The 57,671-nt window shown below is 39.7% G+C and carries 46 protein-coding genes and 3 pseudogenes (1 of these 49 only partly in view); 22 read left to right on the top strand and 27 right to left on the bottom strand.

Annotated elements, in window-relative coordinates; genetic code table 11:
- Positions 1–527: 527 nt before the first annotated feature.
- On the top strand, positions 528–1,181 hold the full coding sequence (locus tag G3O08_RS06945; RefSeq protein ID WP_163284379.1) for a DUF2490 domain-containing protein: 654 nt from the start codon (positions 528–530) through the stop codon (positions 1,179–1,181).
- A 61-nt stretch (positions 1,182–1,242) separates the two neighbouring features.
- Positions 1,243–1,983: a carbonic anhydrase family protein gene (locus G3O08_RS06950; protein WP_163284257.1), complete on the top strand. Its 741-nt coding sequence runs from the start codon at positions 1,243–1,245 to the stop codon at positions 1,981–1,983.
- 590 nt (positions 1,984–2,573) lie between these two features.
- Here G3O08_RS06950 and G3O08_RS06955 read toward each other — a convergent pair.
- Positions 2,574–7,913 carry a CHAT domain-containing protein gene (locus G3O08_RS06955; protein WP_163284259.1) on the bottom strand — a complete coding sequence of 1,780 codons (5,340 nt, stop codon included), beginning with the start codon at positions 7,911–7,913 and terminating at the stop codon, positions 2,574–2,576.
- A gap of 858 nt (positions 7,914–8,771) precedes the next feature.
- On the opposite strand from G3O08_RS06955, the gene G3O08_RS06960 reads away from it, so the two are divergent.
- Positions 8,772–9,059 (top strand): hypothetical protein, encoded by a 288-nt coding sequence (locus G3O08_RS06960; RefSeq protein WP_163284262.1) that lies wholly within the window; start codon positions 8,772–8,774, stop codon positions 9,057–9,059.
- Between the two features lie 402 nt (positions 9,060–9,461).
- Here the strand turns inward: G3O08_RS06960 and G3O08_RS06965 are convergent, their stop codons facing one another.
- From G3O08_RS06965 to G3O08_RS06990, 6 genes are all read right to left on the bottom strand, one after another.
- Complete coding sequence (locus G3O08_RS06965) at positions 9,462–11,309, bottom strand: BspA family leucine-rich repeat surface protein (protein ID WP_163284264.1); 1,848 nt, start codon at positions 11,307–11,309, stop codon at positions 9,462–9,464.
- 466 nt (positions 11,310–11,775) lie between these two features.
- Positions 11,776–12,327, bottom strand: a complete 552-nt coding sequence (locus G3O08_RS06970) for an inorganic diphosphatase (RefSeq protein ID WP_163284266.1) — start codon at positions 12,325–12,327, stop codon at positions 11,776–11,778.
- 91 nt (positions 12,328–12,418) lie between these two features.
- A complete protein-coding gene (locus tag G3O08_RS06975; protein WP_163284269.1) occupies positions 12,419–13,540 on the bottom strand; it encodes a DUF748 domain-containing protein in 1,122 nt (373 codons plus the stop codon).
- A 102-nt stretch (positions 13,541–13,642) separates the two neighbouring features.
- Positions 13,643–13,765, bottom strand: coding sequence for a FeoB-associated Cys-rich membrane protein (locus tag G3O08_RS21830; RefSeq protein WP_163284272.1), 123 nt, complete (start codon positions 13,763–13,765; stop codon positions 13,643–13,645).
- 10 nt (positions 13,766–13,775) lie between these two features.
- On the bottom strand, positions 13,776–15,887 hold the full coding sequence (gene feoB / locus G3O08_RS06985) for a ferrous iron transport protein B (protein WP_163284274.1): 2,112 nt from the start codon (positions 15,885–15,887) through the stop codon (positions 13,776–13,778).
- Positions 15,888–15,889: 2 nt separating this feature from the next.
- Complete coding sequence (locus G3O08_RS06990; RefSeq protein ID WP_204336804.1) at positions 15,890–16,132, bottom strand: FeoA family protein; 243 nt, start codon at positions 16,130–16,132, stop codon at positions 15,890–15,892.
- 564 nt (positions 16,133–16,696) lie between these two features.
- Here G3O08_RS06990 and G3O08_RS06995 point away from each other — a divergent pair.
- Positions 16,697–17,146 carry a hypothetical protein gene (locus tag G3O08_RS06995; protein WP_163284277.1) on the top strand — a complete coding sequence of 150 codons (450 nt, stop codon included), beginning with the start codon at positions 16,697–16,699 and terminating at the stop codon, positions 17,144–17,146.
- A 97-nt stretch (positions 17,147–17,243) separates the two neighbouring features.
- On the opposite strand, the pseudogene G3O08_RS21835 reads toward G3O08_RS06995, so the two are convergent.
- The 3 genes and pseudogenes from G3O08_RS21835 to G3O08_RS07010 form a co-directional block, all read right to left on the bottom strand.
- Positions 17,244–17,414: pseudogene (locus G3O08_RS21835) on the bottom strand (VOC family protein); the annotation flags it as partial.
- Between the two features lie 151 nt (positions 17,415–17,565).
- On the bottom strand, positions 17,566–18,369 hold the full coding sequence (locus G3O08_RS07005; RefSeq protein WP_204336805.1) for a pseudouridylate synthase: 804 nt from the start codon (positions 18,367–18,369) through the stop codon (positions 17,566–17,568).
- 32 nt (positions 18,370–18,401) lie between these two features.
- A complete protein-coding gene (locus G3O08_RS07010) occupies positions 18,402–18,797 on the bottom strand; it encodes an acyl-CoA thioesterase (RefSeq protein ID WP_163284279.1) in 396 nt (131 codons plus the stop codon).
- A gap of 244 nt (positions 18,798–19,041) precedes the next feature.
- Between G3O08_RS07010 and G3O08_RS07015 the strand changes: the two are divergent.
- A pseudogene (locus G3O08_RS07015) lies at positions 19,042–19,494 on the top strand (DUF1572 family protein); the annotation flags it as partial.
- 147 nt (positions 19,495–19,641) lie between these two features.
- On the opposite strand, the gene G3O08_RS07020 reads toward G3O08_RS07015, so the two are convergent.
- On the bottom strand, positions 19,642–20,049 hold the full coding sequence (locus G3O08_RS07020; RefSeq protein ID WP_163284282.1) for an acyl-CoA thioesterase: 408 nt from the start codon (positions 20,047–20,049) through the stop codon (positions 19,642–19,644).
- A gap of 497 nt (positions 20,050–20,546) precedes the next feature.
- On the opposite strand from G3O08_RS07020, the gene dnaA reads away from it, so the two are divergent.
- From dnaA to G3O08_RS07035, 3 genes are all read left to right on the top strand, one after another.
- Positions 20,547–21,977 (top strand): chromosomal replication initiator protein DnaA, encoded by a 1,431-nt coding sequence (dnaA, locus tag G3O08_RS07025; RefSeq protein WP_163284285.1) that lies wholly within the window; start codon positions 20,547–20,549, stop codon positions 21,975–21,977.
- Positions 21,978–22,140: 163 nt separating this feature from the next.
- Positions 22,141–22,575 (top strand): hypothetical protein, encoded by a 435-nt coding sequence (locus G3O08_RS07030; RefSeq protein WP_163284287.1) that lies wholly within the window; start codon positions 22,141–22,143, stop codon positions 22,573–22,575.
- 4 nt (positions 22,576–22,579) lie between these two features.
- Positions 22,580–24,844: a T9SS type A sorting domain-containing protein gene (locus tag G3O08_RS07035; protein WP_163284290.1), complete on the top strand. Its 2,265-nt coding sequence runs from the start codon at positions 22,580–22,582 to the stop codon at positions 24,842–24,844.
- 405 nt (positions 24,845–25,249) lie between these two features.
- On the opposite strand, the gene G3O08_RS07040 is transcribed toward G3O08_RS07035, so the two are convergent.
- Together G3O08_RS07040 and fabG are read right to left on the bottom strand one after the other, a co-directional pair.
- Positions 25,250–27,328: a hypothetical protein gene (locus G3O08_RS07040; protein WP_163284293.1), complete on the bottom strand. Its 2,079-nt coding sequence runs from the start codon at positions 27,326–27,328 to the stop codon at positions 25,250–25,252.
- Between the two features lie 209 nt (positions 27,329–27,537).
- Complete coding sequence (gene fabG / locus G3O08_RS07045; RefSeq protein WP_163284296.1) at positions 27,538–28,284, bottom strand: 3-oxoacyl-[acyl-carrier-protein] reductase; 747 nt, start codon at positions 28,282–28,284, stop codon at positions 27,538–27,540.
- A 177-nt stretch (positions 28,285–28,461) separates the two neighbouring features.
- On the opposite strand from fabG, the gene G3O08_RS07050 reads away from it, so the two are divergent.
- From G3O08_RS07050 to G3O08_RS07065, 4 genes are all read left to right on the top strand, one after another.
- Positions 28,462–29,097, top strand: coding sequence for an outer membrane beta-barrel protein (locus G3O08_RS07050; protein ID WP_163284298.1), 636 nt, complete (start codon positions 28,462–28,464; stop codon positions 29,095–29,097).
- A 453-nt stretch (positions 29,098–29,550) separates the two neighbouring features.
- The gene (locus G3O08_RS07055) at positions 29,551–30,333 is read left to right on the top strand and encodes a T9SS type A sorting domain-containing protein (protein WP_163284299.1); all 783 of its coding nucleotides are present in this window, start codon (positions 29,551–29,553) and stop codon (positions 30,331–30,333) included.
- A 65-nt stretch (positions 30,334–30,398) separates the two neighbouring features.
- Positions 30,399–31,190, top strand: a complete 792-nt coding sequence (locus tag G3O08_RS07060; protein WP_163284301.1) for a T9SS type A sorting domain-containing protein — start codon at positions 30,399–30,401, stop codon at positions 31,188–31,190.
- Positions 31,191–31,304: 114 nt separating this feature from the next.
- Positions 31,305–31,907, top strand: coding sequence for a DUF5034 domain-containing protein (locus G3O08_RS07065; protein WP_163284303.1), 603 nt, complete (start codon positions 31,305–31,307; stop codon positions 31,905–31,907).
- An 82-nt stretch (positions 31,908–31,989) separates the two neighbouring features.
- Here G3O08_RS07065 and G3O08_RS07070 read toward each other — a convergent pair whose 3' ends face one another.
- The 5 genes from G3O08_RS07070 to G3O08_RS07090 all read right to left on the bottom strand — a co-directional run bounded on the left by G3O08_RS07070 (position 31,990) and on the right by G3O08_RS07090 (position 35,726).
- Positions 31,990–32,421, bottom strand: a complete 432-nt coding sequence (locus G3O08_RS07070) for a type II toxin-antitoxin system VapC family toxin (RefSeq protein WP_163284305.1) — start codon at positions 32,419–32,421, stop codon at positions 31,990–31,992.
- Complete coding sequence (locus G3O08_RS07075) at positions 32,414–32,671, bottom strand: DUF6364 family protein (protein ID WP_163284307.1); 258 nt, start codon at positions 32,669–32,671, stop codon at positions 32,414–32,416. The genes G3O08_RS07070 and G3O08_RS07075 overlap by 8 nt, the downstream gene beginning before the upstream one ends.
- Before the next feature lie 156 nt (positions 32,672–32,827).
- The gene (locus G3O08_RS07080) at positions 32,828–33,838 is read right to left on the bottom strand and encodes a S1 family peptidase (protein ID WP_163284309.1); all 1,011 of its coding nucleotides are present in this window, start codon (positions 33,836–33,838) and stop codon (positions 32,828–32,830) included.
- Positions 33,839–34,050: 212 nt separating this feature from the next.
- Positions 34,051–34,932 carry a succinate--CoA ligase subunit alpha gene (gene sucD / locus G3O08_RS07085; protein WP_163284311.1) on the bottom strand — a complete coding sequence of 294 codons (882 nt, stop codon included), beginning with the start codon at positions 34,930–34,932 and terminating at the stop codon, positions 34,051–34,053.
- Positions 34,933–35,156: 224 nt separating this feature from the next.
- Positions 35,157–35,726 (bottom strand): lipocalin family protein, encoded by a 570-nt coding sequence (locus tag G3O08_RS07090; protein ID WP_163284313.1) that lies wholly within the window; start codon positions 35,724–35,726, stop codon positions 35,157–35,159.
- Positions 35,727–36,125: 399 nt separating this feature from the next.
- On the opposite strand from G3O08_RS07090, the gene G3O08_RS07095 reads away from it, so the two are divergent.
- From G3O08_RS07095 to mnmE, 3 genes are all read left to right on the top strand, one after another.
- A complete protein-coding gene (locus tag G3O08_RS07095; RefSeq protein ID WP_163284315.1) occupies positions 36,126–37,472 on the top strand; it encodes a T9SS-dependent choice-of-anchor J family protein in 1,347 nt (448 codons plus the stop codon).
- Between the two features lie 248 nt (positions 37,473–37,720).
- Complete coding sequence (locus tag G3O08_RS07100; protein ID WP_163284317.1) at positions 37,721–38,953, top strand: T9SS-dependent choice-of-anchor J family protein; 1,233 nt, start codon at positions 37,721–37,723, stop codon at positions 38,951–38,953.
- A gap of 120 nt (positions 38,954–39,073) precedes the next feature.
- On the top strand, positions 39,074–40,450 hold the full coding sequence (gene mnmE, locus G3O08_RS07105) for a tRNA uridine-5-carboxymethylaminomethyl(34) synthesis GTPase MnmE (protein ID WP_163284319.1): 1,377 nt from the start codon (positions 39,074–39,076) through the stop codon (positions 40,448–40,450).
- Between the two features lie 153 nt (positions 40,451–40,603).
- Here the strand turns inward: mnmE and G3O08_RS07110 are convergent.
- Positions 40,604–40,837 (bottom strand): annotated as a pseudogene (locus tag G3O08_RS07110) (type I restriction-modification enzyme R subunit C-terminal domain-containing protein); the annotation flags it as partial.
- Between the two features lie 103 nt (positions 40,838–40,940).
- Here G3O08_RS07110 and G3O08_RS07115 point away from each other — a divergent pair.
- The 4 genes from G3O08_RS07115 (at position 40,941) to G3O08_RS07130 (ending at position 45,037) form a co-directional block, all read left to right on the top strand.
- Complete coding sequence (locus tag G3O08_RS07115; protein WP_163284323.1) at positions 40,941–41,147, top strand: nucleotidyl transferase AbiEii/AbiGii toxin family protein; 207 nt, start codon at positions 40,941–40,943, stop codon at positions 41,145–41,147.
- Between the two features lie 257 nt (positions 41,148–41,404).
- Positions 41,405–44,116 carry a DEAD/DEAH box helicase gene (locus tag G3O08_RS07120; protein ID WP_163284325.1) on the top strand — a complete coding sequence of 904 codons (2,712 nt, stop codon included), beginning with the start codon at positions 41,405–41,407 and terminating at the stop codon, positions 44,114–44,116.
- A 262-nt stretch (positions 44,117–44,378) separates the two neighbouring features.
- Positions 44,379–44,675, top strand: coding sequence for a type II toxin-antitoxin system HigB family toxin (locus G3O08_RS07125; RefSeq protein WP_163284327.1), 297 nt, complete (start codon positions 44,379–44,381; stop codon positions 44,673–44,675).
- A 2-nt stretch (positions 44,676–44,677) separates the two neighbouring features.
- Complete coding sequence (locus G3O08_RS07130; protein WP_204336806.1) at positions 44,678–45,037, top strand: helix-turn-helix domain-containing protein; 360 nt, start codon at positions 44,678–44,680, stop codon at positions 45,035–45,037.
- 104 nt (positions 45,038–45,141) lie between these two features.
- Here G3O08_RS07130 and G3O08_RS07135 read toward each other — a convergent pair whose 3' ends face one another.
- Positions 45,142–46,776, bottom strand: coding sequence for a family 16 glycosylhydrolase (locus tag G3O08_RS07135; RefSeq protein ID WP_239541039.1), 1,635 nt, complete (start codon positions 46,774–46,776; stop codon positions 45,142–45,144).
- 585 nt (positions 46,777–47,361) lie between these two features.
- Here G3O08_RS07135 and G3O08_RS07145 point away from each other — a divergent pair.
- Positions 47,362–47,598 (top strand): type II toxin-antitoxin system ParD family antitoxin, encoded by a 237-nt coding sequence (locus tag G3O08_RS07145; protein ID WP_163284331.1) that lies wholly within the window; start codon positions 47,362–47,364, stop codon positions 47,596–47,598.
- Entirely contained in the window at positions 47,598–47,903 is a 306-nt protein-coding gene (locus G3O08_RS07150) for a type II toxin-antitoxin system RelE/ParE family toxin (protein ID WP_163284333.1), read from the top strand. Before G3O08_RS07145 ends, G3O08_RS07150 begins: the two co-directional genes overlap by 1 nt.
- A 104-nt stretch (positions 47,904–48,007) precedes the next feature.
- Here G3O08_RS07150 and G3O08_RS07155 read toward each other — a convergent pair whose 3' ends face one another.
- From G3O08_RS07155 to G3O08_RS07175, 5 genes are all read right to left on the bottom strand, one after another.
- A complete protein-coding gene (locus G3O08_RS07155; RefSeq protein ID WP_163284335.1) occupies positions 48,008–48,217 on the bottom strand; it encodes a YgaP family membrane protein in 210 nt (69 codons plus the stop codon).
- Complete coding sequence (locus tag G3O08_RS07160) at positions 48,210–48,533, bottom strand: hypothetical protein (RefSeq protein WP_163284337.1); 324 nt, start codon at positions 48,531–48,533, stop codon at positions 48,210–48,212. The genes G3O08_RS07155 and G3O08_RS07160 overlap by 8 nt, the downstream gene beginning before the upstream one ends.
- Before the next feature lie 12 nt (positions 48,534–48,545).
- A complete protein-coding gene (locus G3O08_RS07165) occupies positions 48,546–51,770 on the bottom strand; it encodes an efflux RND transporter permease subunit (RefSeq protein WP_163284339.1) in 3,225 nt (1,074 codons plus the stop codon).
- A 152-nt stretch (positions 51,771–51,922) separates the two neighbouring features.
- Positions 51,923–53,002 carry an efflux RND transporter periplasmic adaptor subunit gene (locus tag G3O08_RS07170; protein ID WP_163284341.1) on the bottom strand — a complete coding sequence of 360 codons (1,080 nt, stop codon included), beginning with the start codon at positions 53,000–53,002 and terminating at the stop codon, positions 51,923–51,925.
- A gap of 12 nt (positions 53,003–53,014) precedes the next feature.
- Positions 53,015–54,325: a TolC family protein gene (locus G3O08_RS07175; protein WP_163284343.1), complete on the bottom strand. Its 1,311-nt coding sequence runs from the start codon at positions 54,323–54,325 to the stop codon at positions 53,015–53,017.
- A 498-nt stretch (positions 54,326–54,823) separates the two neighbouring features.
- Between G3O08_RS07175 and G3O08_RS07180 the strand changes: the two genes are divergently transcribed.
- Positions 54,824–55,879 carry a DsbA family protein gene (locus G3O08_RS07180; RefSeq protein ID WP_163284345.1) on the top strand — a complete coding sequence of 352 codons (1,056 nt, stop codon included), beginning with the start codon at positions 54,824–54,826 and terminating at the stop codon, positions 55,877–55,879.
- Between the two features lie 264 nt (positions 55,880–56,143).
- Here G3O08_RS07180 and G3O08_RS07185 read toward each other — a convergent pair whose 3' ends face one another.
- On the bottom strand, positions 56,144–57,133 hold the full coding sequence (locus G3O08_RS07185; protein WP_163284347.1) for a T9SS type A sorting domain-containing protein: 990 nt from the start codon (positions 57,131–57,133) through the stop codon (positions 56,144–56,146).
- Positions 57,134–57,255: 122 nt separating this feature from the next.
- Positions 57,256–57,671, bottom strand: the final stretch of a protein-coding gene (locus G3O08_RS07190; protein ID WP_163284349.1) for a PorP/SprF family type IX secretion system membrane protein. It continues 583 nt past the right edge of the window; the window shows 416 of its 999 coding nt (coding positions 584–999); its start codon lies off the right edge, out of view; it ends in the stop codon at positions 57,256–57,258.

The raw sequence follows: 57,671 nt of genomic DNA on the forward strand, positions 1-57,671 counted from the left end.
CACTTGAAGTGACGAGATTTTTGCTATGAATGGTTTACAATATTCATGTTTTATCAGCCTCGGCTTATCAAATTTGAGAGTTTGCCGGACTTCCTATGCGCATTAATCGCACAATGACATTTATTGCTTTAAAAGCCATTGCTTCATATTCTTTCAAAATTAGTCTGGCAAAGTTTCTACCATATTAACAATTGGCTTCGTTCAGCTTTTATTGGAACGAGACCTTTCTACAATCTTAAGAAATTCATGGCTCCTTTCGCTCCAATTAACCTAAAAATTAGATGAAAACTTTTCTGGTTAAACTGTTTGACTCTACGCAGAATAATCTTTCCTTATTTAAGCGACATTATATTTGGTGAATAAAAATATCACATCTAAGAACAGAATACAAATGATTATGAATATCATAAATATTATTAATGAATTATATGATGAGCATATATTATTGTTTATGTAATTTTATCAAAAAATATGGAGTGCGACGCAGACTACCGCTTTACATAATGAAAATAAAGGATATTCGTAGAATGAAAATAAGCTTAATCATAGTACTATTATTTCCACTAGCAATCTTTGGACAAAAGAGCGATTTCGGCAATTGGTTGATTTACTTCGGAGATAAAAAGATAAATCAAAGGCTTAACTGGCATCACGAAGTTCAATACAGAAATTTCAACTTTATTGGTGATACTGACCAATTGCTATTGAGAACCGGGGTAGGATATAACTTAACGGAAAACAACAATAATATACACTTAGGATATGCATTCATTTATAGTGAACCTTACATCACAAATACTGAAGATAAAACCAATTTCAATGAAAATAGAATTTATCAGCAATTTATTACAAGACAATCATTTGGAAGATTAAATATGCTGCATAGATATAGATTTGAACAAAGATTTTTCAATGAAGATTTCAGGTTGAGATTGCGGTATTTCTTGAGTTTTAATATAGCGCTAAATAAAAAATTTGTGGAAGACAAAACTGTTTATCTCTCCGCTTATAATGAGATTTTTGTGAATACTGAGCAGAATTATTTCGACAGAAACAGACTTTATGGTGGAATTGGGTATAGATTTTCTTCCAGATTTAGGTCTGAAATTGGAGTTATGAATCAAACCACAAACAATGTTTCCAGAAATCAATTGAATATTATAACCTTTTTTAATTTTTAAGAAAATCGGAATAGCTGAACACCGAACTACAAGGTAGGCATCACAACAAAAACGAGTAAACATGAAAAGAAATAAAGTGTTAACGATAATACTGGCCGCAATAGTCTTGGTGGCCTGCAACAATCAACCAGAACAGATAACACCTGACACCCCGGTGGATGAGCAAAAAGTAAAGCCTCTTGTACAAGAAGTTCTCACTCAAGAACAAAGGGATGCCTTATCGCCTGATGATGTTTTGAACTCGTTTAAAGAAGGTAACGAGCGTTTTATTAGCAACGACCTTACCGCAAGAGACCACTCTGAACAAGTTAGAAAAAGTGCTTCGGGTCAATTCCCTAAGGCAGTTGTTTTATCTTGCCTTGACAGCAGAGTGCCTGTAGAGGATGTTTTTGATAGAGGTATTGGAGATATTTTCGTAGGCAGAGTTGCGGGTAATTTTGTGAATGAAGATTTGCTTGGAAGTATGGAATTTGGCTGTAAAGTAGCAGGCGCTAAGTTAATCTTGGTATTAGGACATGAGCATTGCGGAGCAGTAAAAGCAGCAATAGATGATGTGAAATTGGGTAACATTACTGCAATGCTGAGTAAAATCCGTCCAGCAGTAGAAAAAGTTCAGTATGAAGGAGAACGCAACTCTAAAAACGAAGAATTTGTTCATAAGGTTTGCGAAAGCAACGTTGTTCACACTATAGAACAAATTAGAAGCAACAGCCTTATTTTAAAGGAACTTGAAGACAATGGACAAATTAAAATAGTAGGCGGAATTTATGACATGGATACAGGTGTTGTAACTTTCATGTAATAAAAACTTGGTATAACCTCATATGGAGATATAGCGGTTTGGGTGTATACTCAAACCTTTTTCGCGGTATAATAAGCAACGTCGTCCAGATCTTTCTCAGTTTTCAGCGCTAAAGGTTCAGGGCTAAGAGCGGATTTCCACAGAAATTTATGAGCTATTTAAACTAAATCAGTGAACCCGTAAGGTTTCAGTTACAGTGGATAATTATATAACCTAAAGTAATATCGAAGTTGGATTAATTGAAGAGCCATTCTTAAATTGACAATACAACTTCATCAATATTTAGAAATGTCACTTCAAACAGATTTGATTAAATTGTAAGCCACAAAGCAGGACAAATCGTTATTAACACTTTTAAAAATGTAGATTCGCGTTCAGACAAAACATCATGATTATAAATGGCTCTACCCTAAATAATAAAGTTCAAAGAGTCAAAACAGATTGTTGATACGATCAGAACGGTCAATCGAAAACTCCAGATTTCTGCATCAGTATTTGTTGGTAGCTTTGAAATTGTGAAAAACAACGAAAAGCTTAACTTTCGCTATTCACGAAATTATTTCTGTATCAATCGCTGACCTCCCCCACCATCACTCCTTAAAAATCTCATTAATACTCACCAGCACCGTTTGAAACGAAGTAAGATTATTCTCTAATTTTTGCTTGAGCGCCTGATTCTTTATTTCCTTATCGATATGTAGAATATCGCATACGAATTCAAAGTGACCGATTATATTTTCGGCCTTTCTTCGCGATCCGCGTAGCTTCCATGCTTTTTGATAAGAGGTTGCCATATAGTCTATCATCTTCTCTGTTTTGCCCTGATGGCTGGCAAAATCAAACAATCTATATCCTTCAAAACCTGCTTCGGTAACTAAGTTATAGAAATTTGGCTGTCTAAGAGTGAGGCCTTTTAGTTCGACTTTAGCATCTTTGATGAGCTTATTTACAGCTTTCGGTTTTATAATATCTTTCGATTTAGCAACTCCGTAAAACTCTAATATCTCTTCCATTGACAACCAGTTTATTAAAGAAAAATAGTCGTTCAGACCCGCATTTCTATCCTGCTGATATGATTTCTTGTAGCAGTCTCTGGCCTTTTTCAGAGCTTCGATCTTTTCTTCAGCAGTATTGACAATTAAAGCTTTCCTTTTGTAATTACCACCTTTCAAAGCTAGTATATTCTTGCTTTCATGGATATTCGCAAGTGTTTCAGCAATTCGTTCAGCTTCTTTTATTGCCGCGTTAATTTCTTTCTGAGATGCATTGCTTTGCTTTTTAATAATGGCCGTTTTCATCAAAAGATTTGACAAATTCCGCAATCCATTTATTGAAAAATCTGCTTTCTCGCCTTTTTCATAAAGCTCTAAATACTCTATTGCCTTATCGTATTGACCCAATTCATAAAATGTATTTCCCAAAGATTGAGATATTTCAGAATGGCTAAGCCATTCTACCGGAAGGTGATTAACAATTTCGTTTAGTTTCGATGCCAGATAGTCTATTTCGCGACTTGACTTAATGTCTGAGCTACTCCTTATATTTAGAATGTCAACCAGCGCTTCTTTGTAAAAAACGTATTCATTAAATGTACTCTTCGTCTTGGTATTGGTAGAACGCAATTCGTAATACGGGCTTCCATAGCACTGGTAGGCACCCCAGGTATTGGTATCGCCAAATTTATTGAATGTGCCATCTCTGGCTATTTTAGTTGCTTCACCAAATTTAATACCTGCCAACATATTCGTATAGAGTTCATCGGCAAAATTTTCAGCCGCTTTATCATCCACGGCCCATCCTGCAACTACTATGGCTTTTACTCCTTTTTCTATAAAGGCCACTCCGATATTAGAAGCCAATTTATTGAGATTTTCATTGTAAATGATTTCACCTCCAATGGCTCCCGAAAAACAACAGTTTATGAATACAAACTCGGGCATTTTTTCCATTAAGCCTATTTCCAAGGAAGAAAGAACAATTCCATTACTTAAAACTACTCCTGAATTTTCAGGATGCTTTTCGTTAATAATTCCATGCCCCGCAATATGCATTACGCGATAGTCATTGTTGAAGAGTTTTATCATTACTTCCTCTCCTTCCTGCTCGTATGAAGTTACCACATTAAATCCCTTGTCTTTCAATTTACTTTCGGCCAGTTTAGCTTCGGCAAGTGCTCCGGGCAAATTTGCAAATCCGGCAGGAACTTTTGGATTACCCACTACAAAAGCTGAATCTCCCAACGTGTATTTCACGTTATCAGAATTATAAACAGCCAGCTGTCTTATCATCCCACTTTGAGTGGAGATGGGCTTCTTATTGATCAAAGAAGGGTTGTAAATCAACTCCCAAGGATAGGAAGCGGTAGACTTATCCAACATTAAAATCATATCTCTTTTATCGGTAGCAAAATCCCTTAATTCAGGTGGAATGATCAGAAAAAACAGGGTTTTGGAAATGCTGCGCCCATCGCTTGAATTGGTAACAATTGATGCCAATAGTTTTTCAATAAGCCTGCGTTGGGTAGGCAGTATTCTCACTTCAGATTTCGCCTTATCTGTAATAGAAACAAATTTCAATGGATTGATTTCATCATTGTCAATTACCTCTTCCGTAATCTGAAGTCTGAACCACCATTCGTCTGTATCTAATTCGGCAATTTTCAGCCTTTTTCCGGAGACCTCGTTTATAATAGGGTACGATAATAAAAAGTCATTGTAATGCTCTGTTTTAATGAGTCTATTTAAAAGTTGAGCTGCAGAAATCACTCTGTCTTCATAAATCTCTACAAATTCAATTTCGGAAATCTGCTTTACACTACTATTTTTTAAAAGCTGTATCTCTTTATTTGCAAGTGTTACCCCATTGAGCAATGATTTAATAGAATCGCCTAAAGTGAGCCCGGCATATCCGCTTCCTATTAATAGAGTTGAAACTCCCACAGACTTTAATTCATCAATTAAAAAAGAATTTTTGTATTGCTCTATTTGTTTCATTACCAGGGTGATCAAACTATCGGCAAACGATTTCTCTAAGTTTCCTTTTGACAAGGATCCTGCCTGACCGAGCCCTACAACGACTGCTCCTTTAAAGTATCCATCGTCGTTGTTTAAAATGACCAGCGAAGTTTGAATATTTCCCGGGTAGGTTCCGGCATTGTAATAATCCGACAACATGCCATCCATGTACTTATCAACCACATTTTCTGCACTTACCAAACCATCATCTTTTAAATGGCCTACCGCCACCGGATATTTAGCGTAGCCCAAATCTCCATGGGTTAATGTGATTTTAACAGGTGGAAGTTTTTTCTCATCCTCGACTTCCGGAACTATGCCAAATAGTTTTTCTTCAAGCTCAAGCGTATTAGAGACCAAAGTTGGTTCTGTTTCAACAATTTCAAAAAACTCTTCTACTCCTCTTGATACCGGAGCAAACTTGCTCAATCTTTCCGTTTTACCGGATATTAAAATTTCGCTTATTGCATCAAAATATTCCGGTTTGTTGCACATCTGACCGTGAGAAGCGTCCATATACCAGGTTTTTGACTTTAGTTCTTTGGTTATTCCAGTGTCCCAGGTTACGCGGCCATCTCCGTTTGTGGTTCCAATAAGGGTGTATCGTTTATCTTTTGAATCAGCGTTTTCAATAAGCTTTGCAGGTGTAGAATCGCTTTTTCCGGCTATATAAAATACATTTTTCCCTTGGATAGGGTCTTCTTTAAACCTTTGTCTGGTTTTTAATGCTTTTTTCAATTTTGCCAGTGCAGGCCTCGAAAATTTATCATCATATTTGGTTAATCGTTCATAGAATTCGTCTCCAAAATAATCGATTGTATTTCCTGCTGAATCTATGTCAGAATTCTCTGGCAACAAGTCAAGAATTCCCGGATAATTCATTATAATTTCAAGAAATTCTTTTTGAGAATTGGTAATATCCAGATTATGCAGTATTCTAAAAAAGTGCTCTTCCCTCAGCATGATCTGCGGTATTATATGCGAACCCCTCAAAGGCGAACCGAGTAGTAAAACTCTTGAATTCTCCCTTTTCATTAAAGTATCCCAAACCTCGGTTTCAGCAGCGTTTTTATAATTATTGTACAACGCATGCACTACCAAACCGCCCAAGGAATGGGCAACGATATGAACCGGTTTATTGGTTTCATCCAAAACAGATTTCACCTTAAGCGCAAGTAAATCAGCTGCATTTTCAATAGATTTTCTCCAATCGTAAGGAAATGGAACAATGTTATAAGAATGTGACATGGAGCGAACGAACTTCTTATAAGCACTCCCCATCAGATCATACGGTTCTACATTTGGATTATCGATATCCAAGTCGCTCATTGCACCCCTGGCAAGACTTGGTAGATGGGCCCAGGCTCTTTTCCCATTGGCCATTAATTTTGATCCCATAATGCCGGGAACGAGAATAATTGTTGGCAGATTTCTGGTTTTGGCGCGATTTACAATAAAGTCCATAACACCATCAGTATCCTGGCCTTCATCTATTTTTGTAAAGCCAAGCAATTCATTTGCCTTCCCTTGAAGTCCGATGAGAATGGCCTTCTGCGTAAGCGGATTTGAGAAATATTTGAAATGACTTACAGTTTCATTCTGATGAAAGAAAACGTGGGTAGAGCTTCTTTTAATTCCCTGATGCATCGCTCTGGAGTGCACCACAAAATCATTGTTTTCAAGGAAGTACAAGTCAATCAAGCGTATTTTAATGATTTTCATCAAACCCCCTTTCGCTACAGCATCTCCTTCTATTACAATCAGTTCTGAATGGATAGTTTTGGTTCTATTGTTGAGGACTTTAATTAATGGCGAAGCTGGATCCATGGCCTCCAGTCCGGGCACGATATCTTGATCTGATCTTAGCTTCACAAAGGCTATCAAAAATTCTTTGAGGTACATGTAAATTGGATTGCCCGCCAGAAAGGGGACTAAACCAATTAAATTGAGCATAATATTAAAGTATATGTTTATTCTTTTTGACGCCAACAGCGTTCCTGCGGCAGGGCAGGCAACTCTCACAAACCTTTCAACCGTTATGCTCTTCTCAATAAAAAGACGATTTAAGGTCTTCATATTTTCTGTGTCAGCATCTCTGTCAAGATCCTCAAATATCTTTAACTCCTGATCTGTAAAACCCGTATTTGCCGCCGTATTGCTTTGAGACAATATTTCTCCAACCAAACCACCTCTTGAGCAGGAGAGCATATGAACTACTGCATTTTTTGGAAGCGCTTCAAGCACCATTATGGCATTTTCGAATGGACTTTTGGTCAATGTTCTATGCTGAACACCGTAAACATTATCTCCGTATTTTTCTTTTATCTCATTCCATATGGTTCTATCGCCTTCTGTGGTAAACCCGCCAAAAGTACCAAGCACATTAGAGCCCGTACCATGCAACAATAAAAGTATAGGCGAACTTGTTTTCTCTATAGCTGAAACCCAAGAACTTGCAGCAATTTCCTCATTGGGAGTAGTACATTTAAATAGACCTTCTTTGGGTACTAGTTTGGTATCGAGGCGCAAAGCTAGTTGGCTCAATGTTAATTTTGCAAGCTCCTTATTAAGGCCAAAAATTTTAATTCTTTTAAAGAGCCTTCGCAGGCCAAGGCCTCTTTCGGTTGAATCAAACTCAATTAAATCGTTTAGAATAACTAATTCGGGTTCGTCACCGGCTCCTCTTTTCTGGCTGATTGGTTCTTTTTTTTCGAGCAGAATTCCGAGGGTGGTAATTTCTATGTAGTCATTTTCGCCATGAAGCTCAATGGGGTCATCTTGGGCTACTCCATCCAATTCTATTATCTCGTCTCCTGCTCTAAACGAATGGAGTTCTACATCGTGAACAAGTTCAATACCATCGCTTATTTTCTCTGTGGGAATGGTGTTAAGCGATCCGTAAACTATAATTTTCATACTAAGGGGGTTGTTGGTTAGCTATATACAATGTAAGAAATAGTATTCTTAATTTATCCAAGAATTTAGAATTAAATTTTATTATTCAATTCATTTTGAAGTTTTTTTGAACCAGAGTTTGAATCTTTGATAAGGAATAAAATTTAGATTGAAAGCAGATTTAAATCTCTATGCTACTCCTTTAGTTTGCATAAATTAAACCGTTAAGAGAGGAAGGGGCACTGCGGTTTTTTGAATCCGAAGCAGCGCAACTTATCGGAGAGATCTCAAGATTACTCCCTATGGTTGAGGAGGCCGCTTTTTAGTAGAAATGACTCCGTATGTTCGAAGCGAAGCAAGTAGATGTGATGAGGAGGGAACTAATGGAATGGAGAACGAATGGAACCCCAATTTAATGGTCAAGCCCAACGGGACAACATATAATAGCACACGTTAAGTAGCTTGCTGCGAAGTCCTGTGTCGTAGTCACAACAATTATCAAAGCCATGAAGGAGTAACCTATCTATGCGTATATCTTATCTGCGACTCATCATGGCGCAAGATTTAAGTTTTGATAGGGTTATCCATTAAGATGTCGAAATCCGTTAAAATCTAAATTGGTTACGTTGTGAGCTTCTATAATTGTCAAAAACAAGCAATGATGATGCTCTTAAAAGACCTAAGTAAAAAGAAATTCAGCGCTCAGTTTGGAACAAAAGAAAGATGTATGTTGGATTTAGCAATTTGAAATGGCAAGATGGTTATAGCTGTCGCAAATGTGGCTCCTTCCTCTTCATCAGGGGTAAACAGCTATATTCCCAACGATGCAAAGCGTGTGGCTATGATGAATCTCCAACTGCACACACGCTATTTCACAAAGTGAAGTTCGGAATCGAAAATGCCTTTGAAATGTTGTATAACATAGCAACCAGCACTAAAGGAGCGAATAGTATTTGGCTCGGCGAACGTTTTGAAGTCAAGCAAACTACAGCTTGGTTTATTCGTCGCAAAGTTCGAACAGCCATGGTCAGTAGTGGTCAAAACCCTTTAGATGGTGATGTGCACGTAGATGAGTTTGAAATTGACACTCCGAAAAAAGGGGAACAAGGGCGAAGCAAGTCGGAACCAAAAAATTCGTATTGTGATCTCTTTAGAGAGCAGAGGTGATAAATGTAGATGCGGTTACGCTCCCATTTCTAAATAAGAAACTTCAAAAACTGGCTACGCGGAACGCATTCATACTACAACTCCAAAAATATAACAGATTACATTAATGAGTATTTCTTTCGTTTAATCGCAGAAATCACCGAAAATCCACACTTTCTAAGCTTATTGAAAGAATGACACACCAAAGACCAATAACATACAGCCAGTTAAAAATTGTCACGACTTAAATGGATAATCCTGTTTCTTAAAATTGCTCATTCTCAGTTGCCTAATTTTAAATTCACGTTAATCGGTCTTATTATCTTCTTTCGTTCTTATTTCCTCTAGAATTATTCTCAGCGGAGCCTGGGTTATCGTAGATTTCGCGGACTATCTGGAATGTGGGATTTTGAATGTAATGTCCTATATTTTAATCACCTTTTTTGTTATTTCTTGTCCGTTTTTGACCTTAATTTTCAGAAAATAGAGGCCCTTGGATAATCCTTGGAGTTTTAAGGGAAGCGCGGCGGGATTAGCCGTTAGGTTTTTTACCAATTGACCACTGACATCAACTAATTGGAGATTTTCAGTCCCGTGCAATCCGGAGATATAGAGTGTGCCTGTTGTGGGATTGGGATATAGACTTATCTTATCAATTTCAACTCCTTCTATGGAAAGAGCGCAATTTCCCTGAGAATCTCCATAAATACTCCAGCCCATTTCAAGGAGGTCATCATGGGCACTGACTATACTTTCATCCATACTGTAGTGCAAGCCGGTGGCATACATTTTAATATCGGAGGCCGTATTGGGATTCTGGCTCCAGGCATAAAGGGTCTGACTATAATTTTCACAATCTATGCCGCTGTGTGCCAAAGAAATATGATTGTTGTTGACTGGTTGGTGATAGATGGGTTGAAGGCTGCTGAGATTCCAGTTTGCCAAGGATTGGTTAAAGCTGCTGGCTTCGGTGAAGATTTCGAACATATCTTCTACATTACTGACATCCCAGTTCCCGAGAGGTTGATTAAAAGAAGTAGCATTATTGAACATTCCTATCATGGTCGTCACATTATGAACATCCCAGTTCTCAAGAGGTTGATTAAAAGAAATAGCATTATTAAACATTCCTCCCATGTTTGTTACATTATGAACATCCCAGTTTTGCAAGGGCTGATTGAATATATGGTTGTAAGCGAACATTCCTGACATATCCTCTACATTACTGACATCCCAGTTTCCTATCGGATAGTTAAAAACCGCATCTGCGTTAAGCAAATAAGGGGAGTTGGCAAACATTCCTGACATATCCACTACATTACTGACATCCCAATCACCGAGAGGCTGGTTGAAATCATGGGTCATAGCGAACATTTGTGACATATTCTCTACATTGCTGACATCCCAATCATTGAGAGGCTGGTTAAAAGAAATCGCTACGGTGAACATGCTGTGCATATTCGTGACGCTACTGACGTCCCAATTGGCAAGGGCCTGATTAAAGTCAGTTGCATAGGTAAACATATACTGCATGGCGGTAACATTACTGGTGTTCCAATTCGCCAAGGGTTGGTTAAAGCTTTGTGCGGCGTAAAACATTTTTGTCATATCCTCTACATTGCTTACATCCCAATTTCCAAGCGGCGAATTGAAATTGATTGCACCCTCAAACATTCTGGACATATCTGTCACATTACTGACATCCCAATTGTTGATATTGGGGATGTAACTTAAATGAGTAACGGCAAAAGCGTTTTGCATAGAGGTCACCTGACTCAGGTCAGGTATGTCGGTAGCGGTGATTTCCATATTTGAGGCAAAGTAGAAGGCTTCTTTCATGGAACTCCATTCCACATCGCCCCATTGTTCCAATCGGATCAGCTTGTAGCTGTCGCCGTAATCATATTCAAAGTTTATCTGGTGAAAAGGATTATTGTTAAGCTCAGAGGGCATTACTTCCAAACGGTAGATGCCGGTATAGGGAAAGGTGAGGGTCAAAGTGCCACTTGCATTTCCCGAATCGGTGTTGCTTGTGGGAGCGCCCTCTTCGTCGAGCTCAATCCAGGTGTAATTATAATCGCCTGAAGCCACCAATTGAATTTGATTATCCTCGGTGGCGTTGGGAATGGGATTTCCATTTATGTCTAAGGTATTATCCGTTTTCCAAACCGTGATAAAAGGTGCTTGCGCCAGGGCACCGACCAGGCCAAAAAAGAGAAGGAATACGGTGGTTAAGCTTATAATTTTGTGTGCAAAAAATTTTGAAGTCATAATAAAAGAAACTTAATTACTCACGATTTAGGACATTAAAGATATAAAAAAATTAATGTTTACTTAATATTTTACTTGAAATAATAGGGTTATCCATTTAGGTTGCGAAATTTTCAAATTTGTTTTAATTATATAAGGTGCCATCGCTCCGAATCTCGCGAGCGACCCTGATTTAAATGTAAATTAGATGCGCAAACTCATTGAGAGACAATAGGATAATTTTGCAGATTCATTAAAGCATTCTGAAATACAAAACCGTCCCTCGCGAGGCGTGAGGCGACTGCGTTGAGTGCTTTTGAGGTAAAATCGTCTCCCGATACCTAAATGGATAACCCAAATTTTTGATATCAGCTTTTCATCGAATAGATAGGAAACAATGAAGGCATCAAGAATAATTAAGCGACAGCCTTAAGAACGACCCCTTCATTTTCTTAATTTCTAATTGCTAAAAAAAAGTATTTAGAATTTACCGTTTATTTCCGACAAAAGTATCATCGTAAAGCACAAAACTCTCTTCGATAATGCGCACAGCAGCTTCTCTCCCGCCAAACTCTTCTACCACAACAGATTTATCTTCAAGCTTTTTGTAATCTTCAAAAAATGCCCTTAATTCAGAAATAAAGTGAGGTGGCAATTCTGAAATATCATTGATATGATTCACACTTGGGTCGCCCGCCGAAACGGCAATTATCTTATCGTCGGCCTCGCCCTGATCGAGCATCTGCATTACGCCTATCACCTTTGCCTTTACCAAACAAAGAGGTACCACATCGACCTGAGAAAGAATAAGAATATCTAGCGGGTCATTGTCTTCACAAAAGGTACGTGGTATAAATCCATAATTTGCAGGATAGTACATCGAAGCAAAAAGTACCCGGTCAAGTTTCAGCATTCCCGACCTTTTATCGAGTTCATATTTCGCACGGGTACCTTTTGGAATTTCAATAATTCCGGTTATGTCGGTTCCGTTAAAATCATGGCTTACATCATGCCAAGGATTGAAGAGTTTCTCGTTCATGGTTTTAAATTTTTTTGATCAAAGATCGGGTTTTTAATTCCACGACGCATTGTCCGCGCTGCCATTGCCATGCCAGGCACCTTCAATTTTATCAATCTTTATCTTTCTTTTTTTTCTTCTTAGGCGCTTTCTTAGAACCTCCGTCATCAACAACAATTTTTTTACCGCGCACTACAATTCTCCCTTCCAAATCTTTCTGCAAGGGTTTGATAAAGGCATTTTTAAGTAGCTCAATAATTGCGGGAAAAACATTTATGCTATTGTTTGAAATGGTTCCTGAAATTTCCACACGGGTGGCAGTTTGATCTTCGCGTTGATTTTCTAGCAATTCAGTAGCTCCTCCAACTAATCCTTGATAGACTTTATTAAGAAAACCTTCATCCTCGTTTTTCCAGTCGAGTACTTTTACATCGTTGAGCAAAGGTTTAAAATAGCCGGTAAGGTTGCTGTCAACCAAAGCCATTTCAGAATAGAGATTAAAATCTCCGCGCTCAAAATCAAACCAGGCGTAAGCCTTAAACAAATCATTAAATGCCGTTAAATTGGCTTTTTCAAATTTAAAATCAAGGTCAAAGTTTGGAATCTCCCGCAGCAGATTTGCCTTCCCTGTAGCACTCATATTCCCTTCGCCCAAGCTTATGGCAGTAAGTGAGTATGGAGAAGGAAGCGGATCGGAATCATCATCCGTATTCCTCATATTTTCAAGCCTAAAATTCATACTTCGTAAATACACATCAACCTTGGGTTGGCTAAAATCATCGATATAATTTATTTGCCCATTTTTAATTTGGAATAAATTTATGGAAATAGGAAGCAGGGCTTTAATTTGCTTTGTCCAATCTACAGTTTCGCCGGTTTCCATAGAGTCTGTTTCGCTCTTGGCTGCCACAAAATTCAGCTCGGGTCGCTCAAGAATGACTTCACCCACAATAGCTCCTTTAAATATATCGCGCCAGCTGATTGAGAGGTCAATAGCATTGGTGGCAAAAAACGGACGGCCTCCCAAATCCTGGGTAGTGCTGTATATTGCAAGGCTGTCAATTCGGTAGGCGCCGCGGTAAAGTGCTAAATCAACATCTTCTACATGGCCGGTGTAACCTTCAAGATTTTCAAGAAGGTTATTTAAATACTTTTCAACTATGAATGGGAGCGCAACTCTTACAATCACAAGGAGTGCTACAATGGCAATAATAATCTTATACCGCTTCTTCATTTATTATTAATCAAATTATTTTGCATTTGCGCAAATCCAATAACAGCGATTTGATGAAATGGTTTTATAAGATGCTTTTAAGAAAAAAACGAAGCTTGTCCCCTACTCTTTCTCATGATTAAACTCACACTTAGAGCATCCATTGCCGGAAGGCTTACGCAAAAACTTATAAACCGCATAAGCGATAATTGAAAAGAATAATATAAAAACAATCACTTCTTGCATAGCTTTAAAGTTACGAAAGAATTTGGTAAACTAAAAGTGCCGATAGATATGCAAATACGGTCATATAAACGGTTTGCAATAGCGGCCATTTGATAGATTTCGTTTCGCGATACACCACGGCAATTGTGCTCATACACTGCATTGCAAAAGCATAAAAAATTAAAAGCGACCATACCACCGCAGGGGTAAACATTTTTTCTCCCTGGTCATTTTTTTCATTTGCCATGAGCTGTTTAAGCGTTGTAATATCTTCGCTATCGTTTCCGATGCTGTAAAGAGTCGCGACTGTAGAGACGAACACCTCGCGAGCGGCAAAACTACACACCAGGGCGATTCCTATTTTCCAGTCGTAGCCGAGTGGTCTTATTACGGGTTCTATCCAGTGACCCACCACAGCGGCATAGGATGCTTCAAGCTTTTTATTGGACAATTCGCCACGATAATGCTGAAGTTCTGCTTCGGTAGGATTTGCAGGCAACACCACTGAAGCTTCGGCTGCTGCCATCTTTTCGGGAGGGCCGTATGAGGCCATGACCCAGAGAATGATAGATATGGCAAGAATTATTCTACCTGCCTCAACCACAAAGGTCTTAGACTTTTCGTACATGGTTAACCCAACCGTTTTAAGGCTTGGCCATTGATATCGTGGAAGCTCCAAAACCAGATTTCCGCTTTTTTCGCTCCGCATAATCTGCTTCATAGCCCATGCGGAAATAAGGGCAGCAAAAATACCTAGAAAGTAGAGTAGAAAAAGAGAAGCGCCTTTATAGTTGAAAAAACCATTATCGCCTTCCGGAAAAAGCAAACCGACCAAAACGATATACACCGGAAGCCGTGCAGAGCAGCTCATAAATGGGGTAACAAAAATGGTAATTAGCCTGTCTTTGCGATTGGAAATAGTACGCGTGGCCATAATAGCCGGAATGGCGCAGGCAAAACCCGAAATTAGCGGCACCACACTCCGCCCGTTCAGACCAAAAGGACGCATTAGCCTGTCGGTGATAAAAACCGCCCTGGCCATATAGCCTGATCCTTCCAGAACAGCCAAAAAAGCGAAAAGCAAGGCTATTTGGGGAACGAAAATCACGATTCCTCCCAGTCCCGGAATGATTCCCTGACTAATCAAATCGTTTAAAGCTCCAGCTGGCAGTGAGGTACTTACAAATTGACTCAACTCGGCAAATGCGGTATCAATCAAATCCATAGGCCCCTCGGCCCAGCTGAAAATCGTTTGAAAAATAAGGAAAAGAATAGCGAGAAAAATGAGGAAGCCCCAACTTTTGTGCAGGAAAACAGCATCGAGCTTACGGGTGTAGTTCAGCTTTTCCTTTTCTGCTTTTTTAACGCATTTCGATAGAATGTCGCGAATGCGGTCGTAGCGTAATTCTGTTTCTTTGCTCTGCGTCTCTGCACTCTTAAAGGAATACTTATCGGCAATTCTATTTAGATCAATTTTTACATCAGCTGAAAGTTGACTTTCCTCATTTCGAAATTTAAGAACCTGAAGTGCACGATAGTCATTCTTTTGACCTGTTGCTTCCATCATCTCATCAATCATTTCTGATGGAATCAATTCAGAAGCGGTAAGAAGTTTGCGGCCCGACTTAAAATTGCTATCGAGAATAGATTGTTTTATAGTGTCTAACCCTCTACCCCGATCGGCAGTTGCGAAAAAAACAGGAATGCCGAGCAAGCGCTCCAGCATAATGCGATTTATGGTAGTACCTTCTTTGGCTGCCTGATCTTCCATATTGAGAATCAATGCCGCAGGGTATCCCAAATCTATAAGCTGGGTTACCAAAAACAAACCGCGCTCCAGATTGCTCATATCAGCTACAGCCAATACTGCATCTACATCGAGCCCTTTTTGCAAACCGCATAAAACGCGAAAAACCACCTGCTCATCTTCAGATCGCGGATAGAGGTTGTAAGTGCCCGGAAGGTCTACAATTCTTACAGAGTGATCTTTTCCCTTGAGTTTACCGATCTTTTTATCGACAGTAACGCCTGGATAATTGCCAACCTTTTGATTGAGCCCTGTAAGATTATTAAAAATGGTAGTTTTACCAACGTTTGGAACCCCCGTAAGGGCAATAAGCTGATGATCAGTATTTTTACTCATTATCAGGCTGCCGTAATTGCAACCTTAACGCGGATAAGTTTCGCTTCTGCCTTGCGCAGTGCAATAATGGTATTATCAACTTTAAAAGCGAGCGGATCTCCAAAAGGTGCAGAAATAAGTAACTGAATGGACTTGCCGGGCCAGAAACCCATTTCGCCAAGTCTTTGCCCAAGATCATTGGTGTCGAGATCCAATATTTCTACGGTCTCGTTAATCTGAATAATATCTGCTGTAAGTGAAGCCAACTTATTTCTTATTTAAAACCAATCTAAACAAGTGCAATAATACAACCCAAAAAGGATTGTGCAAAGTTTTTGACTCAAAATACCTTGTTTGTGGTATAGCGAATCGATGGCACTCATAATATTTTCATAAAAAATGCATTTGAAATCAATTTGAGCCCTAAAAGTAATCGGTACGCCGCTGCGCAAATTAGGAAGATCTCATTATGACGAAAACTACATCACAATATGATAATTATGGGTAGGTTGCACCCCGCTATTCAATGAGTAGCAACTTGGCAAAATATTCAAAACCCATCTACATGAATTTAAAAAGAGAACTGTTTACAGAAGAAATAGAGGGCGCGAAAACCGACATATGCAGCTGTAATTCAAGCAATTGCCAAGAATTAAAGATTGACAATTAATCGGCAATCATTCACGATTAAATCTCGATCATATTTTTATCAGCCAGGTTTGGTGATTAATTTGCCTGATGATAGGTAAGAAATGGACAACTCCATTTTCGACAACTCCATTTTCATTGAATAAAAACACTATTTAAGAAAAACACTACAAACAAATATTATGAAAACCCTAGTAACTATTATTGCATTAAGTGCAGCCACAGTTTTTTCGGCACAAGCACAAGACACTCAAAGAGCGAATAAAAAAGCCGTTCACAATGTTCAGGAACAGCCTCAGCAGACTCCTGCAGATCAGGCGAAAGCTCAAACAGATCGCATGACACGTGACCTAAATTTAACAGCAGAGCAAAGCAAACAGCTCATGGAACGCAACACAACTTATTATTCTGATGTAGCGAACATGAGTAAAAAAGATGTTGCGGAGAGAGATGCAATGATGTCAAAATCAATGGATAAATATGATAGTGATCTCCAAAATATATTTGACGACACTCAGTACGAACGTTATTCTACTATGAAGGATGATTATATGATGGATATGAAATCGAACCAAATGGATCAAGCGCCGATGAATAAAGATATGAAGCGCGACGATAATATGCGTAAATAAGAACCATCTTACACAATATGAAAAGCTGCAAGCGTTATGTTTGCGGCTTTTTTATTTCAATATTTCACGAGTTCTATCTCAAATAACTTGAATGAAATTATGCGTTAATCAGCGCTTCAATATCAAATTTCTTCATTTCCATAAATGCAGCCATTACTCGTCGCGATCTGGAAGGGTCGCTCATAAGCTCACTCAAAATAGCAGGCACCACCTGCCACGATAAGCCGAACTTATCTTTTAGCCAACCACATCGTCCTTCTTCTCCGCCACCATTTAGCTTAGTTCAATATTGCCATTGAAGCTTATAAATACTCAGTCTGAAAAATAATTTACATAATCATTGCATAAGGGTCAATACATCTGGTAGTGAAAATTTATTGCAGCCGTTTAAGGCGGAATAATCCTTTTTCAAAAATCCATCAGAACTCTACTAAAGGTTCATCCAACTCAATACCTTCTAGCATGTGATTTAATATGGGCTTGCACTTATCTATACAGGAAGGATAAAATTTACCGTGTTGCACATTGACTTTTTTGGGATTCTTACCCCACCAAAATTCGGCCAGGGCAATGGGTTTCATATTTTGCGTAAATGCATATTGTAACAGCTTTGGAGCTGCACACTCTCCTGCCCCACCAGGTGGACTTTTGGGAAGCAGGTGTTGGAAAATCTCGCGCAAAGTTTTTGATTCGCCGGCTTGATTTAAAAAATGATACTGATCGAAAATTTTGTTTAAAAGTGAGACTGAATGGGTTTTTCGCAAGTGCTTTAAAAGATTTATTTTCTCTAATTCTTCAGCCAAATCTGCATTTTCTTTTTCTAAAATAGCATTGTTTATGAGCGTAATCTCGCGCATACCATCATCTACAAAGGCATTGTAAACTTCGCTATTATACACTGGTGGTGCGAAGCCGGGATAATTTGTTCCGTCTGCCAGGCCACCGGAAAAAGCAGCTAGGAAGCCAATTTGCCCATCAGTGTTTTTTACAATCAATACACCGAACATTTTGCCAATTCCATGGCTCTCGCTATCAGATTGCAATCCAAAATTATGCTCCCATTCACCCTGTGTTTCAAGGTGTTTCTTTAATAAATCAGATGCTTCAACACAAAGCGGATGCGGCTTATAACTAAATGGATAGGTGAATTTTTCAGGAAGCTCTTCAATCTCAATAGCCCGATTGAAAAGGTGAAATAGCTCGATTTTATTTGAGTTGGTCACAATAGTTTTTGAGTGCTTAAAGCCGATAGCTATCAGGCATCTTTTGCAAGCCGGTTTCTTACGTATTCTTTCTCGGTTTTTCCGTGTGGTGCCGGTTTTCCGTCATCACCAAGGTTAACCATAGTTACATTTTCAATGGTCAAGATGGTTTTTCGGGTCATCATATTCCGCACTTCGCAGCGCAGCACAAGAGAGGAACGACCAAATTTCACTACATCAATGCCAATCTCAACAATATCGCCCTGATGCGAAGCTTCCGAAAAATTAATATCAGAAATATACTTGGTAACAACCTTTTTGTTCTCGAGCTGCACAATGGCGTACAAAGCCGCTTCTTCGTCAACCCATTGCAGTAAGCGACCGCCAAACAAGGTGCCATTCGGGTTTAAATCTTCGGGTTTAACCCATTTTCTGGTGTGAAATCTCATAGAATCTCTTTCTGTGCGCAAAGATATGAGAAAGAAAATAGTGATTCGTTCAGAATGAATTGCTAATGGCATAAGGATTATAAATCGCTTAAAATTTCGATATTTATCAATTCAAATCCTCCCGAAAATGCAAGATGATTATCTGGAAAGTGTAAAAAAGCAATTTGCATATTACAAGCTCCTTGGCGAACGCACCTTTCATCAGCTCAGTGATGACGATTTACTTTGACAATACAATGCTAATAGCAATTCTATTGCCATTATGGCTAATCACTTATGGGGCAATATGCTTTCTCGATGGACCGACTTTTTAACCACAGATGGCGAGAAAAATTGGCGCAAGCGCGATGCAGAATTTGAAGAAAGCATTAAAACCCGCAGAGAACTTGAAGAAAAGTGGGAAGCCGGATGGATGTGCTTATTTGAAGCTCTGGAAAGTATAAATAGCAAAAATTTCAACGCCACGATTTACATTAGAAACCAAGGACATACCATTACAGAAGCTATAAACAGGCAGTTGGCACATTACGCCTACCATGTAGGTCAAATAGTGTATGTGGGTAGAATGGTAAAAGGAAAAGACTGGAAAAGTTTGAGTATTCCAAAAGGCGAATCAACTACTTTTAATGCCGATAAATTTAAACAGGAAAAACACAAAGCCCATTTTACAGATGAGTTTTTAAAACCAAAAGAATAAACAATTCAAAAATTGCGCTCAATTATATGGAAACAACGCTTTCGCTTCATAACTATCTCGCTTTACTCCTTTTTGCCATAGCATGGCCTATTTATTTTTCAATATTTAGTTTCGCACTGATTTTAGATTTGGCAATAAATTTAATCCTTATTCAAAAAAGCCATTTAGAGCATCCAAAAGTGATTTTGGTGCAGGCACCGGCCGGTTCGTTTCTTTGCTTACAAACACGAGTGTAGTTTCAGCGCTTGTTAATAAGTCTGCATTTTCATTAAATATATCATAGTTAAATTTTATTCGGGCTGTCGGCATTTCTTCAATTCTGGTTTCTACCGTAATTAAGTCGTCATAGAGTGCCGGTTTAAAATAGCGGACTGAAAAATCGCGTACAGGAAGCATGAGCCCAGATTCTTCTATTTGGCGGTAGCTGGTACCTAGTTGGCGCATAAGTTCAACCCTTCCTACCTCATAATAGGCAGCATAATTGCCGTAATAAACATAACCCATTTGGTCTGTTTCAGCGTAGCGCACCCGTAATTCTGTTCTATTTTTTACCATAGAGCAAATATAATGCGGATGGTTGCAAATAAATAAGAATCTTTAACATCAATCTTATAATCTGATTTTGATTGAGTCAAAAAATGGCTAACTTACGGCCGTAAAAATCACTATTTGATTTTTTAAAACAACATTAAAGTATTAACCGAGTTAAATAACCAATATCAACTGTTCAATCCGGTGAAAAGAAGCATCTAAGAGCTTTATTTCATGAATGGGTTTAACGTAAAGCATCTAACCAATTAGGTATCATTCAAGTACTGCAAATTGGTGGTATTCTATACGAAATTATTTAAATAAAACCGTGCCAAATGTCAGGAATAACAGGCTTTTCAAATATTTTCATCCCCTGTAAAACATTTAGTTATTGCAATAGCGTCACGGCTTTTTTTTTAACTTTTTTCTACGAATATTTGCCTCGCGTTTCGGCAATGTTAAAAAGGCATTAAGCCTTTGAATGAAATCAGGTTATTAACTTTAACTACACGTATCAAGAAATGAGTAATAAACATGAGAAAGTGTGGGACGATTGTCTTTCAGTAATTAAAGACAATGTAACCCTGCAAGGCTTCAAAACTTGGTTTGAACCGATCAAACCGGTGAAGCTTGACAACAATGTGTTGACTATACAAGTACCTTCTCAGTTTTTTTACGAGTGGTTGGAAGAACACTACATACATTTACTTAAAAAAATTATCAGGAAAGAATTAGGCGATGAAGGCAGGCTTGAGTACAGCATTATAATGGAGGGTAACTACTCCGACTCGAGTCCCTACACTGTTAAGATTCCAACCTCAAACCGTCGTGCGATTAAGAATCCGGCCGTTCAGGTACCTGTTAATGTCGGCAGCAAACAGATCAAAAATCCGTTTGTTATTCCGGGATTGAAGAAAATCAATGTAGATTCCAATTTAAAACCAAACTACTCGTTTGAAAACTTAGTGGAAGGTGATTGTAACCGACTGGCGCGCTCTGCGGGATTTGCTGTTGCAAAAAACCCCGGCGGAACCGCTTTTAACCCTTTATTGATTTATGGTAGCGTTGGTTTGGGTAAAACCCACCTGGCTCAAGCCATTGGTATTGAAATTAAAAACAGATTTGAGAATAAAACGGTACTCTATGTAGAGTCAGAAAAGTTTATTCATCAATTTATCGATGCCGTTAAAAACAACAATGTAAACGACTTTAGTCATTTTTATCAAATGATTGACGTGCTGATTATTGACGATGTACAATTTCTTGCAGGAAAAGAAAAAACGCAAGACATGTTTTTCCACATCTTCAATCATTTGCACCAAACCGGCAAACAAATCGTACTTACAAGCGATAAAGCACCAGTAGAAATGCTGGGCATGGAGCAACGTCTCCTTTCGCGATTTAAGTGGGGCCTGTCTGCCGATTTGCAAACACCGAGTCTAGAAACGCGTATAGCCATTCTGGAGAAGAAAATGTATGCCGATGGAATTGAACTTCCTAAAGATGTAGTAGAATATCTCGCTTATAGCATTACCACCAATATTCGTGAACTTGAAGGTGCGTTGATTTCACTTATCGCTCACTCGTCGCTTAATCGCAAGGCCGTAACCCTCGATCTCGCTAAGCAGATGATTGATAAATTTGTGAAAAACACTGCGCGTGAAGTATCTATCGATTATATTCAAAAAGTGGTGTGCGATTATTTTGATTTGCCTATTGAATTATTGAAATCTAAAACGCGTAAACGCGAAGTGGTTCAGGCGAGACAAATCGCTATGTTCTTTGCGAAGAAAATGACCAAAAGTAGCTTGGCAAACATTGGAATGCACTGCGGTGGAAAAGACCACGCAACAGTACTTCACGCCTGCCGAACGGTGAATAACCTTCAGGAAACTGACAAGCAATTTAGAAAGTATTTAGACGATTTAGAGAAGAAACTAAGCATACAATAATATTTGCCAACCTTTTGAAATCCAAAAAAGTCCTGCCCAAAGCAGGACTTTTTTTTTATTAACAGGCAACCCTTAGCTAACCCTTATTGAACAGTTTGAGAATCCACGGTTCAGAATTATCTTTGGTGCTTTTATCAAATAGCTTGTTTAACTTTAGCATCGAATGAAAATTTTTCCAAAATTCCTGATCTTTGGTTTGTTTATATTGAGTTGCACGGCCATAAATAAATCAGGGGCTTTGCGAATACCTGAAGACGCAAAAGATGTACGCATTTTAAATAGAGCAGAATTTAGTCAAAAGTCAGATCCGATAAATATAAAATTCGCCCAACAAAGTGGGGATTATATCGTATTTGATGTATCTTATTCAGGAGGTTGCGCAGAGCACACTTTTGATTTAGTGACAATGGGTGCCTTTTCGGCAACTTATCCACCCGAAGTAGAAATAAGTTTAAAGCACAATAATAATGGTGACGGATGCAGAAGTGTTATTGACCAAAAACTCTATTTCAATATTAGCCAGTTAAAATATGATGGCACTGCAAGAGTATTGCTAATCATTAAGAATACTGATAAAACCCTTGAATACAACTATTGATTAAATGAATAAAATCTACCTTCTGGCAATCGTTATGCTTTTCTCGCTTTCCGGCAAATCGCAAATAAGCCATGGAGGCGAGCCGTTTGATTGGAATGAAAGAGGGTCAGCTAACCTCAATTTTGAGGCCATGCCGGCAATTGACCTGGAAACGCTAAAACGCGAGGATGCGATTTTTGACCAGCAAAAAGATATTCCCTGGCGGTTTGGAGCCAATATTCCGGTAGATCTGGACATTAACAATAGTGGAAACTGGACTATTCTCCAAAATGGCGACCGGATATGGAAACTATCCATAAAAGCAAAAGGTGCTTTGACAATTAATTTTGTTTTTGACCAATACCATTTGCCGGAAGGCGGAAAAGTATTTGTTTACGATATTGATAAAAAACAACTCCTGGGCAGTTTTACCAGTGAAAATGCCAGTCCGGAGAGTTCCCTCGGTGTTGGTTTTATATTTTCAGATCAACTCGTTATTTCTTATTACGAACCTGCAGGGGTGGCCGGACAAGGCTATTTGCACATCAATAATGTAACACACGGATATCGCAATGTACTTCTGGAAAAAGAAATAGAAGCTAAAGGGCCATTTGGAACTTCCGAAGCGTGTAATGTAAATGTAAATTGCCCGGAAGGGTTGCCTTACGGGATTCAAAAAAGAAGTGTGGCTCTGATTGTGGTCGGTAATAACGGTCACTGCACTGGCGCCTTGATCAACAATACTTCACAAGATCTTACACAATATTTTCTTACTGCCAATCATTGTTTGGGAGCTCAAGGTAATTGGATTCTATACTTTAATTACGAAACGCCCGACTGCGATGGAAATGGGGATGCACCTATTAACCAGAGTGTTTCCGGCGCTACGCTTAAAGCAAAAAACGCAGAAAGCGATTTTGCCCTTTTGGAAATTAATAACCCCATTCCCGATTCTTACAATGTATGCTATTCGGGTTGGGACGCCACGGATGACCCGAACACGTTGGCATCGGCTTATGGAATACACCACCCGGCAGGCGATATTAAGAAAATTAGTATTGAAAATGATGTTCCTACTCAAACTGCGCTTGGCGGTTTTGTGCACGAGGTGTGGTTTGTTAACAACTGGGAGCTTGGTGTTACCCAGGGTGGGTCATCAGGGTCTCCCCTTTTTAATCAGTCAGGCCGAATTATTGGACAGCTCGCCGGCGGACAGGCAGATTGTATAGGAAATGTAAACAATGGCCAATATGATTATTACGGACGATTTGGGGTTTCGTGGGATTTCGGGGATACACCCGTTACCCGCCTCAAAGACTGGCTAGACCCTGGAAATACCGGGATGCTTATTGTTCCAAATTCTTGCGCCGGAAGTGAGCCCACAATTGATGCCTCTCTGGTAGAAATAAATGGAATTGAAACGCCGACCTGTAGTCTGGAACCTCTACAGCCAACCATTAACGTGCTAAATACCGGAAGCGAAACGATTACAGAAATCACCTTAAGCCTGACTATCAATGAATTGAGTCAGAATAATATAAACTGGAGCGGAAGCATCGAGCCTTTCTCTTTTACTGATATTTCGCTTGGTGTGATAAATCCAGTTTTGGGCGCCAATAATATAGAAGTTGAAATAATAGATGTAAACGGTGAGACCGATGCTGTAATAGCCGGAAATTACCGAGCCACGGATTATTATGGAAATGAGTCGAGTCAGACTATTTCACTCGGAATTATTTTTGACAATTATCCTTTAGAGACCACCTGGAGACTGGAAACTGAAAGTGGTTTTGTTCTCGCCTCAGGCAGCGGTAATTCGGCAGTGGCTCAGATTGAAGAAAATATCTGTGTCGGTTTGGGTTGCTACACTTTTATAATAGAAGATAGCGAAAATGATGGAATTTGCTGTGCTTACGGAACAGGCTCATATACACTCACAGATATGGAAGGAGCTGTTTTAGCATCAGGAGGTCAATTTGGCTCCCAGCAATCAACAGATTTCTGTATTTCTACTGTAGTGGATATTCCAAACGCTGCACAAGAGTTTATTAGCATTTACCCTAATCCTACCAATAATCTGTGCCATATCTATCTCGGCGATACAGCCAATAGCGTTTTGTCGATTCAGGTTACTGATGCTATTGGTAAAGTTGTAATCAGACAAACAAACTTTGGCAGCAATGCACGAACCTTGACAATGGCAACCGCCAGGTTTGGTGAGGGAATCTACTTTGTGACTATTCAAACCACTATGGGGACGGCTACTCGGAGGATTGTTGTTATTAGATAGCTTTAAGCTATAAGCCGCAAGCTTCAAGCGAAAATTTTTTGCGTGTTTTGATCCAATTTGTTTATTGAACCTCTATCTCAAATTATAGGTTGAGAGTTATAGTCAGTGATATTGGAAGCATCAAAAATGTGTGCTCACTTTCTTCCACACGCAAACGCTCGCGTCTAGCGAGGGTTCAATCCTCTGGCGTCCCGCCAGGTTTTATTGTGCAAATTCTCTTAACGTCATCAAGTCGTGTTGGTTTGAAATAAAAACAAACGATAAGACTCTGAAACCCGGCGGGACGCCTGAAAAAACGTCCCCAAGCTAAAAGCTTGGCGACTGTGCGACAAGAAGTAAAATAATTTGGTCAGTGTAATTTAGGCAACATCAACTTGAAGCTTAAAGCTTATGGCTTGTAGCTCATCAGTAATGTCCCGACCGTTTTCGAATGAACCACTCAATACTCAAGAGAATTAAGATAAGGAAAAACGGCCACTTAAAATTGAGAAATGAGCTCAATATTTCTGTGGTATAGCTTACGGGCTGCATTGATTTTGCCGCTTTTATATCTTTTACCAATTGGTCTACCTCACTGGGATAAAACAGTTTCCCGCCGGTACCTTGCGAAATGGCATTCAACAAATTGTGATTTGCAGTAAGCTCGGCAGCTTCGAGTGCAAATGGACGAATTACTATGCTTCCGCTATCGGTAAGCCGCTCTCCATTTTGATCAACGCTGGCAGTAAATGCGTAATTGCCCACAGGCAATACGCCGGCATCAAGGCGGTAACTCACATCAGTACGCGAAAAAACAAAAGGATAACTCTTTCCAGTTTCGTCGGTAAAGACGATGTTTACCTCAGGTTCGTTTACAGGTTCGTAAGCTGCATTGTAGAGTTCGGCAGTAAGGACAACCGACTCATTTTCCATAACATTGGCAGGAGATTGTACTCTAAAAAGGCGCTTGTCATCTTTTACCGAAAGAAATTGTACAATGCTTCCAAAAAAGCCATCAAACAGTTCATGGTTTTCGTTTAATGCGAAATTGTAAAGTCTCCAGCGCCATATTCCGTCTCCGAGAAGCATGGCAGACTTTTGATCGCCGACTTTGGTAACCAAAAGCAAAGGATCTTTAGTAGGAATATTCCCAATCTTCTGATAAAGTACTGTTTCAGAAGCATTGCTGGTTCTCCATTCGCCGAAAGGCATACGCAGCGGAGGTGCATCTGAAAGAAAGGAATTAAAATTCTCGTTAATTCTAAATTGTCCAAAACCGGAATTTACAGAAGCTCCTACATCATTAAGTGTGTTTTTTGAAGACCCTATGCGAACCCCGAAATCTGTGAGATTACCCAGATTTGTCTGACTGCTTACCACAACCATAACAGGTATTTTGGTATCGCGCATTTGATTAAGCAAGTTTGCATTTCCATCACCGGAAGGAAGACCATGAAGAATAAGCACGTTATAATCGAGTAGTTTATTTTGAAAATCAGTGATATAGGCCACTTCTACTTCATAATTTTCATTAGAAGAGATAGCATTTCTAAGGGCAGCAATATCGGGATGCGGAGCATTACCCAAAATCAAAACTTTCTCGCGGCCATCGATCACATCAATAAATACAGATCGTTGATTATTAGCGAGTGTAAGCTCATCGGGCACTGCATTTATTCGAATGGTGTAGCGCTGCAACCCGGGTTTCTCAGCACTGAGTAAGAACCGAACCATTTTTTCATCCTGTTCACTTTCGGGAGTAAAAGAGCCAGATTCCACTACATCGTTTCCTCTTAAAAGTGCGTAATCAATCTTTACTCCTTCGAGCTTATCGGCTCTAAAGCGCGCCTCTACGGGAAATTTATTTCCAAGAAAGGCAATTCTATTTGCGGCTACTTCCGCAATAAGGGCATCTTTTCGGCGAATGGTATCGCCCATGGCCACGGTATAAACAGGTGCATTAATTCCCGTTACGGAGTAGCGAGGATTTGACCCACGGTTATAAATCCCATCTGTGGCAACGATTACCGCTCCAAGATTTCTATTGGCAAAGCGGCTCTTAACAGATTCAAAAAGGTCGGAGATATTTGTAACCGGATCGGTGAAATTTGTGTCTAAACCCTCATTAACTTTCTGGCCAAAAGTATAGATTGATACCGTATAATTGTTACCAAGTTGATTCTGAACACTTGCGGTAAGCTGCTCTATTTGAGCACGTACTTCGAGAGAGTCTTTGCTTAAAACCATCGAACCTGAATTATCGAGTGCGAGTACTATCGAAGGCGGCTCAATATCAGTCTGGAAATAGCGCACCAAAGGCCCTAACAAAAGGAAAGCAATAATAGTAATGAGCGCAAAACGCAGGAAGCCGAGGAAAACCAGCACTGCCTTAGACAAATCTTGAAGCCGCTTATCTTTATAATAGAGCAGTAAGGCAAAGCCAAGCCCTAGTAATGGGCAAAGGGCAATGGCCCAGGTAGGATATTCTGTGATTAGATTCTTCAATTAGCTAGTATCTGTCTGTGGATTTGTAGGTCTGGATCAAAAAGTTCAAGATCAAGCGCCGTGCTGAGCTTGTCGAAGTGGCTTGCACAGATTTGAATACTTAGCGCAGCGATCTCACCACCGCAGGGCGTAATCAAGGAGTCCCGCTGGGGCGGGATGACTGTTATCAAATCAAGCATAACGAAGATATTGGGCATTATGGACGGACACTAGGTTAGCATTCCCCCATCTACATTAATAGTTTGGCCGGTAATATAAGCGCTCATATCAGAACCCAGGAATACACAAAGGTTGGCTACATCTTCGGGTGTGCCGCCACGCTTTAGCGGAATGGCATCGCGCCATCCTTGCACTGTTTTTTCATCAAGTGCTCCGGTCATTTCGGTTTCTATAAAACCCGGGGCAATGGCGTTGCAGCGTATGTTTCTGGAACCGAGTTCGAGAGCAATAGACTTTGTAAATCCGAGTACTCCCGCTTTTGCAGCAGCATAATTTGCCTGACCTGCATTCCCCTTCACTCCCACTACCGAACTCATATTAATAATCGATCCGGCACGTGCTTTAAGCATAGGTTTTAGCACAGCTTTAGTTAGGTTGAAAACAGATTTTAAGTTTACCGCCATTATTTCATCCCACTGCTCTTCGCTCATGCGCATAAGCAGGTTATCGCGGGTTATGCCGGCGTTGTTTATCAAAATATCAATACGACCGTATTCAGCAATTACATCATCGGCCAGCTTTTGAGCGGCGTTAAAATCGCCGGCGTCGCTTTTAAATCCTTTTACAGTTCCGCCTTTTGCCGAAAGCTCGCTTTCGAGCGCTTTGGCTTTATCGTCAGAACTCATGTAGGTAAAGCACACTGTGGCGCCCTGATCTACAAACATTTGAGCTATGGCCTTCCCTATTCCGCGGGAGGCACCTGTTACGATTGCGATTTTTCCTTCAAGTAATTTCATGAATTGAATTTCAATATTTGCCGTAAAGTTAAAAACTATGCGCAATGGTGAAACTTAAAGTTCTTTAATAACCACTGATTGCCTCCAAACTTTGGTGAAGAAATTTCATTATACAAAAAATTCAACATGAAACTTTTATTTCTACATTTGATCGCATAAACAAGAAAACTAAAAACGATGAAAAACATCTTTACATTACTAATCGCTTGCATGTTGGCGGTTACAGTTTCAGCTCAAACAGAGGGTTCAGAAAAAATTAATTACGGCAATCGAATTACAAAGGGAACCGTTTTGTTAACCGGTGATGTAAATTTTGCAAACGCCAGTAATGATTTCAGTGAGAGTAACGAGTTTAGCCTGAACTTTGGCGCCGACTTTGCACTGAGTAAAAGGTTTGCTATAGGCTTGGGGGTAGGGTACGAAAAAAGTAAGTTTACTTTTAATAAAGATACCCCTAGTGAGGGCGAATCAGAGATGGACGCCTTTACAATTGCTCCGGCCTTTACTCTTTTTGGAGATGTGAATTTTGGTTGGCTGCAGCCTACTGCAACACTTGCAATACCCATTAGTTTTGGCGAAAGAAACAATAATTCTGGTGAAAGCGATTTACGCTACACGGCTTTTGGAGGCTTAGTGAGTGGAGGATTCAATATTTATTTAAGCAGAAAACTGGCTCTCACTGCCTCTCTGGGTTTAGTTAGTTATTCTCAAACTTCTTATGAAGATTCGGATGATACCGACAATCGTTTTAGTATCGGCTTTGGTACTAACAATTTGAATTTTGGGCTACTATTTCTTTTGGGATCTGAATAAATTCTTGTGAAAGTATTGTTTTACTTACTACATAAACCCGGCAGGAATGTCCGGGTTTATCATTTATATACAATGCTATATTTGTTTCTTTTGAAGGTCATAATCATTTCTAATTCCTAATCAAAAATTATTAGAACTTCCTAAACAGTTGCTCAAACGAAAGCCTTTACGGTAGTGATTCTTCTATTTCACTTTATCATTTCGGATATGCGGGTTTGAGGAATATTCAAATCTTTGGAATGTTGATATGCGCTAATTTCGCAAGGCAGCCGGAATTTCTGGTTTAGGATCTTTAACTGATGTCTCCTTTCTCGGATTTTTTTCATAATTCTTAATTAATGAAACGAAATTATTTCTACTTGACTTGCTTTATTCTTTTCCCAGCTAGAATAAGTCAACATTGGCAATGCAACCATTTCTTCCTTTCTATCATCATTTAGGAAAGAAAACATCATGAAAAAATTTACACTACTCTTCCTATTTCTACCCTTATTCGCCTCAGCGCAAACAATCCCAAATGGTAACTTTGAATCGTGGATTTGGGTGGGATGGACTGAGCATTTTGAATCTTGGACTTCAGAAAATACTGAGGACTACAATATTGTAAGTGTGGACTTTGACTCTTACGAAGGTGAAACTGCCATGCGGGTTACAGCTCAACCTAACGGATTGGGTGATTATGGAGAAGCATACAACCTGTTTGAAATAGACGCCATTCCGGCTGCTTTGAATTTCTATGCCAAAACCGAAGTAGCGTTTGGCGGAACGTCAGTTGAAATCACTTTCCTGAATCTGGATGTCGAAGTCTATTCAGAAATATGGTTTGGCACTGAAAATTGGGAAGAATATACCTTGGTAAGCATTCCATTAGTCCAAATAGAGCCTGTAATAACTCATGCCAAAATAAAAGTAATAGCGGAGGTGGGCGACCTCGTAGCCGGCACAGCCTGGATATCTGTAGATGCGATGGAGTTTGGAGAGCCACTAAGTGTAAAGAAAACGGAAATGAACACATTTAGAATTTACCCTAACCCCGTAAGCGAAAATCTCACCATACAATCTATAAGTGGTTCATTGGGAAATTTGAAAATTACTGACGCCCTGGGTAAAATTGTGATAGAGAAACAGGTTCAGGAAAACCAAACGACAATTGGTATTCAAAATCTGGCTGCCGGAGTTTATATGATAAGCAGTGATAAAGGTAATCTGAAGGCTTCCAGGTTTATGGTAAAATAAGAATCACTTCTATTATTAGCAACCGCCTCTTCCCTTTCGCCATCATATAATTAAAGAAAAACATCATGAAAAAATTTACACTAATCTTCCTATTTCTCCCATTATTCGCCACAGCGCAAACAGTCCCAAATGGCAACTTTGAAAGCTGGTTTTGGGTAGGATGGTCTGAAAATCCCGAATTTTGGGTAACCGATAATACGGAATTAGGGCCGACAGTAACTAAGGATTTCGATTCTTACGAAGGTGAAATTGCCATGCGGGTTACGGCACAGCCTACGAGTTTGGGTAGTTATGGCGAAGCAAATACGCTTATCTCACTCACCGAAGTTGCTACAGCCTTAAACTTTTACGCTAAAAGTGAAGTTGAAAATGGCAGTGTTGCCGTGAATGTAACCTTTCTAAACGGCGAGACTGAAGTTTATACCGTACACTGGTTCGGAAATGAGAACATGGAAGAATATACGCTTGTTTCAGTTCCTTTAAGTCAGGTGCTGCCCCCTCCAGGAATAGTTACTCATGCACGCATCAGCGTAAGCGCAGAATTTGCCGATTTGATAGGTGGTACAGCGTGGATATCTGTCGATGCGATGGAATTTGGGGAACCGCTACTGGTAAAGGAGAACGAATTAAATTCTTTTAAAATCTATCCAAATCCCACAAGTGATGTGCTAAACCTTCAAACAGAAGCTAGTGTAGAATCTGTGGACATCTTCAATATCACAGGCGAAAAGATTCGATCTCTAAATGCACCTGAAATTGAAAAGCCTATTGATGTTTCTGCGCTAAGCAAAGGAGTCTATTTGATTAGATTTAATACTGCAACGTCGAGTTTTGTAAAGCGGATGGTAATTGAATAGATTGGTAACATTTCAATTTCATCAAAACTTTCGACGAACAAATGGTAAGAATCTTCTGAATTCTGACCTTCGATTAATTAGCTTAGCAGCTGATTCTACGATGAAATTATGATTTTGAAAAGACTTATACTCATTGGCCTTTTGCTCTTTATTGCCGATTTTTTTATAGCCTGCTGCCGTTGTGATAGTCCGCCAATAATTGAGTACAAGCGATGTGAGCTCGAAGTTTTCAACTTGAAATACACCGATACTGAGTACGATAAATTAATCACAGATAGCATTGAAACAGAGAAATATGGAATTCAACTCCAGTTCACTCAAAAAGAAAATACTTGCCAAGTAAAATCATCGGGACTCTTTGTAAATACTGCACTGGCATGCAGCTGTGATGAGACAAACGGTAAGGCATTAGACCGTTTCCAATCGATAAAAATCTTTACGGTTCATCCATTCGATTCCATCCATCCGGCAGAATCAGATATTACAAAATACTTTATTGCAGGGATGAGTTATTGGGATCAAACATCTATTCCTGAATATGTTGCGTATCAAAATAATTATGATGATGGCATGACCTATTTCGGCCACAGAGATATTCTATCAATAAGACTCAATGCTATTCCAGACAGCACGATGACCCGCCAATTTAAGATTGAGGCTACAATGACAGATGGAAGGGTTTTAACACAAAACAGTCCGCTGGTAGTTCTTTATTAATCTTTCCAGAAATCTGTACCTATGAGAGGCATTTGATTTTTACAACCTACTTCGAAATTGATTAAACTACACAGAAGAAAACTCAATTATTCTTTCTCAAATAAACAGATTTGATGTATGCACCCGGAGCAAGAACCGGCAGGTCACTAAGTTTATAATCCTTAATATTTCGAGTGCAAATAATACTAATTTCACTGGAATCAAGAGCAGAGTAATACTGCATTGCATCTTCAAAGTCCTTGAATTTAGAATTGAGAGCCGTTAAAATCGATTCTTTTTTCATATCAATTACATCGACTATTGTCAATAATTCTCGAAGTTTATCAGTTACCTTTTTGTGGCTTCCAACCTTTCTCAAAACATAGTAAACATTGCTAATAATTACTGGGGATACAAATCCCTTTAGTTTACCTGAACTACATAAAGAAAGAATTTTATCAGCAGAATCTGAGAAAGGGACTCTTCCTGCAAACGAATCCAAAAGAACATCTGAATCAATTAGGACTTTATCCATTTTTTAGATATTTCTCGGTCAACGCCTCGGTTAAAGCCGCTTTATAATCGAAATTATCCGGAAGTTTAAATGATCCACTTATTGATTTAACTACGGGCGTAATTTCAATTTCGTCATGAACCTCATCAATTGTTATTGTCTTCAGGTAGTTTTCTATTAAACTTGAAAGGCTTCTACCTTGGCTTTTAGCGTAGCGTTTTGCCTTTTCAATAACAGACTTCTCTAAGGTCAGTGTTAGTTTTGTACTCATCTCTTTGTGATCTAAATCATTAGACTTATTGCAGTGTGAAAGTACAACAATCTTATCAAACGTGCAAAATTATTAGTTTTTACACGTGTGCGAGTCACAGTAAACTTATTACGACCTCATTGAGTTGATATTATTTATAAACCTATAATCGATTGCCTATTTGGAAACATGAACCGTAAAAACAAAATCTTTTAGTATTTCAACCCTATCTGGAAGAGAGAGATCGGGTGTGCTTTGCTCCTGGCCCAGCGGTACATTCAGCATTTCAAGAAATGGAATTAAATACTGCGATTTTATGGCGTACCCTGCTCCTTCTGCGCCTTTGAGCTTGGCGTTTATCACACCGATTATTTGTCCGCGCTCATTGTAAAGCGGGCTGCCGCTATTGCCCGGCTGCACCGGTGCCGAAAATTGATATTGCGAATAGGAACCTTTATAGCCTGTAAGCGAACCTATTATTCCATCAGTTACTTTTATTTCTTCGCCCATTGCGCTCACCATTGGGTATCCCAATACAAAAGCCGGTGCACCCTGACGCTCCGCTTTTGCAGAAATACTGTAAGGCAAAATTCCTAAGCCGAGCGATGCGCTATCGGCTTTTATCAGAGCCAAATCAAGATCAGCATCAAAGCCAATTACTTCGGCTACGGTTGTATCCGAACCATGAATAATATCTACTTTTTTGCGGTCTTTTACTACGTGATAGTTTGTTATTAAATATCCTGATGAATTAACTGCAAAGCAAGTTGCCTGGCCTCCGCCAAAGGAAGATGTTTCGGGCAAGTCGCCAATGGGGTTGTATATGTCTTCTTCGCCGGTGTAGGTTTTTGAGTTTCTTTCGAATATTTTAATACCTGTTTCGGTAGTGACCTCCTTGGTTCCGCTAAAACCACCACTTATTTGGATATAGTAATCATAGCCATTTTTCATATCTATCCCTAATGTGAGTGTAGCAATATCAACAGCAAATCTTCCTTCTGAATAAACTTTATAAGAATAATTCTCACCATACCGAATTGCAAAAATATAGTGATTATTCAGGTATATTTTATAGGCTGTGTCATACACACCATCTTTCATCACAAAATGAATTGTGCTGTAATCATCTTGAGCTTTTGATTGAAATGGTAGCGAAATAAAAATGAACACACATAGAAATAGCCTCATAGCGCAGGTTTAAATTAAATAAGGGCAAGGTAAGGTTTTTCATGTTTTGATAAAATAAGTAGGCAACTAGCTGATTTCTTTCTTTGCGACCTTTGCGTGAGATCTTGGCGTGCTTTGCGGTTAAAACAAGCACCTCGATGCTCTTCCATCAAAACAAAAAATCCCCACGAATACTCGCAGGGATTTCAAATATGGTTTATTTGTCTTTCGGCTTACGCAGTAACACCCATCACTTCGGCCATTTTTTTACCGATCTCTGCCGGTGAATCAACAACGTGGATTCCGCATTCGCGAAGTATTTTCTTTTTGGCTTCGGCCGTATCGTCATCGCCACCAACTATAGCGCCGGCATGACCCATTGTACGCCCTTTTGGTGCAGTAACTCCGGCTATAAAACCAACCACGGGCTTGGTACCGTGCTCTTTTATCCAGCGTGCAGCTTCTGCCTCAAGGTTTCCACCTATCTCGCCTATCATTACTATTCCTTCGGTATCCGGATCGGCCATAAGCAGTTGCACCGCTTCTTTGGTCGTTGTTCCTATTATAGGGTCACCACCAATTCCTATCGCCGTTGATTGACCCAATCCAGCTTTGGTAATCTGGTCAACTGCTTCGTAAGTCAATGTACCCGATTTAGATACGATACCAATAGTTCCTTTTTTGAAAATAAAGCCCGGCATAATGCCCACTTTCGCTTCACCGGCTGTCATAACTCCAGGGCAATTAGGGCCAATAAGTGTACAGTCGTTTAGTGTGTCAATAAAGTTTTTCACTTTTACCATATCGTTTACCGGAATACCTTCGGTAATGGTAACTATAACTTTAATCCCTGCATCAGCAGCTTCCAGAATAGCATCTGCCGCGAACGCCGGCGGAACAAAAATAATGGTCACATCGGCACCTGTTTCTTTCACTGCATCGGCTACGGTATTAAAAACCGGTTTATCGAGATGCGTTTGTCCACCTTTGCCCGGTGTAACTCCACCTACTACATTGGTGCCATATTCAATCATTTGCCCGGCATGAAATGTTCCTTCACTTCCGGTAAATCCCTGTACGATTACTTTTGAATTTTTATTGACTAAAACGCTCATCTGATATATTTAATTTTTAGGCCACAAACTTACTACATTCGCATGGGCTGTACAAGGACGGAATTTAAAAAGCCGAGAGAACATTGTTTAAGCAAATTTCGCGGAAGCACCAACACAAAAAATGAAAGAACTATTAATACGTTATATGCTTATCCGCATCTTTAATTCATAAAAAAACAGGACATAATAGCCCTGTTCTTCTGGTCAATCGATGTATAATCTTATTAATTCCATGTAACTGTTAAAGTGTGATTTGCGCTATTAAACGTTACCGGCTGATTTGTAATTAACTGCGTAGTAGTAAGTGTAGCCACTTCAAGAGAGTAGGTACCTTCGGGCACAGTTAAAGTTATTTGAGTTTCGCCTGTATTCCACGCCCATGTTCCTGATTCGGGGGTTTGGGGAGCATTTGGGTCGCATTTTGTCGGCCCTTCATCGTAGGTGTAGGCCAAGTTGGAGTTAAATTGATAGAAATTGTCTAACATACAGACATCATAAAACTGAGTAATGTCTGTTTCTGTTGTTCCATTTCCATCGGCATCAATGGCAGGATTGATTTGCAGGCTTAGCGTTTTCCACGTTTTAACGGTAAGCATCTGGGTTTTTGAAGATCCGCCGGTATCTCCGCCACCACCAGTTCCATCTCCACCAGTTCCGCCGCCACCAATTCCGCCGAGGCCGCCTGATCCACCGGACGGAGTGCTTGTGTCTGACGATTCTTTTGCACAGGATGCGAGCGCAAACATGGATACGAACATCCAGATTGAGAGTTTTGATGTAAGTCTTATTTTCATGATTATTGGTTTTTTGCAGACTTATCGAAAGGAATTGAATAAGGTGAACAGTGGTTTCGAGAGAATGCTGAGAAAAATGCAATATCCTTGAAAAAATGGCCGAATTATGTTGCTACCTCTTAGTTGGAAATATTCAAAAATGTTAAATCAGTTTTAATCAATATTGGATTCTAAAACATAGTTGTGGTCATAACACGTCCGCTTACATCTGTAATACACCTACGTGCACTGCTGACTACCAGAAATATCCTTTTAATCCTACGAGTAGATGAGCTTTTGTAAAAAGGTTTATGTTAGTAATTGAAGGTAGTAAACTATTGAACGAGGAATTATTTTGTAGTTTTGCCAACAATCTTCTCTGCCAAATAGAGAAGACGCTATAAACTAAAGATTAGAATTATGATTAAAAATTTACTTTTTTCAACAGGAATCGTAGCAGCATTGACATGCTTTTCTGCTGTAGATTCTAACGCACAAATGACTGAAGGATTTGAAGATGGCTTTTTGCCACCTTGCTGGACTCAAATAGATGCGGATGGTGATGGTCAAGGTTGGTTTCAATACAACGCAGCTGGTTCAGCTTACGAAGGAGCAATGTCAGCGGCATCGGCTTCTTGGAATCAAGCAATTCTTACACCAGACAACTATTTGGTTACACCACAGTTAACAATTGGTGCTGGTGAATTACTTTCATATTATGTTTCTGCTCAAGATCCAGCTTACCCAGATGAAAACTATAGTGTTTTGGTTTCTACATCGGGAAATGAAGAAGCCGATTTTACGGACGAATTATTGGTAGAACTAACAGACTCAGTTTGGACATTGAGAACGATTGACATGTCAGCTTATGAAGGTCAGGATATTTATATCGCGTTCCGTCATTATGATGTAACAGATAATTTTTACATGAAACTAGACAATGTTACCCTTCCTGGTGTTTTCACAAATGTGTGTGTAGTAGATCCAGTTCTTCCAGTAGTTTTACTTGAAGGTGCTGAAAGCTTTGAAGCTGATACGGTAAACTTTCCTGATTGCTGGCAAACTATCGATGCAGATGGAGATGGTAATTCTTGGAATTTACTTCCTGCTGCGAACCTGGCATTTGATGGTGTGGTAGCAGCGAGATCGGAGTCTTACATTAACCCTCCAGGAGCTGGAGCTATAACTCCTGACAATTATTTGATAACTCCTTTATTGGACATTGTAGATGGAGACTCACTATATTACGTTGTAAGAGCAATAAGCGCAAATTTTCCTGCTGAAAACTACTCAGTACTCGTTTCTACAACTGGAACTGAAATTAGCGACTTTTCTGACGAAGTGTTAACTGAAGTTCTTGAATCTGCAGCTTATGAAGGTCGATCTGTTGACTTGAGTGGTTATGCCGGAGAATCAATTTATATTGCATTCCGTCATCATGATGTAACAGATCAGTTCGCTTTCCTAATAGACGCTATCTATCTACCAGGAGTTAATTGTATCCCAGATGCAGTTACAGAATTAGAAAAAGTTGAGTCAAACCTTTTCCCTAACCCTGCAACTAACAACTTGAACATAACTTCATCTCTTGAAGGTGCTGCTACAGTTCGAGTGTTTGATGCAATAGGACGCATAGTTTTAGAGAATAATGTAAACCTTTCGCAGGCTACGTTTACTCAAAACATTTCATCGTTAGAAAATGGTATTTATACAATTCAAATCAGCACAACTGATAAAGTTGCGACGCAGCGATTTGTAAAACAATAATTGATTGATTAATTCTCAATTAGAGAAAAGCGGAACTTCGGTTCCGCTTTTTTTTTGGCTTTATAAATCCGTAAAGTCGCATTTTATTTTTTCTATTTAACATATCTCGAAGCCACAATACTTCCCGCATATCATGTGATTTGCTCACTCTCTGGTTCAAAGATTTTATAAGGAAACGAACGATTCTTGTGAGAATTGCTAAATTTGTTTAAATAACTTTTATTCAAACATTTTTAAACAACAAGCAGATGATTAAAAATTTACTTTTTGCCGGATTAACATCGTTAATTACGGTTACAGCAAGTGCTCAGTGTATGGACTGGGTTGATCCAGCCCCTCCGGAAGCGTATTTGAGCTTTGGTGATGTGCCATGTACAGGCCAATCACGAGAAATAACTGGTTTCGAAGTGTATAAGTCTGAGGCTTACATATTAGCAAATGTTCAGATAGGCGATAATTTTACTTTCAGCATGTGTAACGGCCCTGGCGCTGGAACATGGGTTCCTGAATTTACAGTTATAGCTCCGTCAGATGCAGTTGATAACTTTGGAGCCGGTGATGGCGATGGTTGCTCAATTACCTGGACAGCGTCAGAAGCCGGGATTTACAAAATCGTAATAAACGAAGCTGGAAATTGCGGAGTAGCTGGTGCTGTTGATGGCGGATTTCCTAAAATTACTACCAATAGTAGTGGCGTAGCTTGTCCGGAATTTCTTGATGGTGCCGAAAGTTTTGAAACAGCGGGTGGAGCGCTACCGGCTTGCTGGCAAGCAATTGATGCAGATGGTGATGAACAGAACTGGACAATAGTGACCAATGATGATGGAAATTTCGGTCTGGATGGTGCCAGTGCTATTGGTTCATTTTCTTATACAGGCCCTGCGGGACCTCTAACGCCAGACAACTATCTTATTACTCCTCAAGTTACTTTGAGCGAAAATGAATCACTCTATTATGCCGTTAGATCACTAAACAGCAATTATTCTGAAGAAGAATATTCTGTATTGGTATCAACAACCGGTACCGATATCGCTGATTTTACTGATGAAGTGTTTGCAGACAATCTGGAGTACGTAAACCAATGGCAGGCAAGAACTGTAGATCTTAGCGCTTATGACAATCAAACCATCTATTTGGCCTTCAGACATTTTGGTGTAACTGACCTTGTTGGATTTGTAATTGATGCAGTGAAACTGCCTGGCACTGTGAACTGTAATCCAGATGCAGTTACAGAACTTGATAAAGTTGAGTCAAATCTTTTCCCTAACCCTGCCACTGACAATGTGAACATTACTTCATCTCTACAAGGTGCAGCGACAGTTCGTGTGTTTGATGCTATAGGTCGAGTTGTTTTAGAGAATACTGTTAACCTTTCGCAAGCTACATTTACTCAAAACATCTCTACTTTAGATAATGGAATTTATACAATTCAAATTAGCACAACTGATAAAGTTGCTACCCAGCGATTTGTTAAACAATAACTAATTGAATAATTCTCAATTAAAGAAAAGCGGAACTTCGGTTCCGCTTTTTTTTTTGACTCGTTTTTTCTGTAAACCCAGCATTCTATTATCTCTTCAACTTGCCTTACCTTTGCCGCCATGCTGCACTACAATACAGACGATACCATTTGCGCTCTCTCCACTCCGCCCGGAATGGGAGCACTCGCCATAATCAGAGTGTCGGGAGGTGAATCTTTTAAGATCATGAATAAAGTCTTTAGCAAAGATTTAAGTTCTGCGCAAGGCAATACCATTCATTTTGGCCGCATTACCGATGGAGATGAGCTTATAGACGAAGTGCTGGTGTCAGTTTTCAGAGCGCCACGCTCCTTTACCGGCGAGGAAAGTGTTGAGTTGAGTTGCCACGGATCTGAATACATTCAATCGCGTATTTTGCAGCTTCTGCTCTCAAATGGTTGCCGCATGGCTCAGCCCGGCGAGTTTAGTCTGCGCGCTTTCGCGAATGGAAAAGTTGACCTCAGCCAGGCCGAAGCTATTGCAGATCTTATCGCCTCATCTACCTCTGCCGCCCACAAACTCGCAATGAACCAAATGCGTGGTGGATTTTCAAAAAAGATAAATGCTCTCCGCGAAAAGCTAATAAATTTCGCCTCTCTCATTGAGCTTGAGCTAGACTTTAGCGAAGAAGATGTGGAATTTGCAAACCGCGACGAACTTACGGCCCTAGTTTCCGGAATTGATACCATGGTAACGGGATTGATGGATAGCTTTGCCACCGGAAATGCGATCAAAAACGGAGTGCCAGTCGCCATTCTCGGCGCTCCCAATATGGGTAAAAGCACCTTGCTCAATGCTTTACTTGAAGATGAGCGTGCCATTGTATCGCATATTCCCGGTACCACCCGCGATACCATTGAAGACGAGATGATTATTGACGGAGTCCGGTTTCGGTTCACCGATACTGCGGGCATTCGCGAAACCACCGATGAAATTGAGACCATTGGCATTTCACGAGCATTTGAAAAAGCGGGTAAATCTGCGGTTGTGATTTATCTTTTTGATGCGGCAACCAGCACTACTTCAGAAATTGCAGATGAACTGGAAAACCTGCGCCAGAAAGTAGGATTGGAAGTGAACATAATCCTTGTTGGGAATAAAATTGATAAGGTAGAAGGCAAGACAGTTGCATCTGGAAAGTTTGAGAATGTGCTTTACATTTCTGCAAAACAAGGAACCGGATTGACTGAATTGAAAACCAGGCTTCTAGCTATAACTAAAACCTTGAGCACTGAGGGGAATGATATTGTAGTCAGCAATATCCGTCATTTCGAAGCATTATCTAAAGCCCACGAAGCGCTTACTTCGGTATTGGCTGGCATTGATTCGGACATTACCAGCGATTTTCTGGCAATGGATATTCGTAGAGGGTTGTTTCACTTGGGTGAGATTACTGGGGAGATTACTACGGAAGATTTACTTGGGAATATATTTTCTAAGTTTTGCATTGGGAAGTAAGTGAGACAGAAAAAATCTGCGATTTTTTCGTAGTCGAACTCATCCCGAAGCGCGCCAGCGATATCGGGATTCTTGCAAGCCAAGAATAATGGATATTACGTTTTATTCACCAATACTCAATGAATCGAATATTCTTCAAATATTAACCAGTAATTACGAAGCATAAATCCTCTCCTGGAACCCAATGAACGCTTCCCTAATATGCTTAATGCTTCCGAGTTCATTCTTTGCATCAGAAACTGATTTATACCTTAATTCCAATATTTTGGGCAGTTTGTCATCATCAAGCTCAGAAAAACCCACGGCAACATATTGATCCAATACGAAATTTAGAAAGCCCTGCTGTTTTGGATTATAGTCTCCCAACTGAAGGTGAGTTTGTAAGCGCATGGAAATTGCGTTTAAACATGAGCCAAGAAAATTTAATACAGATTGCGCAAAGTAAATACTAAATGATCTTACATCGAGAAATCGAAGAAAAAGCTCAAGAATGGAAAGTACCGCCACGGTGGAAAAAGATTACGTATTGGGACATTTTTTATCTGTATTTCTTGAACAGTACAAGGATAAGTTGGTATTCGAAGGGGGAACTTGTTTAGGAAAGTGCTACATCGAAAATTATCGTTTTTCTGAAGATTTGGATTTTGCCGCTTTGGAAAACACATTTGTGCTGAGCAAAAAAATATTAAGAAAATAGTTAAGACTATTGAGAAAAAAACTGGAATTCAATTTTTCGTAGCAGCCATCAACAATGGAGGCAAGGTTGCATTTATGGCTTGAATCTACCTTATCATAACTTTTCTATTTTTGTGATTGAAGTGATTTAACTACTTACCTATGTCCACACAACTCATATTCGACCCCGTAGCGGCAGGATCCCTTAAATGTCCTTTTACCTTTTTTATAAAACTACTATCGGGAAAAAACACAACATTCCAACACGAGCCGTATTCCGTGAAAAACCTGCAAGCTATTTATTCGAAGGATTACGACCAGAATACCCTAAAAACTTTGGCTTTATTAACGGTGGACGAACTCAATAAAGAAGAAAAAAAGTATGCCTCCCATTATCGGCAATTAAAACCAAGAAGAGATTTGGAGGATTATATCGACCAATATTTATCGGAATATTACTTCAATTCCTTCCGTCAAGTTTTTCATATCCTCTCGGCAAACCAACAGCTCTATCACAGAATAAAAATTAGCGAAAAACGGTATAGAAACCTACCGTGCAATTTTGATACTTCTGAGGTTCCCGAACTATCCTTTAAGATTGTGCGAAACGGAAAAAGACTTTCCATTGCCACTTTTTTTCAACTGAACAATGAGAGTTACGAGGCCGCAGAGGTCAACCGGTTCCAGTTTTTAATTTGTTGGAACAATACTTATTACATGCTAAAAAAATCCGATTGGAAAGTATTGGAAGACATTGCCGAAGCCGGGACGTTCGACCATGATACCTACCTTGAAAAATACAACAAGAAACTGAAAAAATATCCGTTGGATCTCGGGGGGGCTTTTAGGGAGGAAACTCGGGAAGCAAGCCCCCAAGCGTTGATTCAGATTTCTGAATTGGGCGGCGACATGTTGATGTTTTTACCCCGTTGGGATTATGACGGCACTATTGTGGAAGACGATAAAGATATATTTACGATTTATGAGGGAGAAAAGCGGATTACTTATAAACGTGATAAAAGAGCAGAACGGGAAACTCTGGAATTCCTGCAAAATGCCCATCCTAATTTTAAAGGCCAAACCATCTTTTTCCTGAAGTTCAACGAAGCTTCCAAAAAGAACTGGTTTTATAATTTTTACCACGAGCAGCTCAAGGATAATTTCTCCGTAACCGGTATGGATATGCTGGGCTATTTTCGGTATTCGAACCACAAAGCACAATCAAACCTTAGCATTACGAAAACATTGGATAACACGGTAGCCGCCCAATTTACAACCTATTTCGGTGCCGAAAAAATAGACACAAAAACCCTTCAAAAAGCTCTAAGCCAAGGAGATCATTTTGTTTTATTGAAGGACAATTCCCTTGGCATACTTTCGGAAGAGTGGTTAAAAAAGTATGCTTTATTTGTAAAAAACGCCAAAATCGATAAAGATGAGATCCAATTTGCCAAATGGCTTCCACTTATTTCGGGTCCAGAACATCATCAGGCTGCCCTTAGTATCGTTTTTCCCAAAAACTGGTTGGAAGAATGGAACCGTTGGAATCAGTCGGAAGACCAACTTTATGTAAAACCGGATTCCATCAAGGCCAAGTTAAGAAATTACCAACAAAAGGGCTACGAATGGTTAAACTTGATGGCCGAAATCAATGCGGGAACCCTACTGGCAGATGACATGGGTTTGGGGAAAACCTTGCAGTCTATCTCTGCGATGGCTTACTGGCTAAAAAGCAATCCAGAATCCAAGTTCTTAATCGTCTCTCCGGCTTCGCTTATCTACAATTGGAAAAATGAATTTGAAAAGTTTGCGCCAGATTTCAACCTCTTCATCTATCACGGCGCCCAAAGGGATATTCACGATTTTTTAAAAGGCGACAACCAGGTGTTGATCACCTCGTATGCTTTGATCAGGAACGATAACGAACTTTTCTCAAACATGCTATGGGAAGCGATCGTGTTGGATGAAGGCCATCACATTAAAAATTACACTTCCCAACAAACCCAGGCCGTACTGAAGCTCAACGGAAAACGAAGGATTATCCTCAACGGGACGCCCATTATGAATAATATCACCGATTTATTCCCGCAATTACATTTTCTATTGCCCCAGCTCTTTCCTTCCCAAAAGCATTTTAAGGAACAATTCGAGAAACCCCTCCAACATAAAAAAATAGAAGGACAAATGGATGCCCTCAAAAAAATGACCAGTCCATTTATGTTAAGACGGACCAAGGAAACCGCTGCCCCCGACCTGCCCCAAAAAACAGAATCCGTGCTTTGGTGCGAGATGGAAGATGAACAGCGTTCGGCTTATGAAGACATAAAAAGCCATGTAAGGAACAATATTATGATCCAAATTAAAGACAAGGGATTAAACAAGGCCAAATTGGGTGTTTTGCAAGGGATCACCAAACTCCGGCAGGTTTGCAGTTCGCCCCGACTTTTAAAGAAAGAATCGGATTTTAGTTCCAAACCTTCCATAAAAATAGATAATTTAATCGAAACCCTGACTTCGGATCTAGCCAATCACAAGGTTCTTGTTTTCTCTCAATTTTTAGGCACAATGGATCTATTGTCCGAAGCCTTTGAAAAAAACGAGATCACTTTTCGCCGGTTTAGCGGAAAAACCACTGCAAAAGAGCGCATCCGCTTGGTTTCTGAATTTCAAGAAAAGGATTCGGACATACAGGTGTTCTTATTGAGCTTGATGGCCGGTAATTCCGGGATAAACCTGACCAATGCCAATTATGTTTTTCTGATGGAGCCTTGGTGGAATAAAGCCGTTCAGCAACAAGCTATCGACCGGACCCACCGGATTGGCCAGGACCAAAAAGTCTTTGCCTACAACATGATCTGTAAGGACACCATTGAAGAAAAAATCATGGCTTTACAGGAGAGAAAGCAGATACTCTCGGATGAGGTCATTGCGGACGATGGCAATTTCGTAAAAAACTTGACCGCCGACGATATTGCGTTTTTGTTTGAATAATACCGATTCGACAAATAATATAGTCCAATTTTGACTTCGCCTCATTGTACTATTTATTTGTTACTCTCGGCATTATTCAAACTCCATTTTAAATCCATTTTTGTCAGGTTTTAACCTTACTATTAATTATTAATTGTCAGGCTTTAACCTGACTTTGCATTTGTCATATAACCTTATATTTCGTCATGATAATTAGTTCTATTTTTCAACATATAATCCCATATTACAAAACTATTTGCTATTTTTGCAGTAAACTGGATAAATGCGGATAGTTACCTTTAAACGGATCAAGGAGTTTTCTGAAAAGCATGCCAATTCGAAAACTGCACTTCACGTATGGTATCATTTCGTATCAGAAAAAGAATGGGAAAATCTCAACGAACTAAAACGGGATTTCAATAATGTTGATTACGTTGGCAACCACCGTTTCGTCTTCAATATTAATGGAAATGCTTACATGCTAGTTGCAATTATCTCCTTCAATGCAAAGAAAGTGTACATCCGATTTATTGGAACACATTCAGAATACGATAAGATTCAAGACATTAAAAACATTTGACGATGATCAAAACCGAAAAAGAATATCAAACAATAGTAGAAAGGGTTGAAACCCTTCTTCAAAATGCGGACAACATCGAAAACCGTGATACCAAAGGCTATATCGAGTTGAATCTCTTGTCAGATCTCGTAGCAGATTATGAGGAGCGCACCTATCAAGTGCTAAAACCCGCACTTGTAGATGTGATAAAATTGCGCATGGCCGAGATGGGTTTAAATCAAAAACGGCTGTCAGAACTTCTTGGAGTAAGCACATCACGCGTAAGCGAATACCTTAACGGAAAGAGCGAGCCTACCTTAAAAGTAGCGCGCGAAATGAGTATTAAACTCGGGATCGATGCTTCAATTGTTTTGGGGGTATGAGGCTTTAAACTTCTCTTGCTGATACGCTAACCCAGTCCACTGAAAAGATTATCCATAAGAATGCTTTCTGTGTTTTGTTTGGGGAAGTAAGCTTTTCGGCAATTTTAAAGCTTAATAACCTTCTTTTCTAAAGTCCCCTTTTCAGTCAAAACCTGAATAATATAAGTCCCACTGGGCAGATCACTCAATGCCAACCTGAAAATATTTTGATTTTGAAAATAAGAAGCCAATTCTTCCCCAAGAATTGAATAAACCCGAACCTGAGATCCAAGCAATGAATTTTTCAGGTGAATGCTGATATCTTGATTAAAAGGGTTTGGATAAACTTGAATATCGTTTTCACTTAAAGCATTTTCTGCATTCAATGCACCCTCCTGATAGACTCTTACATAATCTACAACCATAGCGCTCTCTGTAAAGTTTTGATTTACTGGATTTTGCATAGCCACATTGAGGAGAATATACTGATCAGCTATATAAGGCCAATTGTCCATGTTTTGATTTTCGGGCTGGTAGGTATAGTAGATATTGCCATCAACGCTAAAGCTGATTAATTCTGGTGTCCACACCATGCCATACGTATGAAAAGTATTTGAAACATCGTTTATATAGAGGCCACCATGATTTTCGGTTGCACCAAATGAAGATGGCGTGTGAAGTGCCGCCTGAACATAATTTTGGTTGGTTCCCCAATGTTCCATAACATCAATCTCACCACATGCAGGCCAAAATGTTTGGCCGTATTGATCAGACCAAAATGCCCCTGGTTCTATTATGTTTTTACCCAATGTCCAAATAGCCGGCCATGTGCCGTAACCGAAAGGTAACTTAGCTCTTACTTCCATTTTACCATAAGTAAAGGCAAATTTCGAGTTGAGTCGTGCCGATGTAAAATTTCTACCAAGACCCTGGTCTGTATAATCTTCTCTTATGGCCACAATGTTTAGAAATCCATCTTCTACAAACGCGTTTTCTTCCCTATCGGTATAATGCTGAAGCTCATTATTGTACCAGCCACCTGCTGTGGGTATTTGTGTTTGGTAATGCCATTTGTCTGCATCGATTTCCGATCCATCAAACTCGTCAGACCAAACCAGATGATTGTAGATATTACCTGTAGGATCATTTGTCAGATCAATTTCACCATCGTAATAAAAATCATCAAAGTAGGCTTGAACAAGATCAGCATTGTTCTCGCCATTAACTTGTAAAATCACCCGGTTAAAATCAGTGCGATTAACCGGAATATCTGAGTTCATATTCGCATTAATAAAAGCATCATTTTCAAAATCAAAACTCACTTCTTGCCATTGATCGAGCTGGACCTCCTTTATTATCTCGGTTTGCGTGGCCCAAGGTTGCGAAATAGCAGCATTTTGAAGTTTTAGAGATACTTGATTATTCTGAGAACCACTTATGGTTGCCGAAGGAATAAAAATCTTGAGAGTAAAACTGTGATTTTCGCTTAAATCAAAGCTGGCCGGAAGAGTGAATCCTACGTGCGCATATTGCCCACCGAGATCTCGGTACCGCATAACCCTCGATGATAAATTTACACCTTCCTGAAACGGATTGCCCCAGGCGGTATCTGCTTGTGCTTCTGATGCATACCAACTTTCAATAGTTCCGTTGCCTTCAAAATCATCCTGTATAGTCAAGGGCTGACCATAAGTACAATTCACCGCTACACAAAGGAGGATTGTGAAAGAAAGGTTTAATTTACTCAATACCATATTCATAAGCTATTCTTAGCAGTTTGGCTTTGTAAAATTTGGGCATCGCTTTTTATAGATTCAAACTATCATTGCAAGAGCTATTGAAAGAGATTGGCAATGTTAGTTCCTAGCATAAAATTGAAAAAAGTCGGTTTTGATTTGTGCTAATGTACAAACCCGAATTTGCATTAAGAAGTTATTACTCATCAATAAACCATTAAAATCTTGGAAAGCTGAGAACCTAAGTAATTAAATCATTTGAAATGTGTAGGCTCTATTTCTGTAAATACTTAAAATAATCTATGCCGATTTAGCGGGTAAAATTTCAAAAACTTTAAAAGACGATTGACCAACTGTATATGCTCGGTCTCAGCAGCAAATATTCACGGAAAGAGCGAACCCACCTTAAAAATAGTGCGCGAAATGAGCATTAAACTCGAAATCGATGCTTCAATTGTTTTGGGGGTTTGAAGATAAACTTTCTGTAAAATATCACCTTGTCCGAAGGCGCTACTGAAAATGTATCGAAATTGAGATCATTAAAATCCCCTATCCATATTTGCTAAATATGGACATATTATTTAAATTAGCATACTTAAAGATAAAGCAATGAATATCAGTTTCACAAAAAAGCAAGTCGAGTATATTACCAGTCAGGTAGAATCGGGTGATTATCAAAACAATAGTGAAGTTATTCGCGAGGCACTCCGCTTACACCAAATATACCGGGATAAACTAATCGCCGATTTACAAACAGAGATTGAAAAAGGACTAAATAGTGGCAATAGCCAACGATCTGTAAAAGACATTATTGAATCAAAACGCAAGTCAAGGAAAACAGCCTAATGACCAAAAAGATCCTCAACTCGTATATTCTTTCAAATAAGGCCGATTCTGATCTGGATGAAATCTTCGATTATACTTTTGATGAGCACGGCTTTAATCAAGCTGTGAAGTATTTATCCGACTTAGAAAGTCTCTTCTGGCAATTAGTAAAGAATCCAAAACTTGGAAGAGAAAGAAGAGACTTAAAAAATGAAATCCTCAGTATTACTGAACAAGGTCACACTGTCTTTTATCGAATACATCAGGATTATATTCTAATCGTAAGAGTGTTGCATGGGAACAAGGATATTCCCAGATCCCTGTAAACTTTTCTGTGTTTTGCGAAATAGAGAATATTTTTAGAGAATCTTTAGCCTAAATTTGCTCAACAAAAACCCTTCATGCTTAAACTCAAATTCAGACTAAAACCCTAAACCCCACAACTCCCACTACCCGTATTTTTCACCCCAAGTTTATTCAAAATATTTTGCAATAAACACCATTGGGTAAGCGACGACTGAAACAAATTAACGCCTACAAAAGCAGCAAGCCAAAGCCAGTTTATATTTACATACATGGCAAGGATTAAACTGATTATAATAAAACTACCTGCAATTCCGTGAATGATTCTATTATGCATTTTCTGTAAAGTTTGATTGCTCCACATTCAGTGAAACAAAGTGAATTTTAGATGTGAATTCTTGAGCCGCATTCGCGCGATTTACTTCTTGAAATATTTTTTCGGCGGTTTCGCCTGAAGCGAAAACGTAAAAAATAACAGATCCGGTTGACCGACTCTCATCGCCGGCAAACCAATGCGGAACCGTTTCGCCAGTTGAATTGGTTTTGTAGCCCGTTATGTCGTGAAACGAAAAAGTGTCAACTTTACATTTCTTGAGAATATGTTTCAAATCAGTCTCATATTCTCTTACTGCTGTTATTACTACAAATTTCATAGTGATTAAATTTTAGTTTTGCTGTTTTTCTTTCATTTCAGCATGTATCTTCTCCCACTTCTTATGCTCCGTCATATAGTAAATCAATGGAACCACAATAAGCGTTAGCATCGTAGAAACAATTGCACCTGCTACCAGCGATATAGCCAGACCCTGGAAAATAGGATCGAACAAAATGATAGAAGCTCCAATTACAACCGCTCCCGTGGTTAGCAAAATTGGCGTGGTGCGGACTGCGCCGGCATCAATAATGGCCTGTTTCATAGGTGTACCCTCTTTAAGTCTTATCTCAATAAAGTCAATCAGCAGCACCGAGTTTCGAACCATGACCCCAGCAAGGGCAATCATTCCTATAAACGAAGTGGCGGTAAAGAAAGCACCCAAAATCCAGTGTCCCAATACAATACCCACCAACGAAAGCGGAATAGCAACCATCATAACCAATGGGGTTTTGAAATTCTGAAACCAACCGACAATCAACATATAGATCACGATAATTACGATCAAAAATGCCGCTCCCAAATCGCGGAATACTTCCAGTGTAATTTGCCATTCACCATCCCATTTCACGGTATAGTTTTGCTCATCTTCGGGCTGACCCAGATAGAGCTCATTCAAAGAATATCCCTTTGGAAGATCAATATTTTTCAATTTTTCTTCCATTCCCAATATGGCATAAACCGGACTTTCCAATCCGCCGGCCATATCAGCCATGACATAAACAACCCTTTTTTGATCCTTTCGGTAAATCGATGGCTCAAGTGTATTCTCCTGAACCCGAACCAGATTGCCTATTGGAACCATATTTCCACCGCTACCTTTCACCTTCAAATTCTGAATATCCTGCAAGCTGCTTTTATCCCGATCATCAAGTGCAAGCACAATACCAACTGGATCGCTCGAATTTTCGTCATACAAGTTCGAAACCGTATGCTCGCCAAGTACATAGGTAATATTTCCAACTACCTGTGCAGGAGCTACGCCATTGAGCATGGCTTTTTCATTATCAACCACTAACTTATATTCAGTTTGTGGAGATTCCACGCGCCAGTCAATATCAACTACGGATTCTGTATTTTTCAAAATATCAATAACGCTGTTGGCTACTTCAATTTGTCCATCATAGTCAGGGCCATAAATCTCAGCCACCAATGTTGAAAGTACTGGCGGTCCTGGCGGAACTTCTACAATTTTGACATTTGCCCCATATTTGGCTGCGATTTTTTGAACTTCAGGGCGTACCCTTTTGGCTATGTCGTGACTCTGGTCAGACCGATCGGCTTTGTGCAATAGGTTAACCTGAATATCAGCCACACTGCTTGAAGAACGCAGATCGTAATGCCTTACCAATCCATTAAAAGTAATTGGCGCCGAAGTACCCACATAATTCTGGTAATTAACCACTTCAGGTACAGTCGATAAATACTGTGCAATTTCCTTTGTTACCGCAGCAGTTCGCTCCAAAGTTGTTCCTTCAGGCATATCAATTATCACCTGAAATTCATTCTTATTGTCAAAAGGCAACATTTTTACAGCCACCGATTTGGTGAAAAACATTCCTACCGATCCCAACAACAACAGAACCGTAACCGCCAGCACGATACTTCGCTTTTTGGAACTATCCAGCATAGGCTTCTCGATTCTTTTATAAACCTTGTAAATCCAGCCGGTTTCAATGCCTTTTACCTCTTTATGTTCCTGATCTTCTTTTTCGCGAAGCAAATGGTATCCAAGATATGGCGTAACCGTCAAAGCGATAAATAAAGACAAAATCATAGCGATTGATGCGCCAATAGGCATCGGGCTCATGTATGGCCCCATCATTCCCGACACAAATGCCATTGGCAAAATAGCCGCAATAACTGTAAGAGTGGCAAGTATGGTTGGGTTTCCAACTTCATTAATCGCATAAATGGCGGCTTGCTTAAACGGCAGGCGTCTCATCTTGAAATGCCGGTGCATATTTTCAGCAATAATTATACTGTCATCAACCACAATTCCTACAACAAAAACCAATGCAAATAGCGTAATCCGATTGAGCGTATAGCCCAACATATAATAGCTAAACAGCGTAAGTGCAAATGTGAGTGGAACCGAGAAAAACACGACCAATCCACCGCGCCATCCCATGGCAAACATTACCAAAATGGTAACAGCCAAAATGGCGACACCCAAGTGCAATAAAAGCTCACTAACCTTGTGCGAAGCCGTCTCTCCGTAGTTACGACTCACTTCCACGTGCATGTCATCCGGTACGAGCGTACGTGACAACCCACTCACTTTATCCAATATTTTTTCAGAAATTTTCATGGCATCGGCACCCTTCACTTTAGCCACCGAAATGGTTACTGCCGGATAATCCGAAGGCGCTTCTTCAAAGGCTGCCTGGCCTTGACCATATCCAAAAGAAACGTAACTCGCAGGCACTTCCGGCCCATCTTCTACACGCGCTATTTGGTTTAAGTAAACCGGCATATTTTGGTTCACACCTACCACCAGGTTTTCCACATCTTCGGCCGAGCTTAAAAACTCACCAGTGGTTACCAAAAACTCTTCATCGCCACTCACAAAACTCCCAGATTGCGAACTGTAATTATTGGCCTTTATCATCTCAATAATTCCCAGAGCATCTACCCCACTTTCGGCCATTTTATCCTTATCCAGAACAATTCTCAGCTGTCGGTTTCGTCCGCCAATGATTTTCGTAATCGACACATTATCAACTTTTTTAATCTCATTAACCAGCTCTTCCGCCACTTCACGAATCTCAAAATCGTCGTATCTTTCACTCCAAAGCGTAAGTCCCAGCATGGGCACATCATCAATAGAACGCGTTTTTACAACAGGCTCAAAAACACCTTCGGGAAACATATCCCTGTGCTTCATCAATTCGTCGTAAAGCTTTACATAAGAGCGTTCTGTGTCTTCGCCAACATAAAACTGGACAATGATCATCCCCATTCCATTCATCGCCGTACTGTGCAAATGCTCCACCCCTTTTATATTGGCAAGCACCTTCTCTAACGGAGCAATGATGCGGCTTTCCACTTCTTTCGGACTGGCGCCGGGATATCCCACCATCACATCGGCCATTGGCACCACAATCTGCGGTTCTTCCTCACGGGGTATGAGCGTTGAGCTATAAGCCCCTATAATCATCAACCCAATAATCAGCAAAATAGTAAGCTTTGAATTGATAAAGAGATTGGCAATTTTACCGGATATTCCTTCTTGCATGGTATTTTTTTTCTTTGGGCGTGCCCCTACGGGTCGGGCTTTCCGCTACTATCTTTTTTGCCGATCCGTGCGGACTCCCGTTGGTCGAAGGCAAAAAAGGATAACCGCTTCTATCCCTCACGCGCGTGTTGTCTATCTAAGTTTATTCAGAATTAAAAAGTAACTGGTACACCATTATACAAGCGTCCCTCTGCCGATATGATGAACGTTTCATCCGGTTTCAAACCCGAAAGCACTTCCACTTCATCACCGGTACTTCTACCTGTTCGCAGCCATCTCAAAATGGCCGCATTTTCGTTTCCTATTGTATAAACGCCGGTTAGCTGACCCTGATGTACAAGTGCTTCTTCGGGTATCCATACACTTCTATTTGCATCTCCAGCATTGCTTCCACTTCCATGAATTTGCACATTGGCGTACATTCCAGCATATATTGAGCTATCAGGTGCTTCCATATCTATCTTCACCACGTACTGTCCTCCAGTATTCTTCGCCGAAAGGCTCACTTCACTCACTACTCCTTCTACTGTTAACCCAATAGATTTTAGCGAAACATCAGCTTTCATTCCCTCGTGAACATTTTGTATGTCCGCCTCAGAAATCATAGCTGCTACTTCCATTTTACCGGGTGCTTCAAGACCAATTAATGGCATACCAGGATTGGCCATATCTCCTTCTTTTGCAAAAGTATTGGTCACCACACCGCTGAAAGGTGCGCGAATATTAGCGTAAGAAAATTGCGCATTCACTTCATTTTCCATTTCCCTTGCTGCATCCAATCCGGCTTTTGCCATCTCATAGCGGGTGGTCATATCATCCAGCTCTTTTTGTGAGGCACTTTTTTTGGCAAATAAGGCTTGAAAGCGTTCATAGTCTTTCTCCGCATTTTTATAAGCCGCTTTTGCTTGTAATACGCCAGCTTCTACCTGTCCTTTTTTAGCCAGAAGATCTGTATTGGAAATGCTAATCAATAAATCGCCTTTCTTTACTTTTTGACCCGTTTTTACAGGAATATCTTGAATATACCCCATCATTCGGGTACTTATATTGGCGCTTTTTATTGCTTCTATCTGACCACTGGCCGAAATGTAATGCGTTTTTTCACCTCCCGAAGCCTTTTGCACTTTTACAGCAACTGAAGGCAATTCTGTTGTATTTGTTTCTGCTTCTTGGGTGCAGCCTGCTATAAACAGAAAACTAAAACCCAGTATGCTTTTGTATAAATTCTTCATTTGGCTGAACGATTATTGCGTTAAAAATTCTAAGTATTTTTTGGTGTAATTAAATTCAAAAATTGATTGTAGGTATTCAAGTTCTTTTTTAAACATCTGTGTTTCGGACATCAACATATCCGTAGTTTTAACCAAACCTTCTTTAAAACGGTCGCTTCGTATGCGATAAGCTTCCTCGGACTGTTCGTAGGCCAAACGGCTATTAATTACCTTGTTAGATGCATCTTGAAGCTGGCGATTTGCCTGATTTAGCTCCATTTGACTCTGCATTTTATACTGTCTGGCTTCTGTTTGGGCTTTTTCATACTCAACTTTAGATTTTTGATATTTTCCAATTGATTTGTACCCATCAAAAACAGACCACGACAAGCTGGCGCCAACCAGGTAACCGCTTGCAGAAAAGCCTACTGGGTCGCCATCATAAATTTGATAACTACCAAAAGCATTGAGTTGGGGCAGGAAACCCATTTTTTCTGATTGAAGCATTTTGCCGTAAGCCTCAGTAGATTTCCCCATCGCCAGAATATCTTTCCGGAATTCAGGCACTTCTGATATGGTTTCCAAAGACCCCATTTCGGTATTCAAACCTTCTTCCGGCCGATATGTCTTACCCGCCATATCCTCATCTAAAAGAAAAGCCAGATAGTCTGAAGCGTTTTGCAAATTGCTCTCCGTGATTTGAAGCTGATTCTTCACTTCATTCACCCGAACTTCAACATCGAGCAAGTCCATTCTTTGTAAGAGACCTTGATCGAAATAGTCTTGCACAAACTTTAAATTGGCCTCGGCTGTAGTATTCGCTTCGCGAAGCACATCTACTGCTTTGTAGGCTATTTGCAATTGCATATAGGCCTTTTGCGATTCCAGATTGAGATATTCATTGGTGCGCTGGGACTTTAATTGGTAAGCATCCATTTTGCTTTTTGCAGCTTGTCTTTCAAATAGACCGTCAACATTAATAAGTGGTTGCTGCACCTCTATAAGCGTAGCGTAATTTTCAATTCTATCAGGATCGTTAAGCAAAGCCGGATTAAAATCGTTTTGAGTTAAAATTTCCTGGTTGAGCTTAGAACCAAAAGCCATCAGCGGATTCGTTGTCAAGATGGCCGTGTACGATGCACTGATATTGGGCAAAAACAAGGCATTCGACTGGCGGTAATCCGCTTGAGCAGATTCAAAATCTTGCTGCGCCATGCGAATCTGAAGATTTGACTCCTGCACCCTGGCCATCACACTCGAATTTGAAATCGAAATCGTGTCCTGCGAAAAGAGACTTAAACCTGTAAAGAGAAATATCCCTATCAATACTGTTCGAACCATCATATTATCACAATAAATTTTGATAAAAGGGTATCTCCACTTTTTGGTAGAACCCTTCCTGTTGTTTGAAGGTGCAAAAGTAGAGTGAAGGGATGGTTTGTTTCGTAACTCAGGTTACTTACGACCCAAGACGTCCTGTCAAATTCAAAAAATCTAATGGATAAATTGCTATATCTAATGGATAAATTGCTATAAACAACTCATAATGAACACTATATTTTTGATATTTTACAAATTGAAATAACTTGGTTCGTAATTGTAAACGAAAAGTCAATCGTCCAGTTCACTATTCGAGCTGAAGGAATTTTATATTAATAGTTCTACTCCTTTGAGACCTTTGCCTAGATCTAAGATGCTGATAAATCTTTGATTTCGTCAGTAATCTTTGCGTCCCATGCCTACGGCTTGATCTTCGATTTGCGGTTAGACTGCAAATTTCGTCTTCAAAATGCATAACCCAATATTGAAATATAGACTAAGTTTGCAACGCAATTCATTTACATGCGAAAACTTAAACATCTATTTTTCACCTTTTGCATAGTTACTCTTGCTGATACATGTGCAGCACAAGTGAGCGCAGCCATCTCAAGCGAAGCAAGCATTCCAACCCCAGATACAATGAAAGTTGATAAGAAAGTAAACCTTGCCTGCGATATTGAAACCGGAGAATGCGGGCCGGAAGAACAATCAGGAATTGAAGAAATTAATCTTCAAAAAGCAAACAAAGTGAAACTCATCTACTATACAGATCCAATTTGCTCGGCCTGCTGGGCTATTGAGCCAGAACTTAGAAAGTTTAAAATGTCTTATGGCGATTTTGTGGACATTGAATACCGAATGGGCGGCCTTCTGCCTGGATGGGATGGTTTTGCCGATAAGGCGAATGGAATAGGTAAACCCAGCGACGTAGCACACCATTGGGATGAAGTAGGCGAAATGAGCGGGATGAGTATAGACGGGGATGTGTGGATAAATAATCCACTTGATTCTTCTTTCCCATCTTCCATCGCCTTCAAGGCCATGCAGAAACAAGGCGGAGCGATTTCTCTGACGTACTTAAGACGAATACGAGAGATGGTGTTTTTGGAAAATGTGAACATCGCAAAAGAAGAAAACCTTATTCAAGCTGCCGCTGATGTTGGTGCCGATGTCGATGAATTCACAGAAGACTTAAACGATCCAATAACCAAGCTGGCCTTCGAACAAGAAATGCGAGAATGTCGTGAAATGGGTGTCCGCGGATTTCCAACTTTTATATTTATTGGCAATGATGGGAAGGGTTATAAAATATCAGGCACATCGGGCTATGAGAACTACGAGCTGGCTTTAGAAAAAGCTTATGGCAAAAAAGTTGAAGCCAAAACCATCACTTACAATGAGTTGCAATTGCTTGAAAAATATGATTTTTTAGCTTCCCAAGAAATTGCTGTTGCTTTGTCCCAAGATTTAAGTACAACGGAATCAAACTTGAAAAAGTTAGGTGAGAAAGGCTTGGTTAAAGAAGTTCCTCAAAAGTATGGTAGCTTTTGGCGGTTTGTTAAGGGGTGCAGTTATTAATAGACTTGCTATTTTAAATCTCAATGGTAATTTGGCTGACAAGTTATTTGTCAAGCTATAGCCTTACGATATTTACACGTTTGTCAGGTTATAGCCTGACTATTTTTCTAATGCAAGGCATAATTACCAATAAACAGCAAAAAGAATGATAAAACCGTAAAAAACTGTGACCAGTTAGAAAACTAAAACCTCCTTTGACAAGGCATTCACAGAACTAATATTTTAAACAACATAGATTTCTTTTTTACGGCAAGTCTCCCTTCATCAACGAGAAACAATAAATCTCCCACTATTCACAGGAACATCATTTTCTTTCAACACATACATATACATCCCACTACTCCAGCGTTGAAGATCGATAGAGAGTTCATCTCCTCTATAGGGAATTTCCTTTACGAGCTGACCGGCCACGTTGAATATGCTCAAAACAGCCTGGGAAGTTGTGTTTTCCGGCTTATAAAATTGGAGCGTCTCTCCCGCCGGCTGCGGATATACCTTAAGCGGTGGAAGATTGTGCTCAGACAATCCACCTATACACTCAAAATAGCCATAAGTCACATCATCAATTATCCAACCTGCATTTTGTGCAGAATTTGGGCCTGCAAGAAATGAAAATTTCACCCATATAGAATCTGGTGGAAAAGAGCGAAATCCTCCCTCGGTCATCACAGGCGTAACCCAGCAAATATTCATACAGGTGTGTTGGTACTCCTCTAGCACTCCGGTAAACCCGTAAAGAGAATCGTTTCCATCAAAATGCCAGTTATCAAAAAAATCTGATGAATAAAGAATCATACCATTCCCTTGTGTCAATGCCCATCCCCCTTCGTCGCTTGTGTAGTCAGACCAGAAATTTCCCTGATCGGCCGACACAGCAACATGCGCAAAGTCTACTCCCTCCTCCGCTTCAAGCTTGTGATAAAAACAAATTTTGCCGCTGTAATAAGGCTCATCGTATAGCGTATCTGTATTCGAAAATTTTAAAATAAATGAAGAACGTGTATCAGCTGCAAAAGGTTGAAGGGTATCGGTCATAATTGCATAAGGCTGGGAGTAGGCATCTCCAAAAAATTCTTTTTGAGGTAAGCCTATTTGCCAATCGCCTGTGGTAGAATCTGCGAGGAGCTGAACAACACTATCGGGATCATTAAAATCGACTATGTCATATTGCGAATTCTGTGCAAAAATATTCTGACTTATAGCCACTTGAAATAGTAAAAGTGCAAGAATGGGTAGAAATTTCGGTGATTTCATGTCAGTTGGTTTATGGTTAATTAGATACAGTATTTGGACGAAGAAGGATAAATATAGCTATTTCAACTATAAAATATCAATCTAAAACCCGCGATTCTTTATTTCCTATAAAACACTTTTTTCTAAAAACTAGCACAAGGAACAATCCTTCTCTTCGCCTTTTTCTGTTTCGAATAAAACTCCAAAATCAAGGAAATTTCGTGGGCTCCACCCGAATAGCCAAACAATCTATTGATGCTAATTTCATAGCTGTACCCAAAAGAAAACCGCTTGGGAGCTTCGTAGCCAAGAAGAAAAATAACTGACTCATTATTCGGAATATCCGGTTTGTATCGTTTCGTGGGAAGGCCGCGGTACCACATTCCAAAATTGACATTGCGGAAGGTGTAATACGTCCCGAGATCTAATTGATTCCACTCGCCTTGCTCCTTGTAATTAAAGGCGATACGCAGCTTTTTCTCTCCGTACGACTCTTCAAAACTTTTAATAGGCACCACTGTTCCACCATGCACAGAAAGCTTTCGCGGAATAACATCTA

The organism is Cryomorpha ignava, from assembly GCF_010686655.1.
GTDB classification, from domain to species: domain Bacteria; phylum Bacteroidota; class Bacteroidia; order Flavobacteriales_D; family Cryomorphaceae; genus Cryomorpha; species Cryomorpha ignava.

Coding starts and splice junctions, on each gene's coding strand:
- G3O08_RS07075 (WP_163284307.1), bottom strand. CDS start 32,671: ATGAGTACAAAACTAACACTGACCTTAGAGAAGTCTGTTATTGAAAAG.
- G3O08_RS07135 (WP_239541039.1), bottom strand. CDS start 46,776: ATGAATATGGTATTGAGTAAATTAAACCTTTCTTTCACAATCCTCCTT.
- G3O08_RS07165 (WP_163284339.1), bottom strand. CDS start 51,770: ATGCAAGAAGGAATATCCGGTAAAATTGCCAATCTCTTTATCAATTCA.
- G3O08_RS07060 (WP_163284301.1), top strand. CDS start 30,399: ATGAAAAAATTTACACTAATCTTCCTATTTCTCCCATTATTCGCCACA.
- G3O08_RS07160 (WP_163284337.1), bottom strand. CDS start 48,533: ATGAAATTTGTAGTAATAACAGCAGTAAGAGAATATGAGACTGATTTG.
- G3O08_RS07185 (WP_163284347.1), bottom strand. CDS start 57,133: ATGAAATCACCGAAATTTCTACCCATTCTTGCACTTTTACTATTTCAA.
- G3O08_RS07150 (WP_163284333.1), top strand. CDS start 47,598: ATGACCAAAAAGATCCTCAACTCGTATATTCTTTCAAATAAGGCCGAT.
- feoB (WP_163284274.1), bottom strand. CDS start 15,887: ATGAGTAAAAATACTGATCATCAGCTTATTGCCCTTACGGGGGTTCCA.
- G3O08_RS07090 (WP_163284313.1), bottom strand. CDS start 35,726: ATGAAAATAAGACTTACATCAAAACTCTCAATCTGGATGTTCGTATCC.
- G3O08_RS07125 (WP_163284327.1), top strand. CDS start 44,379: ATGCGGATAGTTACCTTTAAACGGATCAAGGAGTTTTCTGAAAAGCAT.
- G3O08_RS07035 (WP_163284290.1), top strand. CDS start 22,580: ATGAATAAAATCTACCTTCTGGCAATCGTTATGCTTTTCTCGCTTTCC.
- fabG (WP_163284296.1), bottom strand. CDS start 28,284: ATGAAATTACTTGAAGGAAAAATCGCAATCGTAACAGGTGCCTCCCGC.
- G3O08_RS06995 (WP_163284277.1), top strand. CDS start 16,697: ATGAAAACCCTAGTAACTATTATTGCATTAAGTGCAGCCACAGTTTTT.
- G3O08_RS07020 (WP_163284282.1), bottom strand. CDS start 20,049: ATGGTAAAAAATAGAACAGAATTACGGGTGCGCTACGCTGAAACAGAC.
- G3O08_RS07130 (WP_204336806.1), top strand. CDS start 44,678: ATGATCAAAACCGAAAAAGAATATCAAACAATAGTAGAAAGGGTTGAA.
- G3O08_RS07030 (WP_163284287.1), top strand. CDS start 22,141: ATGAAAATTTTTCCAAAATTCCTGATCTTTGGTTTGTTTATATTGAGT.
- G3O08_RS06965 (WP_163284264.1), bottom strand. CDS start 11,309: ATGACTTCAAAATTTTTTGCACACAAAATTATAAGCTTAACCACCGTA.
- G3O08_RS21830 (WP_163284272.1), bottom strand. CDS start 13,765: ATGCAAGAAGTGATTGTTTTTATATTATTCTTTTCAATTATCGCTTAT.
- G3O08_RS07070 (WP_163284305.1), bottom strand. CDS start 32,421: ATGGATAAAGTCCTAATTGATTCAGATGTTCTTTTGGATTCGTTTGCA.
- G3O08_RS07175 (WP_163284343.1), bottom strand. CDS start 54,325: ATGATGGTTCGAACAGTATTGATAGGGATATTTCTCTTTACAGGTTTA.
- G3O08_RS06950 (WP_163284257.1), top strand. CDS start 1,243: ATGAAAAGAAATAAAGTGTTAACGATAATACTGGCCGCAATAGTCTTG.
- G3O08_RS07155 (WP_163284335.1), bottom strand. CDS start 48,217: ATGCATAATAGAATCATTCACGGAATTGCAGGTAGTTTTATTATAATC.
- G3O08_RS07080 (WP_163284309.1), bottom strand. CDS start 33,838: ATGAGGCTATTTCTATGTGTGTTCATTTTTATTTCGCTACCATTTCAA.
- G3O08_RS06945 (WP_163284379.1), top strand. CDS start 528: ATGAAAATAAGCTTAATCATAGTACTATTATTTCCACTAGCAATCTTT.
- G3O08_RS06955 (WP_163284259.1), bottom strand. CDS start 7,913: ATGAAAATTATAGTTTACGGATCGCTTAACACCATTCCCACAGAGAAA.
- G3O08_RS06975 (WP_163284269.1), bottom strand. CDS start 13,540: ATGAAGAAGCGGTATAAGATTATTATTGCCATTGTAGCACTCCTTGTG.
- G3O08_RS07050 (WP_163284298.1), top strand. CDS start 28,462: ATGAAAAACATCTTTACATTACTAATCGCTTGCATGTTGGCGGTTACA.
- G3O08_RS07115 (WP_163284323.1), top strand. CDS start 40,941: ATGGAAAGTACCGCCACGGTGGAAAAAGATTACGTATTGGGACATTTT.
- G3O08_RS07095 (WP_163284315.1), top strand. CDS start 36,126: ATGATTAAAAATTTACTTTTTTCAACAGGAATCGTAGCAGCATTGACA.
- G3O08_RS07145 (WP_163284331.1), top strand. CDS start 47,362: ATGAATATCAGTTTCACAAAAAAGCAAGTCGAGTATATTACCAGTCAG.
- G3O08_RS07010 (WP_163284279.1), bottom strand. CDS start 18,797: ATGAGATTTCACACCAGAAAATGGGTTAAACCCGAAGATTTAAACCCG.
- sucD (WP_163284311.1), bottom strand. CDS start 34,932: ATGAGCGTTTTAGTCAATAAAAATTCAAAAGTAATCGTACAGGGATTT.
- G3O08_RS07180 (WP_163284345.1), top strand. CDS start 54,824: ATGCGAAAACTTAAACATCTATTTTTCACCTTTTGCATAGTTACTCTT.
- G3O08_RS06970 (WP_163284266.1), bottom strand. CDS start 12,327: ATGAACGAGAAACTCTTCAATCCTTGGCATGATGTAAGCCATGATTTT.
- G3O08_RS07055 (WP_163284299.1), top strand. CDS start 29,551: ATGAAAAAATTTACACTACTCTTCCTATTTCTACCCTTATTCGCCTCA.
- mnmE (WP_163284319.1), top strand. CDS start 39,074: ATGCTGCACTACAATACAGACGATACCATTTGCGCTCTCTCCACTCCG.
- dnaA (WP_163284285.1), top strand. CDS start 20,547: ATGAGTAATAAACATGAGAAAGTGTGGGACGATTGTCTTTCAGTAATT.
- G3O08_RS07170 (WP_163284341.1), bottom strand. CDS start 53,002: ATGAAGAATTTATACAAAAGCATACTGGGTTTTAGTTTTCTGTTTATA.
- G3O08_RS07100 (WP_163284317.1), top strand. CDS start 37,721: ATGATTAAAAATTTACTTTTTGCCGGATTAACATCGTTAATTACGGTT.